This window comes from Pseudomonas tremae (assembly GCF_001401155.1).
Taxonomy (GTDB): Bacteria; Pseudomonadota; Gammaproteobacteria; order Pseudomonadales; family Pseudomonadaceae; genus Aquipseudomonas; species Aquipseudomonas tremae.
Window position 1 is genome coordinate 57672 of record NZ_LJRO01000048.1, and the last position, 56006, is coordinate 113677.

The window sequence follows — 56006 nt, forward strand, 5'->3', positions numbered from 1 at the left end:
GCCGCTTGGGCTGATGTTGCCGAGGGATGCCATCTAGGGCTAGTAATTCGGGGGAAATATAAAGCGCCATGCATGGTGACAGAAGGGCGCCTGATAAATCGAGGTGGCCTTATGGATGTGCATGGCGGCTTGCCTGACCCGGCCCATGATGGAAGTACTCCCTGTACTCCTAGGTCACGTCGATCCTTTCGATCAACGCATCCCGGCCCCCTGGTCATGTGCGTACCCTCTTCAGGTCGCACAACGCAGAAAGGCAGTGGCTTATGCAGTCACTGCCTTTCTGGATGAATCAATACCAGTTCGGGTCTTTGCGCAATTGCTCTTGCAACAGACCTTTCATACCTTCGTCAGGCTTACCCAGGTAGCGATAAGTCGCATGACGTGTCGGCGATTTGTCTGCAGGAAGACCCGCAGGCACTTCGACCAACATGGCGTAGGCATCTTCCTTATCGAGGCTCACAGCCACGATCAGGCGCTTGCTTTTGCACGTATCGGCGGTTTCGCAAAGCGGCCCCACCAGATAATTGTCACCGTCCTCGGTAACTGCCGTCATTTGCTGCTCGGAGGCACCAGACAGGTTTATCACCCACTCCGGCAACCGCTCTTCCTTCTTGACGACTTTCGTCCAGGTTGTGCGGTACTCAGGGGCAGAACTCAAAAGCTCATTGACCCTGGACTGCCCATCGTTGGCAGCCATGGCCATGGCACTGCCGCCCAATAGCAGGGCGGCGGCCAGCGTGCGAAATGACGTGTGCATCTTTAGCCTCGACCACGACGACCGAAGAAGAACGACACCACGAACATCACCAGGAATACGACGAACAGGATCTTGGCGATACCGGTTGCCGTGCCTGCGATACCGCCGAAGCCCAGTACTGCAGCGACGATGGCGATGATCAGAAACGTGATAGCCCAACTCAACATAGTGATACTCCTTTTTGATGCCGTTTTAATTAATAAAGGGTGCTGCGTTTTTTTCAAATCGGGTCAAAAAACCCATTTTTGCTGTGGCGCGACTTCATCCACCGAAACCAGGCCGTCTACAGGACGGACGCTCGAAGACATATCCTTGTTCGCAGAAGCGCTTACTTCGCGATAGGAAATGCTATTGCTATGGATGAACGGCTGAATGGTTTGAGCTGCTTCGCTGGATGGATTCCAGCGCTGGAACTGCTGAATGGCGATCAGAGTGACAAGCAAGGCCAGCAGCAAGAACAAACCTTGCTGAAGGTGCAGAGGGGAGATACGAAACTGTGCAATACGCTGGCTGTTCATCTGCAAACTCCCTTGGCCTGTGCTGGCTTTCAATCTGATGGGTCTAGGTACAACGACCTCGTTGAAAGGGATATTGCAGACTGCATGCCAACTTCATAATCGTATTTAATATCAACTAAATCAGTGGCTTACGAACTAATCGCCAAGCCTTCTGCAAGCAAGCTGCACGATTACACCTTTGTAATCGTGCGTTCTGCACGAAGGAAGCGTTGAAAAGCCCGCTCGGTTCAGCCTGCGCTGCGCGCCATGACTTTCAATGCGTCACCGTTGACGCCTTTGACGCCGCGAATATTTCGCGCGATTTCAACGGCCAGTTCTTTCTCGGCGAAGTTGGCGACCACGCCGTTGAGGCTGACGACACCGGCTTTGGTGTCCACCTTGATATTCATCCCGTCCAGATTCCGGCTGTAGATCAGGCTCGCTTTCACCTTGCTGGTGATCCACGCGTCACTCATTTCTTCAGTCGGTGTCAGCGTTTGCGGCTGAGCTTTCGCGGCAATGGAATCGGCAGCACTCAGGCTGATGAGGTTGTTGACGCTGACCACACCGTCGGTATTGCTCGCCAGACTGCCCGCCAGTTCCTTGGCCTCCGGGCTTTGCGCACGTCCTTTGAGGGTCACGACGCCGTCCTTGCTGTCGACGTCGATGTTCAGCGCCTCGGTGACGCTGCTCCACAGCAGCTTGGACTTGACCGTCGCGACCAGCGTCGCATCTTCGAAACGCTGGGCCATATTGGTTCTGGAGCCAGGCTCGCTGGCGACGGAAGGATCAATCTCCAGCTGATTGTCGACTTTTTCAATACCCTTTGTGTCTAGCGCGATGCGCTCGGCCAGCTCGCGATCAACCTGATCCTCGACCTTGCCTTTGAGAATGGCTGTGCCTTGCTCGACATCCACTTCGATCTTGAACGGGCTCAAATGTTTGTTCAATGCGAAGGCTGTCCAGATAGAGCCTTCCTGACGCGCCTCGCTGAGCTGGGTCTGCAGGTCAGTCTGGGCGAGAGCGGGGCCGCTGCCAAGCAGCGCAGCGCACGCGGTGATCAGGGCAATCTTTTTCAATGAGAACATGTGAGCTTTCCTTTTGAAGTGGGTTGTCGTTTCCGGATAGACGGTTTCAACGGCATAAACGCAGATTAATCGGCTCGTTCGCCATTGGGCGAACAGAGAGCTACCATGCATGCCGCAGAATCAATCAGAATTGACCATGCAACTTGCCCGATGATTCCGAGACTAACTGAGACAATTCATTAAGGAGCGTAGGAAAAATGGAAGCAGCCACTGAGAATCAGGGCCGTATTCTGCTTGTGGACGATGAGTCCGCCATCCTCCGCACCTTCCGGTACTGTCTGGAAGACGAAGGTTACAGTGTCGCCACTGCCAACAGCGCAGCGCAGGCTGACACGCTTATGCAACGCCAGGTGTTTGACCTTTGCTTTCTCGATTTGCGTCTGGGCGAAGACAATGGCCTTGATGTGCTGGCGCAGATGCGTATTCAGGCACCGTGGATGCGCGTGGTCATCGTCACCGCGCACTCGGCGGTCGACACCGCGGTGGATGCCATTCAGGCCGGCGCAGCCGACTATCTGGTAAAGCCCTGCAGCCCTGATCAATTGCGTCTCGCGACCGCCAAGCAGCTGGAAGTACGTCAGCTGTCGGCGCGTCTCGAAGCGCTTGAAGGCGAAGTTCGCAAGCCAAAAGACGGCCTGGATTCGCACAGCCCATCCATGATGGCCATTCTGGAAACGGCCCGCCAGGTGGCGGTTACGGATGCCAATATCCTGATTCTGGGTGAGTCCGGTACCGGTAAAGGCGAGCTGGCACGGGCGATACACGGCTGGAGCAAGCGGGCCAAGAAGTCTTGCGTCACGATCAACTGCCCGTCGCTCACTGCTGAATTGATGGAAAGCGAGCTGTTCGGTCACAGCCGCGGCGCGTTCACCGGTGCCAGCGAGAGCACGCTGGGTCGCGTCAATCAGGCCGATGGCGGCACGCTGTTCCTTGACGAGATCGGTGATTTCCCGCTGACGCTGCAACCCAAGCTGCTGCGTTTCATTCAGGACAAGGAATACGAGCGAGTGGGGGACCCGGTGACCCGTCGTGCAGACGTGCGCATTCTGGCGGCCACCAACCTCAATCTGGAGGACATGGTGCGTAGCGGGCGCTTCCGCGAGGATTTGCTGTACCGGCTGAACGTGATCACCTTGCATCTGCCTGCCCTGCGCGAGCGCAGCGAAGACATACTGACCCTCGCAGACCGTTTTCTGGCGCGTTTCGTCAAGGAATACGCGCGACCGGCCCGAGGCTTCAGTGAAGAGGCGCGAGCCGCGCTGCTCAACTATCGCTGGCCTGGCAACATTCGTGAGCTGCGCAACGTGATCGAGCGAGCCAGCATCATCTGCCCGCAGGAGCGTGTCGAGATCAGTCACCTCGGCATGGCTGAGCAACCGACGAATAATGCACCACGAGTGGGTGCGGCGCTGAGTCTGGACGAGTTGGAAAAAGCTCACATCGGGGCCGTGCTGGCGACCAGCGAAACCCTCGATCAGGCAGCCAAGACACTGGGTATCGACGCTTCGACGCTTTACCGCAAACGTAAACAGTACAACTTGTGAATAATTTCTGATGAAACTGGCCATGAAGCTGCGCACACGCCTTTTTCTGAGCATCTCGGCCTTGATCACGGTCGCGCTGCTCGGATTGTTGCTGGGGCTCGTCAGCGTCATGCAGATGGCCCGCACTCAGGAATCATTGATTCAGCACAACTTCGCCATTCTGGATCTTGGCCTGAAGCTGCGTCAGAACCTGGGCGATCAACTGGTGTTGATGACCGGCTCGCAGCGCAACAAGCCCGAACTGCAGAAGATGCAGGCACAGTTCGAAGAGTTGCTGGAGCAGGGTTCGGTGCAGGATCCGCAGCAGAACGTGCGTACCGGGTTCGAGTCCACCAAACGGGACTACCGGCACTTCATCGAGGTCTGGAACCGTCTGGGTGACGACCCGCGCGGTATTCGTGGTACGCCGCCACTGAGCGAAAGCTTCAATGCGTTGCGCAACGGGCTGCTGAACGTGCATCGCAAGGCGCTGGAAAACATCAGCAATGCCGAGATCAACTCGCGGGACCGCGCTTTGTGGATCGCGGGCCTGCTGGGACTGGTCGGGCTGGCAGTGCTGTGTATCGGTTTCGTGACCGCACACGGTATTGCACGTCGTTTCGGTGCGCCGATCGAAGCCTTGGCCAAGGCGGCTGATCGCATCGGCGAAGGCGACTATGAGGTCACTCTGCCGATATCTTCGGCTGCAGAAATGAACCTGCTGACCCGACGCTTCGGCATCATGGCTGAGGCCCTGCGTCAGCATCAGGCGACCAATGTCGACGAGCTGCTGGCGGGTCAACAGCGCTTGCAGGCGGTGCTCGACAGTATTGACGATGGCCTGTTGATGATTGATCGCCAAGGGCATCTGGAACACTTGAACCCGGTGGCCCAGCTTCAGCTCGGGTGGGATGAGAGTCGCCTCGGCGAGAGTCTCGGCGCTGCACTGAATCGCCCCGAACTGGATGAGCAATTGCATCTGATCCTGCGTGGCGGGACGCTGGAGCGCGCGCCGGAAGATCTGGCCATCGACATTGATGGCGAGTCGCGATTGCTGACCTATAGCATGACGCCGGTGAGCCACACCAAAGGCCATATCCTGGGTGCAGTGATGGTGCTGCACGATGTTACCGAGCAGCGGGCTTTCGAGCGAGTACGCAGCGAGTTTGTGCTGCGCGCTTCGCATGAGCTGCGTACACCGGTCACCGGCATGCACATGGCGTTCGGTCTGTTGCAGGAGCGCCTGCATTTCGCCCCGGAATCGCGCGAAGCGGATTTGCTCAATACGGTGACCGAAGAAATGCAGCGGTTGATGCAACTGATCAACGACCTGCTGAATTTCTCGCGCTATCAGAACGGTCTGCAGAAGCTCAAGCTGGCGCCGTGTTCCATCGAAACGTTGCTGGAAGAGGCCAAGGCGCGCTTCGAAGATCAGGCTCTGGAGCGGGACATCGTGCTGATGCTGGACATCCAGGAGCCTTTGCCACGCCTGCATGCCGACCAGTCTCAACTGGAACGTGTTCTGGACAACTTGCTGGATAACGCCCTGCGCCATACGCCGCCCAAAGGCCTTATCCGTTTGCAGGCCAGACGCCACGGCGAGCGGGCGATCATCAGTGTCGAAGACAACGGCGAGGGCATTGCCTACGGGCAGCAGGGCCGGATCTTCGAACCCTTCGTTCAGGTCGGCCGCAAAAAAGGTGGTGCCGGCCTGGGGCTGGCGCTGTGTAAGGAAATCGTCCAGCTGCACGGCGGCCGAATGGGCGTCTACTCAAGGCCGGGGCAGGGCACGCAGTTCTACATGGCATTGCCGCTTTAAGGGGTTAAGCGGCAACACGCTGTTGATTGCGCCATGCGGTCAGTTCGAGTGGTTAAGCACCTGCAGAATTGCCGCGCTCTGGGCGTCAGGTTCGCCTTCGAAACGGGCAGGGCGGTAGTGCATCTGAAAGGCGGCCAGCACCTCGCGTGTCGCGACGTCGAGCTCTCCGGTCTGCGGTGTGCTGTAGCCCAGGCGCGCGAGCTGTTGCTGAAACCAGCTAATGCTCGGCAGATTGACTGCCAGCAGCGCCTGACGTTGCGCAACCAGTGCTTCATCGGGCCAGACGCCAAGCCCTTCAGCGGCCAAGCGTTTCCACGGGAATAACGGACCTGGGTCTTGCTTGCGCAAGGGTGCAATGTCGCTGTGACCGATCACGTGCCTGGGGTCGATTTTGTTGCGCTTGACGATGTCTTTGAGCAGCACCGTGATCGACTGGACCTGTGCCTCGGTGTACGGATACCACAAGCGACCTGTCGGGGTGTCCTTGAAGCCCGGGTTGACGATCTCGATGCCTATCGAGCTGGAATTGAGCCATGTGCGCCCTTCCCATTCGCTCTCGCCAGCGTGCCATGCCCGGGCATTTTCATCCACCAGCTTGTAGATCGTGGCCTGCTTGTCGTCGCCGATCAGGTAATGAGCGCTGACCTCGCCGTGGGTCAGCAATTGCAGGGATCGCTCCATCGACGTCGAGGTGTAGTGCATCACGACATACTGAACCCGGTTGTCGAAATTCGCCGACGGATGACTGGTGTCCAGCTTGGGGCCGCTGGAGCACGCCGTGAGGATGAGCATGAGGAGTGCAGAGAGATACAGCTTCATGGGATTGGCAGCGTCGGGAGGTAATGAAACATCATAACAAAACGCAGAAGAAATGCTTCACCGTCGAAACATTCGTTCAGTCAAAATGTTTCAGTCAGCCTTGCTCTACCCGGTTGCGACCGTTTTCCTTGGCTTTGTACAGCGCCTGATCAGCGCGTTTGATAGCCGTATCGCTACGTTCGCCCTGTCGCAGCGCGGTGACTCCGAGGGATACGGTGATCGTGACGCGTTCGCCCTTGAAGTGGAACGGGCACTCTTCGACCGCCGTGCGCAGTTCGTCAAGCAGCGTCAGCCCTGTGCCGATAGGTGTGGCGGGCAGCAGCATGACGAACTCTTCACCGCCGAATCGGGCCATGAAGTCGTTCGGCCGCAGACGTTTTTTGAGGACGTTGGCGACAATCTTCAGCACCTTGTCGCCTGCCAGATGGCCGTACCCGTCGTTGATGCGTTTGAAGTGATCCAGATCGAGTATGCACACCAACAGGCTGTTTTTCGCTTGTTGCCACTGGGTCATCTCGAGTTCGAGGCGCTCGCCCCAGGCGGCACGGTTGGCAAGGCCGGTGAGGGGGTCAATCAAGGCTTTCTGGCGCTGTTCTTCCAGGTTGCTTCTGAACCCCAGTGCTTCCTGTTCCATGCTCGCCACACGAGCCGAAAGGCTTTGCAGTCGGGATGCAACCTCTTGCTCGCGGTCGTCGCGTTTACGCTGATAGTGGTCCATGGTGCTGAGCAGGCCTTCCAGGCGGTTATCCAGCACCTGCTTCAGACTGGTCAGGTCGGAGGCGTCCTGAACGCTGGTTTGCAGGCCGCCTACCTGTTCGCGCAACTGTTCGCTCAGGTCACGAGCAGTGGACTGAACCTCGGCGTGGTCCTCACTGGCGGCTTGCAAGTGGCTCTGGAATGATTCGAGCCGCTCGTTGAGCTGCTTGAGGTAAATACCGAATTCCTGCTGGCCACCGTTATTGATCGCCAGCATGAGCACGGCCAGGTCATCCAGAATAGGCAGCAGCTCATACCAGTTGAGCCCATGTTTCAGGCGTAGCTGCATATCCTCGACCTGCGGCCGAAAATGCTCCGACAAGGTCAGGTCGTTGAGCAGGCCCAGCAGTGTTTCTTCAATGTGAGAAGCTACCGAGCTGTAGCTGGGCTCGGGGGAAGAGGGCAGCGCGTAACCGTCATCGTCTTCAGCATCTTCCGGGTCTGGTGCGGGGGCTTCTTCATGCTCGTCGAGTGGCATGACGACCGGCGCCGGGCGTTGCTGGTAAGGCACGCTCGGTATGGGCGCGAGCCTGTCCGTGAAATCGACGGGTTCGACGTACGCATAGGCGCTTTCAGCGATCGGCACGGCAGCGACTTCGGGTGCTGACGGAGCAAAAGGCTCGACAACCGGTGAGGGCGCATCAGGTTCGGCGAGCGCTACGGTGGCCGGTGGGGCGGTTTCAGTCACAGGCTCAGGCACTGCCGAGTGTTCGATGACAGGCTCTGCGATCTCTACCGGCGCTGGCGTGAGGGGCGGTGGGGATGCTGTTGGCGCAGTGGCCGATTCGAGCGCTTCAGGCGTCTCTTCTCGAGGTTGTGGCGCAGGGGCGGGCGTATCGGTTTGAACGGTTTCAGCCTGCGCCGCTTCAGAAGGGTGTTCACTACCGTGCCCTTCCCGAGTGCCGAACAAGCGTTGCAGCAAGCCCTGGCGCGGCCCTTCTTCACTTTTTTCAAGCTGGCTGAGGGCCTGTCCCTGCAGGTTGCTCAACTCGCCGAGCAGCAGGGGCAGCTCGCGTGCCTGCGAGGCTCGCTCTTCGAGGTCTTTGGCGAAGCGCTTGAGTGGCTTGCGCGTCTCTCGTGACAGAGGAAGTGCCTGCAATTGCGCAACCAGTGCAGTCAGTGCCGAGCTTATCTGCCCGACCCGCACTTCACGGCGTTGCTCGGAATCCAGCACTGCTTTTTCAAGGCGCGGGATCAAGGCCGCAAGGCCGGCGTCCATGTCGTCGGTGCGGACGATTTCGCGCATTTCCTTCATGCATTCATCGACCGCCCGGTCAGAGCCTTCTGCCGCGAGGCTGCTGCGCACCAGACCGCGACGCAGCAAGTCGAGCCGCGCATCCCAGCGCTTTTCGAGCCTGTCCTGTTGCTCGATCCCTTTAAGGTATTTCTCTTTCCAACGCTCCGCGTCGTCGCTCATGCAAGGCTTCCACCAGAGGGCACAGGCAGTGAGTCCCCACGCAGTGAAGCTGGCAGGCGAATCTCGACGGCAACCGGCAGGTGATCGGAAATGGGTTGGGCCAGCACCTGCACCCGTTCGAGCGTCAGGGTAGGGCTGAGCAAAATGTGATCAAGACAACGTTGCGGTCGCCAGCTTGGAAAGGTGGCTTCGATCTGCGGCGCCAGCAGGCCCAGATCCCGCAGCGGCGAGTGTTCCAGCAGATCATTGGCGTGGGTGTTCATGTCGCCCATCAGCACTTGATGACGATAGCCGCCGATCAGTTCGCGAATGTAGGCCAGTTGCCGAGTGCGCGTGCGCGTGCCGAGGGCCAGGTGCATCATGACCACCACCAGCGCGTCCTCGCCCTCGCCGAAACGTACGAGAATGGCACCGCGCCCGGCAGGGCCGGGCAGCGGGTGATCCTCGATCTTGGTTGGGCGCAAACGGCTCAGCACGCCATTGCTGTGCTGGGCAAGGCGCCCGAGGTTGCGATTGAGCTGTTGATACCAGTACGGGAAGCCGCCTAGTTGAGCGAGATGCTCGACCTGGTTGACGAAGCCGGAGCGCATGCTCCCGCCGTCGACTTCCTGAAGTGCCACCAGATCGAAATCGTTGATCAGCTCACCGATTTTCTGCAGGTTGCCGGCACGTCCGCCATGCGGCAGCAGATGCTGCCAGCTGCGCGTCAGGTAATGGTGGTAACGCTGTGTACTGATGCCGACCTGAATATTGAAGCTGAGCAAACGCAGCCTGCCGTCTTCCGGCAAGCCGTTTTGCATCAGATGATGTTCGTTGACCTGCGGATCATGCAGGCCAACGATACGCGGGCTACCTTTGCCCCAGCGGCGCATGACGAGCGCTTACTTGGCGGCTGCAGCAGCCGCCCGCTCTTTGGCAATCAACTGGTCGGCTACCTGCAAGGTCGCTTCCGGACCACCGGCAGAGCCCAGGTCAAAGCGGTACTTGCCATTGACGATCATGGTTGGAACGCCCGTCACTTCGTACTTCTTGGCCAGTTCCTTGTACTGCGCGATCTTGCCTTTTACGGCGAACGAATCGAACGTCTTGAGGAAGTCTTCCTTGTTGACGCCCTGAGTGGCGACGAAATCGGCCATGTCGTTCTTGTCGGTCAGACGCTTGCCGCCTTTCTGGATGGCGTCGAACACCGCAGCGTGAACCTTGTGTTCTACGCCCATGGTGTCGAGGGTGATGAACAGTTGACCATGAGCATCCCACGGGCCGCCGAACATGGCCGGGATACGGACGAAGTGTACGTCGGACGGAAGTTTTTCAACCCACGGGTTGATGGTCGGCTCGAACGCGTAGCAATGCGGGCAGCCATACCAGAACAGTTCGATGACTTCGATCTTGCCCGGCTCGGCCACAGGCACAGCGCTTTTCAGCTCGGCGTATTGCTTGCCGGCCTCGATAGGCTCGGCGGCCTGGGCGGACATACCGAACAGACTGGCGGCAACCAGTGCGGCGCTGATGATCAGATTACGCATGCTTTACTCCTGAGCAGATTGGATCGCTTTCAAGCGACGGTGTTTCGACCGGGCGCGAAAGCCTGAGTTCGTTAGTGTAACGCTGAGGTTGTAAAAATGGGCGGCCTTGGATGGCCTTTTTGCATAAGGAGTGAAGCAGGTCATGTCTGAATGTTCCAGGCGCCCGCCAGAGCATTGTAATAAGGGGCGTCGAAGGTTCTGGGCGGGTGCCGCATTGCCCCGGCGGACCCGATGCTCAGCAAAAACCTTTCAGGATGAAAGCAGACTGCGTTCTAATGCGCGCATATGTCTTGCTTCGTCGTTGTTGTCGTGCAGACGGCAGGCGAAAACACACACAGAATTTGCAGCACTATATACTCTGCGCACCCCAATGAAATCGACACCTCTTGCCGCACCCTTTGCAGGCAAGGCCTTCACCGGAAATCACATGCAACTCAAAAACCCTATTCTCGGTCTGTGCCAACAGGCCACGTTCATGCTCAGCGCCGCCAAGGTCGACCAATGCCCCGATGACGAAGGTTTTGAAGTCGCATTTGCCGGTCGCTCCAATGCGGGCAAGTCGAGCGCGCTGAACACCCTGACCCACGCCAGCCTGGCGCGAACGTCCAAGACGCCAGGGCGTACGCAGCTGCTGAACTTCTTTGGGCTGGACGAAGACCGTCGTCTGGTCGACCTGCCGGGTTATGGCTACGCCAAAGTGCCGATCCCGCTCAAGCTGCACTGGCAGCGTCACCTGGAAGCCTATCTGGGCAGTCGCGAAAGCCTGAAGGGCTTGATCCTGATGATGGATATCCGTCATCCAATGACTGACTTCGACCTATTGATGCTGGACTGGGCGATCGCCAGCAACATGCCGATGCACATTCTGCTGACCAAGGCCGACAAGCTGACCTATGGCGCAGCCAAGAACACGCTGCTCAAGGTTCAGGCCGAAATTCGCAAGGGCTGGGGCGATGCTGTGAGCATCCAGCTGTTCTCTGCGCCCAAGCGCATGGGGCTGGAAGAGGCCTACACCGTTCTGGCCGACTGGATGGCGCTGGAAGACAAGGTGCCTGCGGAGTAAATCGCAGGCAAAAAAAGACCCCGGACTTCGCATGGGGAGGGGGAAGTTCCGGGGCTTAAGGTCCAGACCTTAGGGTGGGATCTGGATATATGCCAACACTTAACACAACTAGGAGCACGATGGATTTTTCAATCAATCGGAACCTCTGACTGCTCTGCAAAAGGTTAAGTTCCAGCAGTGAAGAAAAGTTCACATTTCCTTCAGGGTTTGACGAACCTTCTTACAGGTTCGTCTTTTCAGGCTCAATGTGCCTCGTCCCAATTGTTGCCGACACCCACTTCCACCAGCAGTGGAACGGCCAATTCTGCCGCACCGCTCATGTGCGGACGGATCTGCTCGCTGATCTGATCGACCAGGTCTTCGCGAACCTCCAGTACCAGTTCGTCGTGGACCTGCAGAATGACCCGCGCATCCAGGCCGGACTCTTCCAGCCAGCCATTCACCGCCACCATCGCCTTTTTGATGATGTCTGCCGCCGTGCCCTGCATCGGCGCGTTGATTGCCATGCGCTCTGCGCCTTTGCGCAGGGACGGGTTCTTGGCGTTGATGTCCGGCAGGTAAAGGCGACGACCAAAGATGGTTTCGACAAAACCCTGCTCGGCAGCCTGGGCGCGAGTGCGCTCCATGTAATCCAGCACGCCAGGGTAGCGGGCGAAATAGCGGTCTACATAGGCTTGTGACTGCTTGCGGTCCACGCCGATCTGCTTGGCCAGGCCGAACGCGCTCATGCCATAGATCAGGCCGAAGTTGATCGCCTTGGCGCTGCGGCGCATGTCATTGGTGACGCCTTCCAGTTCGACACCGAAGACTTCCGCCGCTGTCGCCCGGTGAACGTCCAGGTCGTTGCGGAACGCATGCAGCAGGCCTTCGTCCCTGGCCAGGTGCGCCATGATCCGCAGTTCGATCTGCGAATAGTCCGCTGCCAGCAGCTTATAACCCTTCGGCGCCACGAATGCCTGTCGGATACGACGCCCTTCGGCGGTACGAATCGGGATGTTCTGCAGGTTCGGGTCGCTGGAGGACAGGCGTCCGGTCACGGCCACTGCCTGATGATACGACGTATGAACACGGCCTGTACGCGGGTTGATCTGCTCGGGCAGGCGATCTGTGTAAGTGCTTTTCAGCTTGCTCATCGAGCGGTACTGCATCAGTACCTTGGGCAGCGGGAAGTCCTGCTCGGCCAGTTCGGACAGCACGGCCTCGGCAGTAGAAGGCTGGCCGGTCGCCGTTTTGCTCAGGATCGGCATGCCGAGTTTCTCATAGAGAATCACGCCAAGCTGCTTGGGCGAGCCCAGGTTGAATTCTTCACCGGCAATCGCGAAGGCTTCGCGCTCCAGTGCGGTCATCTTGTCGCCCAGTTCGACGCTCTGGATGCCCAGCAGGTTTGCATCAACCAGCGCGCCCTGGCGCTCGATACGGGCCAGCACGGGCACCAGCGGCATCTCGATGTCGCTCAGTACCGGCTGCAGGGTCGGGATCGCTGCCAGGCGCGTTTCGAATACTTCATGCAGGCGCAGCGTCAGGTCGGCTTCTTCAGCGGCATAGTTGCCAGCCTGCTCGATGGCAATCTGGTCGAAGGTCAGCTGCTTGGCGCCCTTGCCAGCGATGTCCTGAAAGTTGACCGGTGTGTGCGTGAGGTACTTGGCTACCAGGCTGTCGCGATCATGGCGGGTCGCGGTGGAGTCCAGCACGTAGGATTCCAGAATGGTGTCGAACCGCACACCTTGCAAATCGATGCCATGAGCCTGATCGCCGCCGATCGCGCAGTTGGCGAGCAGGTTGATGGCGAACTTGGCGTGCTGACCGACCTTGGTCTTGTCCGGGTCTTCGAGCAGCGGCTTGAGCGCCTTAAGCACGGTGTCCCGATCCAGCTGCTGCGGAACGCCCATGTACGAGTGGGTCAGCGGGATATAAGCCGCTTCGTGGGTCTGTATAGCAAAAGACAGGCCGACCAGCTGCGCGCGCTGGGCGTCGGTGCCGTTGCTCTGCGTCACGAAGGCGAACAGCGGAGCAGCCTGAAGCTTTTTCAGCCAGGCATCGAAACGGTCCTGCTCGAGGATGACTTCGTATGCGGCTTCTTTAGCCGCCACGGTGGGCTCTTCGACCACAAGTTCCTGCCCGGCACGCTTGGCTTCGCGCTGCAGGTCTTCGATCCAGCTCTTGAATTCCAGCTCGGCGTACAGCTCCATCAGCGTGTCGCGGTCGGGCTCGCCGCAATGCAGCTGGTCCAGCTCGATTTCCAGCGGCACGTCGATCTTGATGGTCGCCAGCTCGTATGACAGGAAGGCCATCTCACGGTGTTCTTCGAGTTTGGCGGCGAGGGTCTTGGCGCCCCTGATCGGCAGGGTCGCGACCTTCTCGAGGTTGTCGTAAAGCTCCTTGATCCCGCCACCGACGCCGACCAACAGGCCGACTGCGGTTTTTTCACCGACCCCGGGCACGCCGGGGATGTTATCGACCTTGTCGCCCATCAGCGCCAGGTAATCGATGATGTGTTCCGGGCCGACGCCGAACTTCTCCTTCACGCCGGCCACGTCCAGCACGCTGCCGGTCATGGTATTGACCAGCGTGATATGCCCGTCGACCAGCTGCGCCATGTCCTTGTCGCCGGTGGAAATGACCACCGGGCGATCCGCCGCCGCGCTGCTGCGCGCCAGGGTGCCGATCACGTCATCCGCTTCGACGCCTTCGACGCACAGAAAGGGATAGCCCATGCCTTTGACGCAGGCATGCAGCAGATCGACCTGCACACGCAGGTCGTCCGGCATGCTGGGACGGTTGGCTTTGTAGTCGGTGTACAGCGCGTCCCGGAAAGTCCCGCCCTTGGCATCGAAGACCACGGCCAGCGGGCTTTCGGGGTACTGGCGGCGCAGGCTCTTGAGCATGTTCAGCACGCCCTTGACGGCGCCGGTCGGCAACCCTTTGGACGTGGTCAGGGGAGGCAGTGCGTGGAAGGCGCGGTAGAGGTAGGACGAACCGTCCACCAGGACGAGCGGCGCTTGGGTCATGAGCAGAATCAACCTTTTCGGCGGGGTCGGCGCTAGAATGCACGGACCATTGACGACAAAGGGACAAGGTTATCATGTGCAAGGTAAATCGACTGTTATTGACCGGCCTGTTGGCGCTTTGCCCTTTGCTTGCCGTGGCAGCGGAAGATCCGCCGTCGGCAGCGCCGGACGTTACCATTCGCACCGACGGCGACAGAACCATCAAGGAATATCGCCAGAACGGCTTCCTGTATGCGGTGAAGATCACCCCGAAGCACGGCAAACCCTATTTTCTGGTGCGCGCCGATGGTACAAGCCCTAACTTCATTCGTTCGGACCAACCGGATATGCTGATCCCTCAGTGGGAAATATTCAGCTGGTAGCACCCTTACATTCACTTTAATTGTTGGCAGTCCTGATATGTCCGTTTTTACCCCACTGGCTCGGCCCGAGCTGGAAACATTTCTCGCCCCTTACGGGCTCGGCCGTTTGCTTGACTATCAGGGCATTGCTGCCGGTAGTGAAAACACCAATTACTTCATCAGCCTGGAGCAGGGCGAATTCGTCCTGACACTGGTCGAGCGCGGCCCTGTCCAGGAAATGCCGTTCTTCATCGAGCTGCTCGACGTGTTGCACGATGCCAGCTTGCCGGTGCCCTACGCTTTGCGTACCACTGACGGTCAGGCCCTGCGCGAGCTGGCGAACAAGCCTGCGCTTTTGCAGCCGCGCTTGCCGGGCAAGCATATCAGCGAGCCCAATACCCAGCATTGCGTACAGATCGGCGAACTGCTGGCCAATCTGCATCTGGCGACCCGCGAGCAGATTCTGGAGCGCAAGACCGATCGAGGTCTGGAGTGGATGCTTAGCGAAGGCCGCAATTTCCTGTCGCACCTGGGGGATGCCCAGCGCACGTTGTTGGAAACCAGCCTTCAGGAAATCGAAGACCTCAAGCCGCAGATCATGGCACTGCCGCGCGCCAACCTGCATGCCGACCTGTTTCGCGACAATGTATTGTTCGAAGGGACGCACCTGACCGGGCTGATCGACTTTTACAACGCCTGTTCGGGGCCGATGCTCTATGACTTGGCGATCGCGCTCAACGACTGGTGCTCACGCGAAAACGGCCAGCTCGACGCGGTCCGCGCGCGCGCCTTGTTAGGCGCCTATGCCGGCTTGCGTTCGTTCACTGCTGCGGAATCAAAGCTTTGGCCAACCATGTTGCGCATAGCTTGCGTGCGTTTCTGGCTGTCACGTTTGATCGCTGCCGAGACATTCGCCGGGCAGGATGTGCTGATCCACGACCCTGCGGAGTTCGAGCGCCGCCTGGCTGAGCGCCAGACGCCACACATCGCTTTGCCGTTTGCGCTCTGACTGACGTCCAGGCAACTGAATGATCGTCCCCACGCCCCGCCTGCTTGCGAAGACGGTGTGTGAGTCGATGTATTTTCGTCGATTACACAGTCCCCTTCGCGAACAAGTTCGCTCCCACAATGCCCTGTGAGCAACTTGTGGGAGCGGACTTGTCCGCGAATAGGGCAGTACATTCACTGCATTTTCTGTGTCTGGCTATCGCCTTCGCGAGCAAGCGAAGCGTTGCCCGGCTCGCTCCCACGACCTCCGGCCAAAGTCAGAGGCGCACGCTGCGCCTCACATTCAAGCCTTCAAAGACTGCTCAGGCAACCCGCCAGATCATTCGCCAGCTTTTCCAGCATCTGCTCGTAACCCTGCGCAGTGGCCGGGGTGTAGCCGCCCAGCCCGTCGAGTTCCGCAAGCTTGACCGGCAGGCCTGCGCTCAGGGTCTCGGCCAAGCGTGGGCGCAGCGGCGGTTCGCTGAATACGCAGGTCTTGCCCACCGCCTTCAGGCGCTCGCGCATGGCGGCGACGTGCTGTGCGCCGGGCTGGATCTCGGCTGCGATGGCGAACACGCCCGCGTGCTTGAGCCCGTACGCTTCTTCGAAATAGTCGAATGCCTCGTGGAAAACGAAGTAAGGCTTGCCTGCAACAGCACTCACGCGACCCTTTATGCGCGCGTCCAGCGCATCGAGACGCTTGCTGAACGCTTCGGCGTTGCTGGTGTAGCGAGCCGCATTGGCCGGGTCTGCAGCGCTCAGGTCAGCAGCCATCTTCGCTGCGATGACCCGCGCGTTTACTGTCGACAGCCATAGGTGCGAATCGAGACTGCCAGGTCGGTGATCGTGGTCATGCTCGTCTGCATCGTGGTCATGGGCATGATCGTGATCATCGTGAGAAGCGTTGTCTTCACCAAAGTGGCGCAAGTGCATGCCTGGTAGCGATTGCACGGCTACCGAAGGCAACTTGCGGCCCTGAAGCACGCGCGGCAGGAAGGTTTCCATGTCTGGGCCGATCCAGTAGAGCAAATCGACTTCCCCGACGCGCCGTACGTCGGACGGGCGCAGAGCGTAGTTATGCGGTGATGCTCCGGGCGGCAACAGCACCTCCGGCTTGCCGACACCGTCCTGCACAGCCGCTGCAATCAGCTGCAATGGCTTGATACTGGTCAGTACTCTGACCTCGGCCTGAGCAGGAGCAACGATCAGCAGGCTGACCCACAAAACAGCAAGTAGATTGAAAAGACGACGCACGCGAATCACTCATATAAGTCAGGAACAGGTAACATAATAACGTCTCTAGCCAATATCGTCGCTGCTCATGCCCAATACCCCCCTGGCCAGTCGCCCCCATGATCATTCCCACTGCGTTCATTCGGCGCTCGCCGAAGCCGACGCTTTGTGCATAAAGCAGGGGCTGCGCCTGACTACATTGCGCCGTCGCGTGCTGGAACTGGTGTGGCAAAGCCACAAGCCACTGGGTGCCTACGACATCCTGGCGGTTCTCAGTGAAGAAGACGGTCGCCGCGCTGCACCGCCTACGGTTTATCGCGCGCTGGATTTCCTGCTCGAGAATGGTCTGGTCCATCGTATTGCCTCGCTCAACGCCTTCACCGGCTGCAATCACCCGACGCACGCGCATCAGGGCCAGTTCCTGATCTGCCGTGTGTGCCATGCCGCTATCGAGTTGCAACACCCCGCGATCAGCAATGCCGTGGTCGACGCGGCTGCCGGCGTGGGCTTCGCGGTTGAAGGCCAGACGGTCGAGATCGTCGGCGTATGCTCCGGCTGCAAGGCCGCCTGATGACAGATGCATTGATACGTCTGGAGCAGGTTGCCGTCACGCTGTCCGGGCAAGTGGTGCTGGACAACATCCAGCTCAGCGTGCGCCCCGGTGAAATCGTCACCTTGATCGGCCCTAATGGCGCAGGCAAGACCACGCTGGTGCGCGCCGTTCTGGGGTTGCTCAAGCCCGATTCGGGCACGGTCTGGCGCAAACCGAAGTTGCGTGTCGGTTACATGCCGCAAAAGCTGCACGTCGATCAGACCCTGCCACTGTCGGTGCTGCGCTTCCTGAGGCTGGTGCCCGGTGTGAGTCGTGCTGCCGCACAGTCGGCGCTCGAAGAAGTCGGTGCCGAGAAAGTCATCGACAGTCCCTTGCAGGGCATTTCCGGTGGTGAGATGCAGCGCGTCTTGCTGGCCCGCGCCCTGTTGCGCGAGCCGGAGCTGCTGGTGCTCGACGAACCCGTGCAGGGTGTCGATGTGGCCGGGCAGGCCGAGTTGTACAGCCTTATCACCCGGCTGCGCGATCGCCACCGGTGCGGTGTTCTGATGGTGTCCCACGACCTGCATCTGGTCATGAGCACGACCGATCAGGTGGTGTGTCTGAACCGCCATGTGTGCTGCTCCGGTCATCCCGAACAGGTCAGTCATGATCCGGCGTTCGTTGAATTGTTCGGCAAGAATGCGCAAAGCCTGGCGATCTATCACCATCATCACGACCACGCTCATGACTTGCATGGTGCGGTGGTGACTGACGCCGCTACGCACCCCCACACTCACGTTCATGGAGACAACTGCAAGCATGGCTGATTTTCTACTGTATGCCTTGCTCGCAGGCGTTGCCCTCGCTGTAGTTGCTGGTCCGCTCGGGTCTTTTGTGGTCTGGCGGCGCATGGCGTACTTCGGCGACACACTGTCCCACGCCGCGCTGCTCGGCGTGGCGCTTGGTTTTTTGCTGGACATCAGCCCGACCATCGCAGTGACATTCGGTTGCCTGTTGCTGGCAGTGGTGCTGGTGACGCTGCAACAACGCCAGCCGCTGGCGTCGGACACATTGCTGGGTATTCTGGCGCCAAGCACCCTGTCGCTCGGGCTGGTGGTGCTCAGCTTCATGCACGAAGTGCGTATCGACCTCATGGCCTACCTGTTCGGTGATTTGCTGGCGATCAGCCCTGATGACCTGGCCTGGATCCTGGGCGGCAGTGCGCTGGTGCTGGTGCTGATCGTTGCGCTGTGGCGACCGCTGTTGGCGATAACCGTGCATGAGGAACTGGCACGTGTCGAAGGCCTGCCTGTCGCCGCACTGCGCATGGCGCTGATGCTGTTGATTGCTGTGGTGATCGCGGTCGCGATGAAAATCGTCGGGGTCTTGCTGATTACCTCGCTGTTGATCATTCCGGCAGCTGCGGCACAACGTCACGCTCGCTCACCGGAACAGATGGCATTGGGCGCAAGCGTGCTGGGCGTGATTGCAGTATGTGTCGGGCTGTCATTATCATGGTTCAAGGACACCCCGGCAGGACCGTCTATAGTGGTATCCGCTGCGGCGTTGTTCTTGCTCAGCTTTGTTCTACCCAGGCGAGCGGTGTAGACTTGCTCGTTTTTTGCGCAAACTAGAGAATCGCAGGAATGAAGCCGCTCGCCCCACGCTATCTGCTGCTGGTCGCATTTTCCATCCTGTTGGGTGCCTGTCAGAGCGCGCCTGATGCCGAGACGCCTGCGTCCGATGTTCAGCCTGATGCCTTTGCGCAACTGGAACAGAACATCGCCAGCAACGAGCTGGCGACCGCAGAAGATCAGCTCGCTACGTTGCAGGCTGCCAATGCTTCGGACATCCGTCTTGAGCCTTTTCAGCGCCGTCTGGCAGAGGCATACCTGAGTCGCAGCCAGATCAGCCTGCAAAAGGGCGACATGAACGCAGCGGCCAGTGCGCTGAGCCGCGCCCGAGCATTGATGCCCAAGGCGCCGGCGCTGACCAGCGGAGTCAACGGCGCTATTGCCCATGCGCGCAAGGCAGAGCTGGAGAAAGCCGAAGCGGATTTGAAAGAGGCTGAAGCCCGAAGAGTGGCCAAGCTTGTCGATCCGTCTGCAGAAAGCACGACGATTGACCTGAAAATCGGCGATATGCGCGCACTGCGCCGACAGCTGGACGACATCGCGGCAGATACCGTGGCGTTCAATTGTGATGTGCTGCTAGTGGTGCCGCGCACCGAAGATTACCCGTGGCTGGCTACATTGCTGACCAAGCGGGTGGTCAAGGCCAATCCGGATTTTGAGCTGCAATTGCGCCGGGAAATCGAGCGCAATGAAAAAGCGCATATTATTCTGACACCTGCCAAGTCCTGACCTGCTGTTTCAAAAGCGGACTTTCAGGCACTTATAGTTCCTCACGCTCCGCGCGGAAATACCGTGCGTGACGCTGTGCATGGCAAATCTGCGTCCATACTCAAGATCGGACGCAGACCATCCAGAAAAGCGTCCCCACGCTGGAGCGTGGGGACGCTAATCTAGCCACTCAGGCGTTTAGATCAAGCCGGAACAGCCTTGGCTTTCACTTCACGATCCCATACGCGGTGTTGTGCCATCGCATCGAAGAAGGTTTCGAACGACTTGCTGTCGGACACAACCAGCAGTCCTGCGTCTTCTTCCAGTCTCAGCAAGCTCAGCAGATCCTTGGCTTCCCCGGCAACGGAGATGGCCTTGAGGTGCTTGTAGGCTTCCAGGATGAAGTGCAGCGCTACGCCATCGGTGCTAAGGGCTTTTACCGAGCCCGCGCCGCCTGGTACGAATACCGCGTCGAATGCTACCGAAGGCAGGCCTTCCGCCGAAGCGTCCACTGGCAGGCTCTTGCCGTCAGCAGTCTTCACCGGTGCGGAAGTCGGACCAAGTACTTTGGCGTGTGCGCCCTTGGCAGTCAGCGCGGCTTTCATGGCTTCGACCGCCTTGCCGTCTACGCCATTGGCCACGAGGATGGCAACTTTGCGCGAAACGATATCGCCAGACAGCAGGTTGACCTGACTTAGCGCCGGCGATTCTTTCACCGAGGTCGAACGTGCAGGCACGGTTCCGGCTGTTGGTGCCGGCAGGCCCAGGTTGGCTGCCACTCGGCTGGCCAGTTCCAGGTCGATGTTGGCCAGAATCTCGTTGACCTGGCGGGCACGGATGTACTCGCGCTCGACCTTGCCCAGCTCGAAGCTGTAGGCCGCGATGATGTGCTCTTTCTCGTGGTGGCTCATGCTCTGGAAGAACAGGGTGGCCTGAGAGAAGTGGTCGCCGAACGACTCGCTGCGCTCACGTACCTTGTGCGCTTCGACGCGCTCAGGGTAAGTCTCGAAACCACCGTCCACTGCGGCCGCTGGCGTTTCTTTCGGCCAGCCGCCATCGATCGAGTTCGGCTCGTAGGAAGCACGGCCCTTGTCGATGGTGGTGCGGTGCTGGGCGTCGCGCTGACCGTTATGGTTCGGTGCAATCGGACGGTTGATCGGGATCTCGTGGAAGTTCGGACCACCGAGGCGACTGATCTGCGTGTCAGTGTAGGAAAACAGTCGACCTTGCAGCAGCGGATCGTTGGAGAAGTCGATGCCTGGCACGATATGGCCTGGGCAGAAGGCGACCTGTTCAGTCTCGGCGAAATAGTTGTCCGGGTTACGGTTGAGCACCATTTTGCCCAGCGGGGTAACCGGCACCAGCTCTTCCGGGATGATCTTGGTCGGATCAAGCAGATCGAAGTCGAACTTGTGTTCGTCTTCCTCGGCGACGATCTGCACGCCCAGTTCCCACTCTGGGTAGTCGCCCATTTCAATGGACTCCCACAGGTCGCGGCGGTGGAAATCGGTGTCCTTGCCGGCCAGCTTCTGTGCTTCGTCCCAGACCAGCGAGCACACGCCGAACTTGGGCTTCCAGTGGAATTTGACGAAAGTGGATTTGCCTTCGGTATTGATCATGCGGAACGTGTGGATACCAAAGCCCTGCATGGTGCGCAGGCTTTTCGGGATGGCACGGTCAGACATGGTCCACAGCACCATGTGTGCGGATTCCGGCACCAGCGACACGAAGTCCCAGAAGGTGTCGTGCGCCGAACCACCGGTAGGGATTTCATTGTGCGGTTCTGGTTTTACCGCATGCACGAAGTCAGGGAACTTGATCGCGTCCTGAATGAAGAAGATCGGCATGTTGTTGCCCACCAGATCGAAGTTGCCTTCGTCGGTGTAGAACTTGACTGCAAAGCCACGCACGTCACGCACAGTGTCGCCCGAGCCACGGGGGCCCTGAACGGTCGAGAAACGTGCGAAAACCGGGGTTTTCTTGCCCGGATCACGCAGGAAGCCTGCTTTACTCAGTGCGCCCTGGTCTTCGTACGTCTGAAAGTAGCCATGGGCTGCGGTGCCGCGGGCGTGGACGATACGCTCCGGGATGCGCTCGTGGTCAAAGTGCGTGATTTTTTCACGCATGATGAAGTCTTCGAGCAGCGAAGGGCCGCGGCTGCCGACTTTCAGGGTGTTCTGGTTGTCGGCGATCTTGACGCCGTGGTTGGTGCGCAGCGCCTGGCTGGTCGCGTCCGAACGAAACTGCTCAAGGCTCTCGAGCTTGGCGTTGGTGTTGCCCCGGTCCAGTGTGTCGGTGCCTGCCATTTCGCTTTTGGGTGTAGGGGTAATGGGCGGATTTTTCTCGCTAGCCATCAGAAACAACTCCTTATCTGGACCCAATCGTTGAGTTGGGTTCGCTGATTACGACTTCCCTGATGCAAGCGGGAAATCACGGTATCGAGAAAGTGACAGGTGCAGGAAACAGCCGTTCAGTTCAATTGAGCGCGTTTAGTACCAACGGTCGCGTTATGCCCAATACACAGACCCGCTTGCAAATAAATGCTAAGCACAGCGGGCAGGACAGGCTAAAATGCGCGCCCGGCTCAATCTGGCCGAGGTAACGAAGCAGGTGGAGCATGATCCACTGCGCTGATTTTTTAACGCGCCCCCACAAGGTTCGCTCCGTGATCGAGTTTCATAACGTCCACAAAACCTATCGGGTGGCAGGCAAGGAAATACCGGCCTTGCACCCCACCAGCCTGCGCGTCGACGACGGCCAGGTATTCGGCATCATTGGCCATTCAGGTGCTGGCAAAAGCACCCTGCTGCGCCTGATCAACCGGCTCGAAACCCCTAGCGGCGGGCAGATCGTGGTTGATGGCGAAGACGTCACGGCACTCGATGCCAATGGCCTGCGCCGCTTTCGGCAGCAAGTCGGGATGATCTTCCAGCACTTCAATCTGCTGGCCTCCAAAACCGTAGCCGACAACGTTGCGATGCCCCTGACCCTGGCGGGCGACATGCCGCGCAAGCAGATCGATCAGCGCGTGGCCGAGTTGCTTGAGCGGGTCGGGCTGTCCGATCACGCTAAAAAGTACCCGGCTCAATTGTCTGGCGGTCAGAAGCAGCGCGTCGGCATTGCCCGCGCCCTGGCGACCAAACCCAAGATCCTGCTCTGCGACGAAGCCACCAGCGCGCTGGACCCGCAGACCACTGCGTCGGTCCTGCAACTGCTGGCCGAGATCAATCGCGAACTGAAACTGACCATCGTGCTCATCACCCATGAAATGGACGTGATTCGTCGCGTCTGTGATCAGGTGGCGGTCATGGACGCAGGCGTCATCGTCGAGCAGGGCAGGGTGGCGGATGTGTTCTTGCACCCGCAGCACTCGACCACCAGGCGTTTTGTGCAGGAAGACGACCAGATCGATGAAAACGAACAGCGTGACGACTTCGCTCATGTAGAGGGCCGAATCGTGCGCCTGACCTTCCAGGGCGAGGCAACCTACGCGCCGCTGCTGGGCACCGTAGCGCGTGAAACCGGTGTCGACTACAGCATCCTGGCCGGTCGTATCGATCGCATCAAGGACACCCCTTACGGCCAACTCACGCTGGCGATCACCGGTGGCGACATGGACGCTGCCTTCGCGCGGTTCACCGCTGCCGATGTCCATATGGAGGTGCTGCGCTGATGGACGCTTTTCTGAACCTGTTTTCCAACGTCGACTGGTACGAGATATGGGTCGCCACCGGCGACACCATGATCATGCTCGTTGTGTCGCTGGGCTTCACCGTCCTCTTAGGCCTGCCGCTGGGCGTATTGATGTTTCTGACGTCGCCTCGTCAGTTGCTGGAACACAAACAGCTGTACGCCACCGTCGGCCTGATCGTGAATATGCTGCGTGCTTTGCCGTTCATCATTCTGCTGATCGTGATGATGCCGCTGACTGAAATCATCACCGGCACATCGCTGGGTATTCTGGGCACGTTGCCGCCGCTGATCGCAGGCGCCACGCCGTTTTTTGCGCGTCTGGTAGAAACCGCGTTGCGTGAAGTGGACCGCGGCATCATCGAAGCCACTCAGGCTATGGGCGCCACCACCCGGCAGATCATTCTCAAGGCGCTGCTGCCAGAAGCGCGGCCCGGCATTCTGGCGGCGATCACCGTGACCGCCATTGCGCTGGTGTCTTTCACCGCGATGGCAGGTGCGGTTGGCGCTGGCGGGCTTGGTGACCTGGCTATTCGTTACGGTTATCAGCGTTTCCAGAACGATGTGATGTTTGTGACGGTCGTATTGTTGCTGGTGCTGGTGCAGATACTGCAAACCATCGGCGACAGGCTGGTTGCGCACTTTACGCACCGCTGATCGAATCAGTTGGCATCGGCCCGTTACGTGCGGGCCTCAAAGGAGTTGTTGCATGAAAAAACTATTGGCCGTACTGGCCGCTGTTACTGCCTTGTCCGCGCAGGCCAACGAAACCCTGACCGTGGCTGCTTCGGCCGTGCCGCATGCCGAAATCCTCGAGTTCGTGAAACCGACGCTCGCCAAAGAGGGCGTAGACCTGCAGATCAAGGTATTCAACGATTACATCCAGCCGAACGTACAGGTTTCGCAAAATCGTATGGACGCCAACTTCTTCCAGCACCAGCCGTATCTGGACGAGTACAACAAGGGCAAGAATGCCGATCTGGTGGCTGTGGCCAAGGTTCACATCGAACCTTTCGGCGCGTATTCGGACAAGATCAAGTCCCTCGCAGACCTGCCAAGCGGTGCCAACGTCGCGTTGCCTAATGATGCCACCAACGAAGGTCGTGCATTGTTGCTGCTCGCCAAGGCGGGTTTGATTACGCTGAAAGACCCTACCAACATCCTGTCCAAGCCTTCTGATGTGGTCAACAACTCGAAAGACCTGAAATTCCGCGAGCTGGAAGCCGCTACGCTGCCGCGTGTGCTGACTCAAGTCGATCTGGCGCTGATCAACACCAACTATGCGCTGACGGCCGGGCTTGACCCAACCAAGGACGCGCTGATCCTCGAAAATGGCGATTCGCCTTACGCGAATATTCTGGTAGCCCGTCCGGACAACAAGGACTCGGACGCCATGAAAAAGCTGGCCGCCGCTCTGCAAAGCCCGGAAGTCAAAACCTTCCTCGCCGAGAAGTACAAAGGCGCTGTGATTCCGGCGTTTTGATCTGAACTGATCGAGGCTGGAGATTCGGACGCTTTAATCCTTCTCCAGCAACCCCGGAAGCTGTTTCACCAGTTTTCGGGTATTCAGCGGGGCGCGAATAAAGCCTCGCTGAGTGCCGTCCGGGCCGATCAGGGCCAGGTTGCCACTGTGGTCGACAAAGTAGTTCGGTTTGCTGGTATCGGCGGGTATGAACGGAATGCTCACGCTGTTGGCCAGTTTCTGGATGTCGGCCACCGGCCCGGTCAAGCCGACGTAGTGCGTGTCGAAATAGCCCAGATATTGTTTGAGCTGCTGCGGGGTATCGCGGGCGGGATCGACACTGACCAGCACCACACGCATTCGCTTGACGGTTGCTTCAGGAAGCTCGCTGCGAATCTGCTTTATCTGCGCCAGGGTCGTCGGGCAGATATCCGGGCAGAAGGTGTAGCCGAAAAACATCAATGTCCACATGTCTTTCAGCCCATCAAGGGGCATGGCAGCGCCGTTCTGGTCGATCATGCTCAGCGCTGGCAGTTGCCGGCTTTTCGGTAGCAGAACAATACCTGCGTCATTGAGCGCTGCCTGGCTGGCTGGTCCGTCATCGGGCAGCAAGCGGCTGACGATCAGCCCCAGAATGAGCGCAACCAGCGCGGCAACGATAAAAACGGTCTTCTGGGTTCTGGTCATGGCTTTGGCTGGATGGCGTGGGTTGGGAATGATGGACTATATCCAAGGCAGAACCTAGGGCGTGGTGACGTCGAGCAATGTATAGGCAAGCGTCAATTGCCTCACATCGGCAGGCAGATCGCGATCAACGATGAAACGCACCGGCATTTCAATGCGTTCGCCTGGCTGCAGAGTTTGTTGGGTGAAACAGAAGCATTCGGTCTTGTGAAACCAGGCCGCTGCCTTGCCGGGTGAAATACCCGGTATTGCCTGGGCCTTCATCGGCTTGTCCGTGGGGTTTTGCGCTATGAAGATCATTTCATTGATCGCGCCCGGATGCACAATCATCTGCCCGGCACGCGGATAGAACTGCCAGACCATGCCCGCTGCAGTCGTAGCGGCAAAACGAACCTCGACCTGACGGGCTGCATCAATCGGCTGGCTGTAGGCATCGGCGGTCTTGTCATGTCCGCTTACGGCTCGTATCAGCCAGTCATAAAGCGGCGGCAGTGCATATCCGCACGTGAACATGATGATCAGCAGCAGTATCAGCCGGCCAGCGAAGCGGCTTCGCGAAACAGATCGAGTCATGCGGGCTCACTTTTACATCAGTCTGTGTGTCGGGAAAGGGTTGATCGACATCAGAATAGCCGGTCTGCGCAAAAGGTAAGGCCGGCCATTGCCTCCGGGCCTTGCAGCAATTCTGAGCATGCCGTTTATAACCAATCGGGCGGCCAGAGCCCTGTTCGATATAGCCGATATATATAAACGTGCACCAGTTATGACAAAAACGTCTTAAGCATTTAGTTAATCAAGCTAACGTATGACTTTCCTTAACCAAACCACGGGGTTCAATACCCTCGGGAGTGCCTGACGCCATGAACACCGCCGCATTGCGCGAGCAGATACAACAAGCCCATCAACATGAGGCCCGAACCGGCCACCTATTGCAGCAACTGGAACAAAAGCTACCCCATCTTCATCCAGCCATCCACTTGCCGGATGTCGATGCAAAAGATGTTCTGACGCGGTTTGTCACCGCTTATATCGATCTGGTGCCGGACCTGCTGGACGCCGCTCATGATGTCGCGGTGGAAGCCGGGATTGAAGGGCAGATCAAGCCGGTGTTGAAGATTGCCGAGCAATTCTTTGCCGCCCCGCCAGCCTGTATGACCGGGCATGAGGGGTTGGAAGGCCTGCTGGATGAGGCTTATCTGGCGCACAGGCTGGTCGAGGAAGTGAACGATCTGTACATCAAGCATTTCGGTCAGCCGCTGATACCGTCCAACACCACGGTGGCCAGCGTGATCGCGCATCAATTGATTGGCGAGCAATTTGCCAACCAGCTTGACGAGGCGGTCCATCATGCGGTGGATCAACTGCTCGATGAGGACAGTTTCGCACTGGACTCTGTGGAGGCGTATCGCGAGAAATTGATAAGTCCTGATACGGGAGCCGCGTGGAAGCGTTGGCCAAGCCTGTCCCGACAACTTGGCATCGGTCTGGAGCTGGAACGCTCCGTCGTCTGACTCAGGCGCCCGACTGAATGTCTTCGCCAGCAATGGAAGGGGCCCAACAGTGCTCCGCTGCTACGCGAAGACCCATCCGACCCCCATCATTCCCAGGTAGCGGCGATCAGCTTGCGGCTGAACCGATACCCGTTGTCGTGTGGATGCGCCCTTCCAGACGACGCTTCAAACCGCGCGGCTCGATGACCAGTCGGGTTCCATGAGCGGCGTTGGAACGCCCCCACTCTTCCAGCAGTTCAAGGCAAGAGTGATCGATATAGGACAGGTTGCCCAGCGGCACATGCAAGGTGCTGCCTTGCGCAATCGTGCCCAACGCCTTGGTCAGTGCCGGCACCTTGAGAAAGGTTGCTGCACCTACCAGACGCAGTTCGTAGTCTTTCTCGCCTTCCAGTTTCACTACATTGATTTTCAAGCGTGACGCCTTGAACGCCAGCTTCACCAGTGTCATGCCGAAACCGACCAAAACGCCAGTCAGCAAATCGGTGAAGATGATCGCCACAGCGGTTGCTGCATAAGTGAACATCGGCATCCGGCCATAACGACCCAAGCCACGAAATGCCTTGAGATCGACCAGTTTCAGACCGGTATAGACGAGTACGCCAGCCAGACTTGCGACCGGAATGCTTTGCAGTACGCTTGACAGCAGCAGCACGAATGCCAGCAGCCATGTGCCGTGAAGGATGGTCGAGTAACGGGTTTTTGCGCCGGCCTGAACATTCGCCGAGCTGCGCACGATAACGCCGGTCATCGGCAGCGCGCCGAGCAGGCCGCAGAGCATGTTGCCCACGCCCTGAGCGCTCAGTTCCTTGTCGAAGTCGGAGCGCTCGCCGCTGTGCATGCGATCGACCGCCGACGCAGACAACAGCGTTTCAGCACTGGCAATGAATGCCACCACGACTGCAGCAATCAGGATTGCCGGGTCAGCCAGGTTCATCAGGTCCGCCGGACGCAGCCAGTCAATAGCGTCGGCCAGGTTGTCCGGCACTTCAACGCGCTTGATCTGCAGGGCCAGGAACAGGCTTATACCGGTTGCGATACCGACACCCAGCAAGGCGCCGGGGACGAAGCGCAAGGATTGAGGACGAAATTTTTCCCAGCTCCACATGATCAGCATGGTGCCCAGACCGAGCATGCCGGCTTGCATGCCGGTGCCTGGCCCGATGGCCTGCATCACTGTGGCGGGGAAGCCGATCAGGTTATGCAGCCCGGAAGGTTGCGGGCCGCTGTCGAACATCACATGAGCCTGTGACAGAACAATCAGAACACCGATACCCGCCAGCATCCCGTAAACCACCGCGGGTGCCGTGACCCGGAACCAGCAGCCCAGCTTGAAGCGTCCGGCGAGCAACTGGAGCAGCCCGGCCAGCAGCAGGATTGGCCCCAGCATGGCCATGCCATGCTCACGCACGACTTCGAAGACCAGCACCGCCAGACCTGCGGCAGGACCACTGACCTGCAACGGCGAACCGGCTATCCAGCCGACGATCAGACCACCAATGATGCCGGTGATCAGACCTTTCGCTGGCGGCATGCCAGAAGCGATCGCGATCCCCATGCACAGCGGCAAAGCGACCAGGAACACGACCACGGAAGCTAAAAGCTCCCGTGGCAAGGCGGATTTCAGTTCTGCAATTCCCATGACGCTTCTCCGTGATTCCTCAGGCGAGGCAAGGCTGACGGCGCGCATCATGCGCAGCCGTCACCGTAAAAAGAGGTGCTTGCCTTCAGTCGTGAAGGATATCAGTCGACTGAAAAGCGTGCTTTCGGGGAGGCCATAGGTGCCGGGCCTTGGCCATCGAGGGGTACGAAGCTGTCACGCTCGGCATCGTAGGCCAGGATTTCGCTGGTTTCGATACTGTAGACCCAACCATGAATGAACAGCTGACCGCTGGCCATCTTCGCCGCAACCGAAGGGTGGGTACGCAAGTGTTGCAGCTGGGAAATCACGTTTTCCTGAGTCAGGACCTGCATGGTTTCCAGCTCGCCGCTGCAATTGCAGTTTTGCTCGACCACTGTACGGGCGACTTCGGCATGACGCAGCCAGGCTTTTACCGTCGGCATCTTGTCCAGGCTGTCCGGGTTGAGCACGGCACGCATGGCGCCGCAATCGGAGTGGCCGCAGACGATAATGTGCTGCACGCCCAGCGCAACCACGGCATATTCCAGCGCGGTTGAAACACCGCCGTTCATCTGACCGTATGGCGGCACGACGTTGCCGACGTTACGCGTCACGAACAGGTCGCCAGGCGAGCTTTGGGTAATCAGCTCGGGCACGATGCGCGAGTCGGCGCAGGTGATGAACATAGCCCGTGGCGACTGCGCGGTGGCCAGCTTCTTGAACAGTTCTTCCTGCTGGGGGAAGACCTCGTTACGAAAATGTACAAAGCCATCGACGATTTGTTTCAACGCTACGTCGGCGCTACTCATTTGGCTGTCTGTGCTGGACGACGTAGCCGAATGCTGGTTATCCGTGTCTCTCATCTGTTCATCCTCTCTGACGGATTGATGTGGATTTCTCATGCCTGTTTGACCAGAGCCGGATGTGATCCTGTAACAAGGAATCACGAACAAAATCCTGTGAGCGTTATTGCTGGTGACACTCAGGGTTACAGACTAATCGTCCAAGCTTAAGCGAAACTGAATGCGATGGCTCTGGCTCGCGGGTTTGCACGATAGTACCAAGTTGTTACAGCAGTGACATTTGCCCGCCGGGAGGGCAGAACGCTTCGCAATCCAGTGCGAAGCTTTCCCGACGGTTCAGCCCAAGACGTTTGACCGCCATCGCGTAACGCTGTGCCAGCAGATCGGCAAACGGTCCCTCACCGCGCATCCGGGACCCGAACTCGCTGTCATAAAGCGCCCCGCCGCGGCTTTGACGTATCAGGCTCATGACATGATCCGCGCGTTGCGGGTAATGCGTCTTCAGCCACTCGTCGAACAACGGAGCTACCTCGAGTGGCAGGCGCAGCATCACGTAACTTGCGCTCAATGCACCTGCGGCTTTCGCCTCGCTCAACAGTGCTTCCAGTTCGCTGTCATTGATCATCGGGATCATTGGTGCGCACAGGACGCCAACCGGTACTCCCGCCTGACGCAATACGCGGATGGCGCGCAGACGGGCCTTGGGTGCAGCGGCCCTGGGCTCCAGAATGCATTTGAGTTCGTCGTCCAGCGTCGTCAGGCTGATGAATACCGATACCAGCCGCAATTTTGCCATTTCCGCCAGCAGATCCAGGTCCCGCAGGATCAGTGAACCTTTGGTAATGATGCTGACGGGATGACGATAACGCAGCAACACCTCAAGTGTGGCGCGTGTGATCCGGTACTCGCGCTCTATCGGCTGATAGGGGTCGGTATTAGCCCCAAGCGTGATGGGCGCGCAGCGATAGCCTGGCTTGGAAAGTTGCTGCTCCAGCAGCGCCGCTGCATTGGTCTTGGCGATCAGTCGGGTTTCGAAATCCAGGCCCGGAGACATATCCCAATACGCATGGCTGGGCCTGGCGAAACAATAGATGCAGCCATGCTCGCAGCCTCTATACGGGTTGATCGAACGATCAAAGGGAATGTCTGGAGAACTGTTGCGGGTGATGATGCTTTTGGCGGTCTCGTGGGTGACCTGTGTGCCCTGCGTCAGCGGGACTTCCTGATACCAGCCATCGTCCTCGGCCACAGACTGGCTGGGCGCAAAGCGGTTATGCGGATTGCTCGCCGTGCCACGACCACGGAATGGAGAGGGGCTGGACATCTGGTTATACTCAAGTACTGTTTATGCATACAGTACAGCATAAGCCGAATTGGATCGCCACGACACATGTCGTGATTCACCGCTCGCCTGACGAGTGGTGAATCATGAGCGGGCTGATCAGGCATCGCTCTGTTGCGTCAGCTCTAATACCCGGTCAACCAGCTTGTTGATGCCGGCCGCGGCCTCGCCGATGCTTTTGGCAACCATGTAGGCGGGGGTGCTGACCAGCTTGCGTGCCTCGTCCTCGACGATGTCATCAACCGCGCATTCAATGTGGCTGCCGCCCATCCTGGTGATGGCTGCAGCGGTTTCGGCGTCGTTGCCGATGGTGCAGGTAACGCCCGGGCCATAGATCTTGGCCGCCAGGGCTGGCGTGATGCAGATCAGTCCGACCGGTTTGCCGGCTTCGGCGAACGCCTCGGCCAGCTCCAGCAGCCCGGCTTCCACTTGGCAGGCGTGACCTTGCAGGGCGAGGTCAGAGAGGTTTTTTGCTGCGCCGAAACCACCGGGGATGATCAGCGCGTCAAAATCTTCGGCGTTCGCCTCGCGTATGTCTTTCACTTCGCCGCGGGCAATGCGCGCGGATTCAATCAGCACGTTGCGCGATTCAGGCATCTCTTCGCCGGTCAGGTGATTGATGACATGGTGCTGAGCGATGTCCGGTGCGAAGCACTGAACCTGCGCACCACGTTGATCCAGGCGAAGCAGGGTCAGAACGCTTTCGTGAATTTCGGCGCCATCGTAGACACCGCAGCCGGACAGGATTACAGCCACTTTTTTCTGCATCGATTCGGCTCCTTGAGCGTCGGCAATCTGGGGCTTCTTTTAATTTGCCCTACCATTGATCGTTTTTGGGGCCGAGTGTTCAGTCAGTCGGTGAAGGCTGTGGGGGTCGGGCGAGGGCTGGAGGCGTTGGAGCGGGGGGCTGCATAACGTGTTCGCCGAGCGAGCCCGCCGGGGCTGCACTCGGCACACAACGTTACGTTATTCTATTCGTCGGATTTTTTCTTCAGGTCGACCGGCACGGCAGTGGGCATGTCCAGGTCCGAAGCGGCTGCCGATGCGCAGAAGCGGCTCTTTTCTTCACGTTCTTCACGGGCGATGCGTGCGTTCTTGATGCGCCTGCGTATCCACAGGGCCAAGCCGAGCAATATCAGAGCGCCCAGCACCCAGAGTTCGTATTTCTTGACGTTGCCCAGCAGGCCTTCGAGAACCGCACCGAAGTGGTAGGCCGCCGAGCCCAGCGCCGCTGCCCAGACCGCAGCGCCGATGCCGTTGAGCAGCAGGTAGCGCCCGGGCGGATAGCCGGACAGGCCGATGGCTACCGGCATGACGGTCCGCAGGCCATAGACAAATCGGAAGCCCAGCACCCATATGTCCGGATGCTTGCGCACCAGCCTGAGCGCCTTGTCGCCCATGAGTTGCCAGCGCGGCTTGCGCGCCAGCAGTTTGCGTCCGTGCTTGCGCCCCATGAAGTACCACAGCTGGTCACCCGCATAGCTGCCAAAAAAGGCGACTACGATGACAATGTTGAGGTCCATGTAACCGCGAAACGCCAGAAAGCCGGCAAGAACAAGAATGGTCTCGCCTTCAAAAAAGGTGCCGAGGAACAGGGCGAAGTAGCCGAATTCGTTCAAGAAATTCTGGAGCATTGTCTGGATGCTGGCGAAATGAACGCGCAGCCTAACGCGCCGGACGGAATCATGAAAGTGTCGATATGTGTCTCGACGTTAAAGATTCTTGCAACCACAATGGTTGCATCCCCTGTAAGTCTGTGACCGCGACGTGCAGTCGCAGGTCGAACCATGACTGTCACACATTGGTCATAATGGCGGCTTATAACTGTCGCGCTTGCCCGCGTAAGCGGGCTCAGGAGTCTCGCCGTGAGCTTTACCCCCGCAAACCGCCTGTTTCCTCTCACTCGTCTGCGCCGTAATCGCCGCGACGACTTTTCCCGTCGGCTGGTGCGTGAAAACGTTGTCACCGTTGACGATCTGATTCTCCCCGTATTTGTGCTCGATGGTGAAAACCGTCGTGAGTCCATCGCATCGATGCCAGGCGTCGAGCGTCTGAGCGTTGATCTGCTTCTCAAGGAAGCCGAGCATTGGGTGGCGCTGGGTATTCCCGCGCTGGCGCTGTTCCCGGTAACACCGCCGGAAAAGAAATCCCTCGACGGCGCCGAAGCCTGGAACCCCGACGGTATCGCCCAGCGTGCAACCCGCGCCCTGCGTGACCGTTTCCCAGAGCTGGGCGTCATCACTGATGTGGCGCTGGACCCGTTTACCACCCACGGTCAGGACGGCATTCTTGACGAAGAAGGCTATGTGCAGAACGACATTACTGTCGATGCGCTGGTCAAACAGGCGTTGTCCCACGCCGATGCCGGTGCGCAGGTTATTGCGCCTTCGGACATGATGGACGGCCGTATTCAGGCCATTCGCGAGTCTCTGGAGCTGGCAGGGCACGTTAACGTACGAATCATGGCTTACTCGGCCAAATACGCCAGCGCCTACTACGGTCCGTTCCGCGATGCGGTGGGTTCTTCACTGAACCTGGGCAAGGCCAACAAGGCGTCTTATCAGATGGACCCTGCCAACAGCAACGAGGCGCTGCACGAAGTGGCGGCTGACCTTGCTGAAGGCGCCGACATGGTGATGGTCAAGCCAGGCATGCCTTATCTGGACATCCTTCACAGGGTCAAGGATGAGTTCAAGGTGCCGACCTTTGTCTATCAGGTCAGTGGTGAATACGCGATGCACATGGCAGCAATCCAGAACGGTTGGCTGAGTGAAGGGGTGATTCTGGAATCCCTCACTGCCTTCAAACGCGCAGGTGCCGACGGCATTCTTACTTATTTTGCCGTTCGTGCCGCTCAACTGTTGAAGGGGCAATAGCCTCACAGGAACATTCATGAATACCGAAGCACTCATCGAAGCCGCTGTTGAAGTCGATGCTCAGGAGGCAACACCCTTGGTTGAACCTGATATCGAAGTAATCCCGGCCATCGAGGCGCCTGCCGCTCCGGTGCCCGCCATTGTCGCTCCGAACCTGGACGACAGCAGTCTGTATATCCACCGCGAACTGTCCCAGTTGCAGTTCAATATCCGGGTATTGGAACAGGCGCTCGATGAGTCCTACCCGTTACTGGAGCGGTTGAAGTTTCTGCTGATCTTCTCCAGCAACCTTGATGAGTTCTTCGAGATTCGTGTTGCCGGCCTGAAGAAGCAGATCACGTTTGCCCGCGAGCAGGCAGGGGCCGACGGTTTGCAGCCGCATCAGGCACTGGCCAGAATCAGCGAGCTGGTTCACGGTCATGTGGATCGCCAATACGCGATTCTCAATGACATCCTGCTGCCCGAGCTTGAAAAGCATCAGGTACGTTTTATTCGTCGTCGTCACTGGACCGCCAAGCTCAAGGCCTGGGTGCGTCGCTATTTCCGTGACGAGATTGCACCGATCATCACGCCGATCGGCCTGGACCCTACCCATCCGTTTCCATTGCTGGTCAACAAAAGCCTGAACTTCATTGTCGAGCTTGAAGGTATCGATGCCTTCGGTCGTGATTCGGGCCTTGCGATCATTCCCGCACCGCGCCTGTTGCCGCGCGTAATCAAAGTGCCGGAAGAGGTGTGCGGGCCTGGGGACAACTTCGTGTTCCTCTCGTCGATGATCCACGCGCATGCCGATGACCTGTTTCAGGGCATGAAGGTCAAGGGCTGCTATCAGTTCCGCCTGACCCGAAACGCCGATCTGGCACTGGACTCGGAAGACGTGGAAGACCTGGCGCGTGCCCTGCGCGGCGAGCTGTTCTCGCGTCGTTACGGCGATGCGGTGCGTCTGGAAGTGGCGGATACCTGCCCCAAACACTTGTCGGATTACCTGCTCAAGCAGTTCAACCTCAACGAGTCCGAACTGTATCAGGTCAACGGGCCGGTCAACCTGACGCGCCTGTTCAGCATCACCGGTCTGGACAGTCATCCAGAACTGCAATACCCGCCGTTCACCCCGGCTATTCCCAAGCTGCTGCAGAACAGCGAAAACGTTTTCAGCGTGATCAGCAAGCAGGACATTCTGTTGCTGCACCCTTTCGAGTCCTTTACTCCCGTGGTGGACCTGCTGCGTCAGGCCGCCAAGGACCCGCACGTTCTGGCGGTACGTCAGACGCTGTACCGCAGCGGCGCGAACTCGGAAATTGTCGATGCGCTGGTTGACGCCGCGCGTAACGGCAAAGAGGTCACCGCAGTGATTGAACTGCGTGCGCGGTTCGACGAAGAGTCCAACCTGCAACTGGCCAGTCGTCTTCAGGCTGCCGGTGCGGTGGTGATCTATGGCGTGGTCGGCTTCAAGACCCACGCCAAGATGATGCTGATCCTGCGCCGTGAGGCGGGCGAAATCGTGCGTTACGCGCACCTTGGCACCGGTAACTATCATGCCGGCAACGCGCGTCTTTATACCGACTACAGCCTGCTGACCTCCGACGATGCGCTGTGCGAAGACGTCGGCAAGCTGTTCAGTCAGTTGATCGGCATGGGCAAGACCCTGCGTATGAAGAAGCTGCTGCATGCGCCATTCACGCTGAAGAAGGGCATGCTCGACATGATCGCCCGCGAGACGCAGTTTGCGCTCGACGGCAAGCCTGCGCACATCATTGCCAAGTTCAACTCGCTGACTGATCCGAAGATCATCCGTGCGTTGTACAAGGCGAGTCAGTCCGGTGTGCGCATCGATCTGGTGGTACGCGGCATGTGCTGTCTGCGTCCGGGTATTGCCGGGGTCTCGCACAACATCCATGTGCGCTCGATCATCGGTCGCTTCCTGGAGCACACGCGGGTCTTCTACTTCCTCAATGGCGGCGACGAGCAGATGTTCCTGTCGAGCGCCGACTGGATGGAGCGTAACCTCGACAAGCGTGTCGAGACCTGCTTCCCGGTAGAGGGCAAGAAGCTGATTCTGCGCGTCAAGAAGGAGCTGGAAAGTTACCTGACCGACAACACCCACAGCTGGCTGCTGCAGTCAGACGGACGTTATGTGCGCAGTACGCCGACTGGCAATCAGAACCCGCGAAGTGCCCAGGCGACCCTGCTGGAGCGCCTGAGCAACCCTGTCCTCAGCGTACGCTGAAGACGATGCCGACTCGGGTCAGCCACTCCGCTTCCAGCGCGAAGTCGGCCTGAGTCAGCTGGTTGTTTTCCAGCCAGCCTTTCGGGAACTCGGCGTCCAGATTCGGGCCGTCGGCACGTAACACCACACGCGGCATCTCCTGGGTGCCGCGAATGTGGTGAAACAGAATCGCAAAGCGCAACAACACGCACAGACGAATCAGCTTGATGCCTTCCGCGCCGAACTCGGCGAACTTGTCCTTGGGAATGTTGCGGCGATGACCGCGTACCAACAGGGCGAGCATTTGCTGGTCTTCGCGTGAAAACCCGGCAAGATCCGAGTGCTCGATCAGGTAGGCGCCATGCTTGTGGTAGTGATAGTGGGCGATGTCCAGCCCGATCTCATGCACCTTGGCGGCCCAGCTCAGCAGTTCGGCGTAGCTTTCGTGCTGCAGCTCCCAACTGTCGGCAACCTGCTCCAGCGCATGCAGCGCCTTGGCTTCGACGCGTGCCGCCTGTTCCAGATCAACGTGATACCGCTCCATCAGCGAGCTGAGCGTGCGCTCACGCACGTCTTCGTGATGGTGACGGCCCATCAGGTCGTACAGCACGCCTTCGCGCAATGCGCCTTCGCAGTGATCCATGCGCTTGAGTTCAAGCGCGTCGAAGATGGCTTCGAGAATCGCCAGGCCCGCCGGGAAAATGGTGCGGCGGTCGGGCTTGATGCCGTCGAAGTCGATTTTTTCGACGTCACCCAGTTTGAACAGTTTGCGCTTGAGCCATGCCAGGCCTTCGGCGTTGACCTCGCCTGCACCGTAACCATTGGCTTTGAGCGCCACACCGATAGCGCGAATGGTGCCCGATGAGCCGATGGCCTCATCCCACTTCATGCGATGCAGCGCGTGTTCGATGCTCATGATTTCAAGCCGCGCAGCGGTGTAGGCCTGGGCGTAGCGCGCGGGTGTCACCTTGCCGTCGCGGAAATAGCGCTGAGTGAAACTCACGCAGCCCATCTGCAGGCTTTCACGCAGCAGCGGCTCGAAGCGTTGGCCGATGATGAATTCGGTACTGCCGCCGCCGATGTCGGCAACCAGGCGCTTGCCAGGTGTGTCAGCCAGCGTATGCGAGACGCCCAGATAAATGAGGCGCGCTTCTTCGCGTCCGGAAATAACTTCCACCGGATGGCCGAGAATTTCTTCGGCGCGGTGAATGAAATCGTTGCGGTTGCGGGCTTCGCGCAGGGCATTGGTGCCCACGATGCGCACAGCGCCGAGCGGCAGACCGTTGATCAACTGGGCAAAGCGTTTCAGGCAGTCGAGACCGCGCTGCATGGACTCTTCAGTCAGCTGGCGCTCTTCATCGATGCCGGCTGCCAACTGCACCTTTTCGCCCAGGCGCTCAAGAATGCGAATTTCGCCCTGATTGGCTTTCGCCACAACCATATGAAAGCTGTTTGAGCCCAGGTCGATGGCGGCGATCAGTGAAAGATTCTTGGGTGTTGAATGCGGCATGGTCAGAAAATCCAGTTCGATAACCGCACCATCGTGCCACGATCCATGTCTGTCGCCAACGCGAAGCTGTTCAGGCAGCGGAAATACCCGGTATTACTCTCGGACGTGGCTTATGGCTATAGGGTCGACGTGAGGGGCCTGTAACTATCGCGCCCCGCTCTGCGCAGGCAGTGGCGTGGCGCAGATTTGTGACGCAGAGCGTCACCCAAGGCATTCCCACGCTGGAGCGTGCGGAACGATAGTCTTCATGCAGATCACTATCGTGCCCATGCTCCGCGTGGGCATGCCGTTCTGGGCGCTCTGCGTCCGGTTTTGACTACGCGTGCTCCGCAGTGCCGATGAAATTCGCCAGTTCGGGGGTTTTCGGGTTGGCGAAGAGCACCTTCGGGTCGCCCACTTCGTGCACCTTGCCCTGATGCATGAACACCAGTTTGTCGCCCACTTCACGGGCGAAGCGCATTTCGTGGGTGACCATGATCAGGGTCATGCCGTCAGCAGCCAGTTGGCGAACCACGCTGAGTACTTCGCTGACCAGTTCCGGGTCCAGCGCCGAGGTGATTTCGTCACACAGCAGCACCTTGGGCGACATCGCCAATGCCCGGGCAATCGCCACGCGTTGCTGCTGGCCGCCAGACAGGCGATCCGGGAAGGCATCGAACTTCTCGCCCAGCCCGACGCGCTCCAGCATCTTTTTCGCCAGCCTTGCGGCTTCAGCCTTCGGCACCTTCTGCACGACCTGCGGCGCGAGCATCACGTTTTCGCCCACGCTCAGGTGCGGGAACAGATTGAACTGCTGAAACACCATGCCGACCTTCTGGCGCAGAGTGCGCAGGTCGGCGCGTGCTGCGTCCAGGTACTCGCCATCGACCTCGATCACCCCATCATTGATCGACTCCAGACCATTGAGCGTGCGTAGCAGGGTGCTCTTGCCCGAACCACTGCGACCAATGATTGCCACGACCTGGCCTTCCTCGACCGACAGATCGATGCCCTTCAACACGTGGTGATCGCCATAGTATTTATGCAGGGCGGAAATTCTAAGCAGAGGCATGCAGTCTCCTTTCCAGGTAGCGCGCGCACAGCGACAAGGGGTAGCAAAGGATGAAATAGCCCAAGGCGACGAAGCCGTAGACCATGAAAGGTTCGAACGTGGCGTTGGCCAGCATGCTGCCAGTCTTGGTCAGTTCGGTGAAACCGATGATCGAGGTCACTGCGGTGCCTTTGACCACCTGAACGGAAAAGCCCACGGTCGGTGCTACCGCGATACGCAGTGCCTGAGGCAGGATCACGTAGCGCATCTGTTCGAGTGGACTCATCGCCAGGCTGGCGGATGCTTCCCACTGACCCTTGGAAATCGACTCAACGCAGCCACGCCAGATTTCGGCGAGGTAAGCACTGGTGAACAGCGTCAACGCCAGTGCAGCCGCTGCCCAAGGAGAAATGTTCAGGCCCATCAGGGCGACGCCGAAGAACACCAGAAACAGCTGCATCAGCAGTGGTGTGCCCTGAAACAGCTCTATATAAAGCTTGGCCATCACACGCGGCCCGGACTTTTCCGAAGTGCGCATGACCATTATCAGCAAGCCGATAAGCCCGCCGCCGATAAAGGCCACCAGCGACAGGGCCAGCGTCCATTGCAGACCGATCAGCAAGTTGCGCACGATGTCCCATAGGGTGAAATCCATCAGTGGCTCCTCGAGATGTAACGTCGTCCGATCCAGGCCAGCAATTGGCGGATCAGCAGCGCCATTGCCAGATAGATCAGCGTGGTCACGATGTAGGTTTCAAACGACCGGAAATTACGCGACTGGATGAAATTGGCGAAGAAGCTCAGTTCTTCTGTGGCAATTTGCGAGCAGACCGCCGAACCCAGCATCACGATGATGATCTGGCTGCTCAGCGCTGGCCAGACCTTGCCCAGCGCTGGCACCAGCACCACGTAACGAAAGGCTTCATAGCGATTCATCGCCAGCGCCGCCGATGCTTCAAGCTGACCTTTGGGGATCGCCTGAATACCGGCCCGCACGATTTCGGTCGAATAGGCCCCCAGATTGACAACCATCGCCAGCACAGCCGCCTGCCACTCGGTAATCTGCACGCCCAGCGACGGCAGACCGAAGAAGATGAAGAACAGCTGGACCAGAAACGGCGTGTTGCGGATCAGCTCGACATAGATGGCGAAAATCGTCGCAAAAGGCTGGATCTTCCAGGCCCTGACGACGGCACCGACGATGCCGAGGCTGACACCGAGCAGCGTGCCGATGGCCGTCAGCTCCAGCGTGAACAAAGCCCCGCGCAACAGCACGTCGAGGTTTTGCAGGACCGGTGTAAAGTCGAAGTGATAAGCCATTGGTGGATCCTGTGACCGAAAAGCAATAATCAGAGATCGGCAGGCAGCGGTTGCTTCAGCCAGGTCTCGGACGCTTTCTCCAGAGCGCCGTCAGCCTTGGCAGCGTTGAGCATTTCGTTGACCTTGCCCAACAGCTCTGGCTGGCCCTTGTTGACGCCAACGTAGACTGGCGAATCCTTCAGTTTGACTTTCAGCGCTGGAATGCGCTTGGGGTTGCGCTCGCTGATGGCGACCATCACCACGTTGCCGCTGGCGATCAGGTCGGTCTGACCTGCCAGGTAAGCCGCGATAGTCGAATTGTTGTCTTCGAAACGCTTGATGGTAGTGCCTTCAGGCGCCACGGCCGACAGCTCGATGTCCTCGATCGCGCCACGGGTCACACTGATGGTCTTGCCTTTCAGGTCAGCCACATCCTTGACCGGAGAGTCGGGCGGACCGAACACCGCCAGATAGAACGGCGCGTAGGCACGGGAGAAATCGATGACTTTCTCGCGGTCAGGATTCTTGCCCAGGCTGGAAATTACCAGATCAACCTTGCCTGTGGTGAGGAAGGGGATGCGGTTGGTGCTGTTGACCGGCGTCAGCTCGAGCTTGACCTTCAGCCTGTCAGCCAGCAGTTGCGCGGTGTCGATGTCCAGGCCACGTGGCTTCATATCCGGACCGACCGAGCCGAACGGCGGGAAGTCCTGCGGTACGGCGACCTTCAAGGTGCCGCGCGCTACGACGTCGTCCAGCCCGTTGGCGTGGGCGGGTGTCTGGCTCAGCATCAGACTGGCAAACAATGCAGTAAGCAGGGCGCTGTAACGCTTGGTCATGTGAAGTCTCCGGGCGAAACGAAAAGTGTTGGCCATTCTCCAGTGCACAGCGCATGCCATCCGCTCATTGCTGCCGCAACTCAAGGTGTTCCGCACGATTATGGTCTTACTGGTCTGACCAGTTGATGCTCCGTGCGCCCTGCTTTGGCGCGCCGGAATGCCCGGCCGCCCCAGTGCTGGGCGTCGCTTGCCGAATCTGCGGGATGGCGATAAAAGGGCTTTTTACTGGACTGACTGGCCTGAACAGTGATGCCGCATACTTCACTCGCAGTACCCGAATCGGCCCTCAGGGCCATTCGCAAACTGATTGCCGAGCAAGGCTACAAACCCGGCGAAAGCCTGCCGTCGCAACGCGACCTGGCGGCGTTGCTGGGTGTCAGTCGTGCATCGCTGCGTGAAGCCTTGTCCTCACTCACAGCCTTGGGCGTGGTCAGTGTCCAGCCGGGAAAAGGCGTGTTCGTGCAGTCGATTTCTGAACCAGAACAGCGCACGGGTGGATTTTCCTGGCCATTTGAAGCCCGGGTTTCGCCAGCAGACACTTTTCAATTGCGCTATGCCCTTGAAGGTTTTGCCGCAGGTCTGGCCGCAGTCACCCTGACCGCTGACGAGCGCGATGTGCTTGAAGACAACGTCGAAGCCATGCGTCTCGAGTTACGTGGCGGCGACTTCGAGGCTGCAGCCAGGCTGGATTTCGAGTTTCATCGGCATATTCTGGTTGCCAGCGGTAACCAGGCGATGCTTGGGATAGTGACGGCAGGTGCCGATATTTTTCTTGAAAGCCAGAAGATGCCATTCATCCGTGCGGCGAGGGTCATGGAAACCTGGCAAGAGCATCGCAAGATCCTGCGTGCGCTGGCCCGCCACGCATCAGGCCCCGCACAAAAAGCCATGCAGGAGCATATTCGCGGCGCAGCGCTGCGCACCGGCATCGTTTTTGTCTCGCCATCAAGCTAGGCATCCCTCATAACTCCAGTCATGCGCCACCATAGCCAGAGTCAATGAAGCATCGCTTCCTGAATAGCATAAGGGGAGCTATGATGATCGTCTTTTGTAGCCTATGACCTCGGAGACTTCCATGAGCAACGACCTGATCAAAAACGTCACCGACGCCACTTTCGAAGCCGAAGTACTCAAGGCTGATGGTGCGGTGCTTGTTGATTACTGGGCTGAGTGGTGTGGCCCGTGCAAGATGATTGCCCCGGTACTGGACGAAATCGCCACTACCTACCAAGGCAAGCTGACTGTCGCCAAACTGAACATCGATGAAAATCAGGACACCCCGGCCAAGCATGGCGTGCGTGGTATTCCTACGCTGATGCTGTTCAAGAACGGCAATGTTGAAGCGACCAAAGTGGGCGCGTTGTCGAAGTCGCAGCTGGCTGCATTTCTCGACGCCAACATCTGAAGCACTTCAAGGCCCCGCAAATAGCGGGGTTTTTTTCAGGCGTCATACTAGACGCCCGGAAAATCAGGTGGTACATTCGGCCCCGCAACGGCTTCTCCGTTGCCCCCTGCAAGCCGTCGCCGACGCTCTCCTTATCGATTTAGTACGCGATCCTGTCGCCTTCTCTGCGGCGCGGCCTCATTAAGCCAAAAGCTTAATTCCCCCTCCATACACGATTACGTCATTCCCCATATGAACCTGACTGAACTCAAGCAAAAGCCGATTACCGAATTGCTCGAAATGGCCGAACAGGCTGGCATAGAAAATATGGCCCGTTCGCGCAAGCAGGACGTCATTTTTTCCCTGCTTAAACGGCACGCCAAAAGTGGCGAGGAAATATCCGGTGATGGCGTGCTGGAGATTCTCCAGGACGGCTTCGGTTTCCTGCGCTCCGCAGACGCTTCCTACCTGGCCGGCCCGGATGACATCTACGTCTCCCCTAGCCAGATCCGGCGCTTCAACCTGCGTACCGGCGACACCATCGTTGGCAAGATCCGTCCACCAAAAGAAGGTGAGCGTTATTTCGCTCTGCTCAAGGTCGACACGATCAACTACGATCGTCCGGAAAACGCCAAGAACAAGATTCTGTTCGAAAACCTGACGCCGTTGTTCCCGACGATCCGCATGAAGATGGAAGCCGGCAACGGTTCCACCGAAGACCTGACCGGTCGTGTGATCGATCTGTGTGCACCGATCGGCAAAGGTCAGCGTGGTCTGATCGTTGCTCCGCCGAAAGCGGGCAAGACCATCATGCTGCAGAACATCGCGTCGAACATCACGCGTAACAACCCGGAAGTGCATCTGATCGTACTGTTGATCGATGAGCGCCCGGAAGAAGTAACCGAAATGCAGCGCACCGTGCGCGGCGAAGTGGTCGCTTCGACATTCGACGAACCGCCAACCCGTCACGTACAGGTTGCCGAAATGGTGATCGAGAAGGCCAAGCGCCTGGTCGAGCACAAGAAAGACGTCGTCATCCTGCTCGACTCCATCACCCGTCTGGCTCGCGCCTACAATACCGTCATCCCGAGCTCCGGCAAGGTACTGACCGGTGGTGTCGATGCTCACGCACTCGAGAAACCAAAGCGTTTCTTCGGTGCTGCGCGAAACATCGAAGAGGGCGGCTCGTTGACCATCATCGCCACCGCGCTGGTTGAAACCGGTTCGAAGATGGACGAAGTCATCTACGAAGAGTTCAAGGGTACCGGCAACATGGAGCTGCCTCTGGATCGCAAGATCGCAGAGAAGCGCGTGTTCCCGGCCATCAACATCAACCGCTCCGGCACCCGCCGCGAAGAGCTGTTGACCGCTGATGACGAGTTGCAGCGCATGTGGATCCTGCGCAAGCTGCTGCACCCGATGGACGAAGTCGCGGCGATCGAGTTCCTGATCGACAAGCTCAAGCAGACCAAGACCAACGACGAGTTCTTCCTGTCCATGAAACGCAAGTAACAGACAGGCTGGCTCAAAAAATGGTGTCCTTCGGGGCACCATTTTTTTTGCCTGTGCGCCGCGGATTAGCTGCCTTGAAGGGCTGGAGCAGGTAGGATGTGTGTCTATTTGGATAAATGGCCGGGTTAATGAAATTCAAAGATCTAAGGGATTTCGTGCAGCAGCTTGAGCAGCGCGGAGAGTTGAAGCGCATCCACATGCCTATCTCCCCAGTGCTGGAAATGACTGAAATCTGTGACCGTACCTTGCGCGCCAAGGGGCCGGCCCTGCTGTTCGAAAAACCGGTCGGCTTTGATATCCCGGTGCTGGGCAACCTGTTCGGTACGCCCGAGCGCGTCGCGATGGGCATGGGCGCCGAGGCGGTCAGCGAGCTGCGCGAGATCGGCAAGTTGCTGGCGTTCCTCAAGGAACCCGAGCCGCCCAAGGGCTTGAAGGATGCCTGGTCCAAACTGCCGATTTTCCGCAAGGTCATTGCCATGGCGCCCAAGGTCGTCAAGGACGCACCCTGCCAGGAGGTTGTCATTGAAGGTGACGACGTCGATCTCGGCATGCTGCCTGTGCAGACCTGCTGGCCGGGCGACGTTGCACCGCTGATCACCTGGGGCCTGACGGTCACCAAAGGTCCGAACAAAGAGCGCCAGAATCTCGGAATCTATCGCCAGCAAGTCATTGGCCGTAACAAGATCATCATGCGCTGGCTGAGCCATCGAGGCGGCGCGCTGGACTTCCGGGACTGGTGCGCAAAGCACCCCGGCGAACCTTATCCGGTTGCCGTCGCGCTGGGCGCCGACCCGGCGACCATTCTCGGTGCCGTAACACCCGTGCCGGACAGCCTCTCCGAGTATGCCTTCGCCGGCCTGCTGCGAGGTTCGCGCACCGAGCTGATCAAATGCCGTGGCAGCAACCTGCAGGTGCCTGCCAGCGCTGAAATCGTGCTTGAGGGCGTGATTCATCCGGGCGAAATGGCTGACGAAGGGCCTTACGGCGACCACACCGGTTACTACAACGAAGTCGACAGCTTCCCGGTGCTGACCGTCGAGCGCATAACGCACCGCATCAAGCCGATCTATCACAGCACTTACACCGGACGGCCACCGGATGAGCCTGCGATTCTTGGCGTCGCCCTGAACGAAGTGTTCGTGCCGATCCTGCAAAAACAGTTTCCCGAAATCGTCGATTTCTACCTGCCGCCGGAAGGTTGCTCGTATCGCATGGCGGTGGTGACCATCAAGAAACAGTATCCCGGCCACGCCAAACGCGTGATGCTGGGCGTATGGTCGTTCTTGCGCCAGTTCATGTACACCAAGTTCGTGATCGTCACCGACGACGACATCAATGCGCGCGACTGGAATGACGTTATCTGGGCCATTACCACCCGAATGGACCCCAAGCGCGACACGGTCATGATCGACAACACACCCATCGACTACCTCGACTTCGCGTCTCCGGTCTCGGGGTTGGGATCGAAAATGGGGTTGGATGCCACTAACAAATGGCCAGGCGAGACTACGCGCGAGTGGGGCAGGGCGATCGTCAAGGACGAAGCCACCACACGCCGTGTGGACGAGATCTGGACTCAGCTGGGAATAGATTGATGCGTGTAACCTTGCAGCCTTCAGGGGCAGTGCTGGAAACCCTGCCGGGCGAGCGGATCCTTGATGCTGCACAGCGCCTGGGCCACGAATGCCCACAGAGCTGTCGCAACGGCAATTGCCATGTGTGCTCGGCCTTGCTGGTCGAAGGCCGCGTGACACAGTCGGGTCAGGTTCTGGATCACGGCGAAATTCATACCTGTGTGGCCGAGCCGCTTGAAGATTGCGTGGTGCTCTGGGATGGCGTGCTGGCCAAGGGCGAATTACCGGTACGCAGCTTTGCGTGCCAGGTGAGCGAGTGTGTCGAGGTGGGAGGCGATGTCTGGCGTGTCGGCCTGCGCGCTCCTGCAGGCAAGTCGCCGCGTTATCACGCGGGGCAGTACCTGATGATCGAGCGGGATAATGGCGACAAGTCGGCATTCTCCATCGCCTCTGCTCCGCACAACGGGCGTGATCTTGAATTGCATGTACTGGCTCGCGAAGACAGTGCGCGCAGCTTGATCGAGCAGTTGCAACGCAACAAAATGGCGCGCGTCGAACTGCCGTTCGGTGACACCCACCTTGCCGAGCTGCCTGAAGGGCCGCTGGTCCTGATCGCTGCCGGTACGGGCATGGCGCAGATGAACAGCCTTATCGAACATTGTCGTTCCCGGGGCTTCAAGTACCCGGTACACCTGTATTGGGGCGTGCGGCGGCCTGACGATTTTTATCAGGTCAGTCACTGGGATGAGTGGGCGAAGCTGCCCAATCTCTTTCTGCACATGGTCGTCAGCGATGTGTGCGGGTGGGAGGGGCGTTGCGGCCTGCTGCACGAGGCCGTCTGCGAGGACATCAAGGACCTGTCCGGCGTGCATGTCTACGCCAGCGGCTCGCCTGCGATGATTTATGGAACGCTCGATGCGTTGGTCAATGCCGGTATGGACGCCCATCAGATGCGCGCAGATGTATTTGCCTACGCACCTCGTCCATGACGCCGGACTGACGGCAACACAACTGGAGTGTAAATTGCTTCAACTTTTTGTAGTTTCTGGCGATGTCATTGAGTAACCAGACGATTTTTGGCAAGACAGGCCTTCGGCCTTGAGCGTTAACCGAACCACGATACCTTGATGCCGCTCACCCACGAGCGATTCAGCGGGGCTCGGTAAAGACTGACAGTCAGCCTGTCAGGGAGGCAAATGGAGAATCCACTCAACGAATTGGCCGCTGCGGTACACGACGGCCTTGGCCTGACGTACCCGCCCGTTATAGATATGGGCCCTCAGCTTACTCGCGAGCAACTGCTCGCATCCATGAGCGCCACCATGCGCAGCCACAAGGGTGGCCCGGTCTGGCTGTTCGCTTACGGCTCGCTCATCTGGCGCCCTGAATGCACGGCCGTAGAAAGCCAGCGCGCTCGCGTGCACGGTTATCATCGCGGCCTTTACCTGTGGTCCCATGAACACCGCGGTACGCCGGAAGCGCCTGGCCTGGTATTCGGGCTGGATCGTGGCGGCTCATGCACCGGTTTCGCTTATCGCTTGCCGGATGAGTGCCTGGAAAAATCGCTGCTGGCCTTGTGGGAGCGCGAGATGCCTTATCCCTCGTATCGACCGCACTGGCTCAACTGCCGTCTTGAAGATGGTCGAAAAGTGCAGGCGTTGGGGTTCGTGCTGGAGCGGCATTTGCCCAGCTACGCGGGCAACTTGCCAGACAGCGTGTTGAGCCAGGTGCTGGCCACCGCCAGCGGGCGCTATGGAACCACCCGCGAATACGTTGAGCAGACTGCCAAGGCACTGCGTAGCCACGCCATGCCAGACCTGAATCTGGAGGCGCGGCTCAAGCGCTGCTGGTCAGAGACTGCCTGACTGGCCCTTGGTTTCGGGTGCGTCTCTGGACGTACTGGCGACCTGCTTGTGCCTCAGGGTCGGCGCGAGGAACACCATCGCCATGATGCATGCGCCGATCAACAGCACGAAGCCGCCATCCCAGCCAAAATGGTCCACGGTGTAGCCCATCGCCGCGCTGGCCGCGACCGAGCCGCCCAAGTAGCCGAACAGTCCAGTAAAGCCAGCCGCTGTACCTGCTGCCTTCTTCGGCGCCAGTTCCAGCGCCTGCAAGCCGATCAGCATTACCGGGCCGTAGATCAGAAAGCCAATGGACACCAGCGCGATCATGTCGACGGTCGGGTTGCCTTCAGGGTTCAGCCAGTACACCAGCGTGGCGATGGTCACCAGAAACATGAATACCATGCCGGTCAGGCCGCGATTGCCCTTGAAAATCTTGTCGGACATCCAGCCGCACAACAGCGTGCCCGGAATGCCCGCCCACTCGTAGAGGAAGTAAGCCCATGAGGTCTTGTCGACCGTGAAGTGCTTGGCCTCTTTCAGGTAAGTCGGTGCCCAGTCCAGTACGCCGTAGCGCAACAGATAGACGAACACGTTGGCCATCGCGATGTACCACAGGAATTTATTGCGCAGCACGTATTTGACGAAGATTTCCCTGGCGCTGAACTCTTCCTCATGGCTTTCATCGTAGCCTTCCGGGTAGTCGTTCTTGTAATGCTCGATAGGTGGCAGGCCCACTGATTGCGGCGTGTCGCGCATCGTGGCGAAGGCGAAGACTGCGACCAGTAACGCAACAGCCGCCGGCACATAGAACGCCGCATGCCAGTCATTGGTCCAGCCCATGCCGAGCAGGAACAGCGGGCCGATCAGACCGCCACCGACGTTGTGCGCCACGTTCCAAACCGACACCACGCCGCCGCGCTCTTTCTGCGACCACCAGTGGACCATCGTCCGCCCGCTCGGTGGCCAGCCCATGCCCTGTGCCCAGCCATTGATGAACAGCAGCACGAACATGATCGTGACGCTGGACGTTGCCCAGGGTGCAAACCCGAAGATGAACATGATCCCGGCAGAGACCAGCAGGCCGAACGGCAGGAAGTAACGAGGGTTGGAGCGGTCCGAAATGATCCCCATAAGGAATTTCGACAGGCCGTAAGCAATTGCGATGGCAGACATCGCCACGCCTAGCTGACCACGCGTATAGCCTTCGTCGATCAGGTACGGCATCGCCAGCGAGAAGTTCTTGCGCAGCAAATAGTAGCCGGCGTAACCGATAAAGATGCCTGCGAAGATCTGCCAGCGCAGGCGGCGATACGTGCTGTCGACTTTTTCTTCGGGAAGGGGTGTCTGGTGCCTGGCGGGACGGAAAAAACCAAACATGGAGATGCTCCTGATTATTGTTTTTCTTGCGAAAGCGAATATTACATTTTCATTACAGAAAAAAGCAGTGCCTCCCGGCTGATTCTTTGCAGGGATTACGGACGTTTTCCTGTTCTTTTATGAACATTCGGCAAATGTTTGTTTGTGTATCAAGAGTTTGGGATTACTCCTACAGGTCTATCGGAAGTCGCGCGCTGACTGGCCGGCCGACAGCCTTTTACCATCGTCGTCATTGCGCCAACGGGGCGCATCAAGACAATGAGCCCATACAACAATGAGAATTTCCGCGTTCATGATTGCAGCAGCATTGGCCCTGCCTGTCAGCGCAGCCGAGTCATTTCTGGTGCCGATGCACACGCCGACACCGGTTTTTCCCGCCGAGCTGATCAAGACCCGCTACGCCGGCAAGGTTCGGGCGCAACTGTGGATAAAGTCCGACGGCCAGATCCGCGAAGTCAGGGCCATCGAGAGCTGCCACCCGCAGCTCACCGAAGCGGTAGAGCAAACGCTCCGCCAATGGCGCTACAAGCCCTGGATCGGCACCGTCCCGGTGATTTTCGGCTCCCACGGCTATCGGCGTTTCAACACCGAAGTCACCGTCGGCCTCGGCAACATTCGTTGCGGCTACCTCAACCACGAAGTGAAATCCGCCCGCCAGGGCTACCCCAAAGAGCCGCTGAGTAAAGTCGACGTGTTTTCCTATACCGGGCAAGCCTTGTTCGGCAGCCATGTTGCGCACCAGCGCACTGAACCCGAGCGCAAAGCGTTGCTGGAACAACTGGGTGCAGCGATACCGACAGTGGTGAGCAACTACAGGAGCAATCCTGACCACCGGTATGGGGATTATCTGCCAGCACCGGTGAGGGTGTTGATGGCGGGGCTGGCTGAGGGTAGCGAATGAGCCGCGGGCTGAGTGTGATTGTGCTTGCGGGGTTGCTTTGGGCGGGGGCAGCACAGGCGTTGCCGTCGTATCCGGTGCCGTTGTACATGCCGGAGCCGGACTATCCGGTGTCAGTGCGTTATGCCTTGGTAAAAAACAGTGTCACCGTCAGGATTTTCATTCAGGCCGACGGAGGTTTGCGCTTTCTTGAAGTGCGGGGGGCAACTGATCCGAGGTTCATCAGCCTGACCCGAAGTGCTGTTGAACAGTGGACCTTCGAACCCTGGGAGCCACCGGACTCTCATCCCGAGGGCGAAGCAGTCACGGTCACGTTTACCTTCACAGGGCGACCGCACAGCAACCCGCCGCTGACATCCAATGCCGAGCTGAAGCAGGAGTTGTGCTGGCAGTTGAATATGGAAATGTTCGAGGGTCGCAAATGGCGCAAGGACATCAAGCCGGACGTGATAATGCGAACAGAGCTGTACCTGTCGAGCGGTCCGGTCATAGAGCAATTCCTCACCCTGGACGAGCGTCAGGCACTGGTTCTTGAACTGCTGGAGGCGGTGCAGAGTATTGTCGCTCAATGTCAAAAGAATCCGATGCGCAGGTATGTTGATTATTTGCCGGAGAATGTGAGGAATGCTTTGTAACAGTCTGGTTTGTTTTGAAGACTTGCATCAGTTCCACTTGATGCACAGTGTCGGGGCCAAGGCATCATCGCCTTGGCCCCGGCCTTGTCACAAGAGATTAGTGAGTAGTGCTCATATTCTGAATCGTTTCAAGCTGGCTCATGTCGAGCGCGCCGTGAGGGTTGATCGCGTTCGAGAAGTCTGTGATCGCGATTTCGATAGTGCCTCTCAGTACTTTGATCGCGTCATCGATTTCTCGCGATGCCTCAGGTCCAAAAGTCACCTCGACCGCATGGCGGGATTCGGCCTCTCTGGTGCGAGCTTCCTCGGCGTTGCGTAGGGCCAATGCGTGCTCCGCTTCTTCGACCTGACGCTGTGCAAGTTGTAACGCAGCCTCTATGGCTCGCTGCTGCGCTGCTTGTTCTTCCGCGAGTCGTCGAGCTGCCGCTTCAGCCTCGGCTCTTGCGCGCGCTGCTTCTTCGGCTTGGCGTTGTGCGGCTTCTTGGGCCATGCGCTCTGCGTGTTGGCGTTCTTGTTCTTTTAATCGAGCGAGCAGTGATTCGAGGCTGATCTTGAACTCACCCAAGAATCGAATGCTCTGCATATAAAAATCAGCGTCAATCGTCATTGAAAAAAGTCAGTTTGCCCTCCACCTGGCATGTTGCGGATCAATGCCCTGTTTTCCATATCTTGTTTTGAGGATCCGGTGTCGCCCCACATGAATGTTATGTTGTCAATATGGTCTTGGCGCAAAGGGACGCGCTTACTAGTCATAAGATGATGCGTAGCATTAATATAACGCTCTACTACGTGTGACGGCGGTTGTCCGTCAGTATTTCCAGCATGATGAGAAACCTCCAAATGCAGGAAGTCGGGAAGTTGATTGAGGTGATGAGTTAATTCGTCCATGGATAGTGTTCCTTTTATATTGAAATTGATAGTCGACTATGAGGTGGCAGATGTCTTGAAGCCTGGCTTGCCATTTTGAACTCGCCATTCTTTGATTACCTTCAGAACCCCTTAAGGGCTGTCCTCTTGGCCTTCCTCAGGATAAAATATGACGTCTGACTGTGCGGGGTGTTCGGTCACTTTAATGAAATGCTGCAACAACACGTCGACATATGCCCCATATTCTTTCCCTTCAAGCTTGTTGCGCTCGGGAGAGAACTCCCTCAAAAAATCAAGAAACTCTTCTTCAGTGTAATCTTCAATTTTTTCTTTCATAATCATTGTGAACGGTTCCTATGATGCTCTATATGTTGTTTTGGTGTCATGATGACTAGGTTGTCCATGTTATACACCGATCCGCTGTTTGCAATTTCTTCCTTGTGATGAATCTCGAATTTCGTACGCCGTCCTACCTGATCTTCTAATTTTGGATGCGGCGCGTTACCGGCCTTCATTAATTGCAGGTTCCGCTGACTAAACTGTTGACTGATTTCTGAGTCATTTGCCACATCTTTCCAGATGGCTTCTCTCTGACGGCCGAAATTGCTGAAGCGTACCCCACGCAATTGATCTGCAACTTGAGAAGGAATTGGAGCCCCCTCAGCCCGAGTCCTAGCGTCTAACCAAGTGTTTGTTATGCGCTCACCAAACCCACTCGCAACCCCTGGAATCGACCTCGGGTCCTTGAACAGTAGATAGCTATCGGGCAGCCCGGAATCAATCGGCGATATGAGAATGTAGTCATCAGGATCATCTCGATCAATCGCCGGGTAAGCTTCAAGCTAGGGTACAAAAGGTGTCACCACGTTGCCTGGATCTACCGGCAAGGCTGGCGGCCCGACGGGTGAGCTTGTCGAGCTGTCCGCCGGTCGTGCTATTGGCGTCCATATCAGTGCTGGTGTGGACTCTCCGTCTCGGATAAATTCGTAGGAATTGTTCTGTGCGTTGTAGGTGAAACTTCTTACACGCACCTTGGTGCCGACTGTCACACCGTCCGCAGCCACCCAGCGCACAGCGCCGCTTGTTCCGGCTTCGCGGGACGTCAGCCGATGAGGCACATCTAGCGTGCCTTTGACGTTGGCAAGGTATTGCAGATCGATATGCGGTGGCAGGTTGAGCTGCGACAGAGGTGTGGCGATCACAGCAGGCGGCAGCTCTGAGTCGCCCAACGGTTGTGGATACATCGCCAACAACGTGACCAGATTGCTGCCCAGCGTTCTGGTCGCAACCCTGACGAGTTGGTCTTTCACGATGTTGGTCGCAATGGTTCTGATGCCCGATGCTGCGGTGGTGGTTGCAGCGGGGGCAACAGCTGACCACAGCTTGTCGATGCCAGCGGCCTGTCGTACTGATGCCCGCTCTGCATGCTGACTCGCCGCCTTGTTGGCCAGCGACAATTCAGCATGGCGCATGGAAAGCGCTGCTGATTGCTCATTGAGAAGCGTGACCGAATCGGCAAGAAGCTTTGCTTCGTAGGTTTGAGATAAAGCGTTTACCCACGCTTCATGGGCCTGCTGCACACGTTGAGGATCCCCCTGACTGTAGTGCACCAGATAGTTCAGGTGGTCTTTTTGTGTGGAATGATCAAGTTCTTGGCCGGTGAGACCAAGAGCCTGAGCGCAACGCTCTTCCAGTAGCGAATTTTTGGATTCAATTAAATAATTTATCCTGGCCTTTTCCTGAAGTATCAGGTCGCGAATTTGTTGTTCGTTTGAGTAGTCGACATTATGATCGAGCTTCGACGCTATTTCTTCCTGAATAGAATTCGGCAGCCTTCCAGATGTCTGCGAATAGTTTTGTGCCAATCCAGATTGTAAAGATGGATAGGCATTTGTCAGCGTTTCAAGAGCCTGTCTATGGGCCTGATCTGTTTCGGTCTGCGAACGTACTTGCGCTTCAATGCGTGCTCGTTCTGCAGCTTCTGTCTGCGCTCTTGCTTGAGCCGCTGCATGTTCTGTAGCCTGCCGCTCTGCCTGCGCTTGAGCTTCAGCATATGCTTGAGCTTGTGCTGCTTGCTGTTGTGCTCGCGCCTTTAATCGCCTGCGTCTTCGCTTACTGCTTGATGCTCCTGTATTGGTAAAGCCCCTCCGAAGAAACCAGTATTTTGAGGCTTGGTTGAGCTACCGTGACTTATGTTTACAGTTCCATTTGTCTGGTCATGCAATATATTTGTTCGTCGCTTTTTTCGTGTGGCCATACAGTTCTCCTTGTCTGTATGGCTATGTTGTTTCAGTCCTCAAGTGTTAATGACATACATATTATGTTGCCTGGTTTTCTAGTTGGGTTTATGTTTTTTTTGGTGCGGTGCCTATTGCAACCACCACCTTCCCCACAGTCTTCCGCCCCCCCCAACAAATCAATCGCCTCTCCAGCCCTTTCCAGTGGATAAACCGTCGATACCAGCGGCTTCAACTTCCCTTCTTCAAACCATGCAAACAACTGCGTGAAGTTCGCCGCATTATCTTGCGGTTGTCGCTGGGCAAACAAGCCCCAGAACACGCCAACCACCGAAGCGCCCTTGAGCAGGGCGAGGTTGACGGGCAGTTCCGGGATGCGGCCGCTGGCGAAGCCGACGACCAGCAGGCGGCCGTTCCAGGCGATGGTGCGGATGGCCTGGTCGAAGAGGTCGCCGCCGACCGGGTCGTAGATCACGTCGGCGCCGTTGCCGTTGGTGAGGCGTTTTACTTCGTCCTTGAGGCTGGTTTCGCTGTAGTTGATCAGTTCGTCTGCGCCTGCGTTCTTGGCCACTTCAAGTTTTTCGGCGCTGCTGGCGGCGGCAATGACGCGTGCGCCGAGGGCTTTGCCGATTTCGACGGCTGCCAGGCCAACCCCACCAGCGGCGCCAATCACCAGCAGGGTTTCGCCGGGTTGCAGGTTGGCGCGTTGTTTGAGGGCGTGCATGGAGGTGCCGTAAGTCATGCTGAATGCAGCGGCGGTGGTGAAGTCCATGCTTTCCGGGATCGGCAATACGTTGTAGTGAGGCACGGCGACCTGCTCGGCAAAGCTGCCCCAGCCGGTGAGGGCCATCACGCGATCGCCGGGTTTGAGGTGAGTGACTTTTTCACCCACTGCCGCTATCACGCCGGCTGCTTCACCGCCCGGTGAGAAGGGGAAGGGTGGCTTGAATTGATATTTGCCCTCGATGATCAACGTATCGGGGAAGTTGACCCCGGCAGCGTGCACATCAAGGAGGATTTCATTCTTTTTGATCTCGGGGCTGGGCGCGTCTTCGAGCACCAGCGTGCTGGCAGGACCGAAGGCTTTGCATAACAGGGCTTTCATCGGGCTATTCCTTTTCCGGTAATGGCCGATAAAGTCAGTTAAGTGGGTTCTCGGGTCAACAAGCATGGCCCTGCCTGATAAGCACACATAAGCTGTAAGCTACGTGGCAAACCGTATTAAGGAGTGGACTGTGAAAGCGTGGATTCTGTTATTGCTGGCCTTGTCATTGCCCGTCATGGCGCAGGAAGAAGCTAAGGAAGAAGGGGGCCCGCCCAAAGCGGCATATGTGTCGCTGACGCCTCCATTCGTGGGCAACTACGCGCTGGATGGCGGCCCCAAACTGCGCGTCTACAAAGCTGATATCTCCTTGCGTGTGACCGGCGCCGATGCCGAAGCTGCCGTGAAGCGCAACGATGCCTTGATCCGCAATCAGTTGGTATCGTTGTTCACGCAGCAGACGGTTGACTCCATGAGCAGCGCCGAAGCGAAGGAAAACATTCGTCAGGAAGCGCTCAAACAGGTGCAGCGTGTCATGAATGATGAAGAGGGCAAGCCGGTTGTCGAAGACTTGCTGTTCAATAACTTCATCGTTCAGTAAGCCCCTGTCAGCGTAATGCCAGGATCGCCGCCCATTGTTCGGCGGTGACTGGCATGACTGAGAGCCGACTGCCTTTTTGCACCAGCGGCAATTGCTCAAGCTGGCTTTGTTGCTTCAGATAACCCAACCCCAGCACCTTTTTGAAGATATCCACAAACTCGACGTCGATGGCACTCCACGGGTTCTTCTCCTCAGTGGCCTTCGCGTCTTGATAGTGGCTGTCGGGGTCAAGGGCTGTCGGGTCTGGATACGCAACTCGAGCTATTTTGCCGATGCCGGCAATGCCCGGCTCCGGGCAACTGGAGTGATAGAAAAAGAATTCGTCCCCTGCGGCCATCGCCCTCAGGAAGTTACGCGCCTGGTAATTGCGGACACCGTCCCAGCGCGCTTTGCCCAGTCGTTGCAGGTCGCTGATCGAGAATTCGTCAGGCTCGGACTTCATCAGCCAATAGGCCATCGTGCATGCTCCAGAGGCAGAAAGTTCACGTAAGCAAAAAAAGTTGTATGACAAACCGACAGTCGGCTGGCGCCACTATTTGCGTACTGGTTCACGTTACCGCAAAATGCCGACCTTTCAAGTTCCACGCTGCTGCACGGTTGCTCAGGTAACCGGTGCGGACAGTGTATTGATTTGCCTAAGGAGGGCAGTCATTGAAGCGCAAGCCTGATTTACTCTGGATTCTGGTTATTTTGTTTGGCTTGGGTATCGTAACAACGGGTTATGCGCAGAGCTTGTGGACCACCAAGGACAACGCGCCTGTAGAGATCACTCAGCAACAGCAGAAAGTCCCCGGCAGGCATTAAGCCCTGTTGATACTCTGATCGTTGAATGCCTCGCGATCAGAGTGCGCTTTTCAGATACCTTTATTCAAATACCAGTTCCTGTCCGACACCGTGCCTTGTAGCGGTACGTCCCAGCTGGCCTGTGCCAGCCGATCCACTTTCTGACATTCGTGAGCAAGTCCCAGCAGAATCGGCTTGCGCCAAGTCTTTCTGCGCGCCAGGTAAGCCAGGCTGCGGTCATAGAAGCCGCCGCCCATACCGAGGCGACCGCCTTCGTCATCGAAACCCACCAGTGGCATCAAAACCAGATCGAGTGCCCAGACCCTGCGTTGCTTCGCACGGTTGATGCGTGGCTCGGGGATGCGAAAGCGATTGGGGACGAACCGTTCGCCGGGTCGCACGCGCTGAAACACCATGCGCGTGCGCGGCCATGCGTTGAGTACCGGGAGATAAGTTGCCTTGCCACGACGTTGCGCTTCGCGCAGCAGAAGGCGCGGGTCGATCTCGCCATCCATCGGCACGTACAGCGAAACGTGCCGGGCGCGACGAAACAACGGGTGCTGCGCCAGCTGATGGAAGATGCCACGGGCGGCCTGGCGCTGCTGGACTTTACTCAGCGCCCTGCGTGCCGTGCGTAGCTGGCGACGCAGTTGCGGACGTGTGAGCGTTTGAGC

General features: G+C 58.2%; 51 protein-coding genes and 6 pseudogenes (2 of these 57 cut by a window edge). 26 read left to right on the forward strand and 31 right to left on the reverse strand.

The features are described 5' to 3' along the window. A protein-coding gene (locus tag ALO43_RS02955; RefSeq protein WP_003380228.1) for an ATP-binding protein crosses the window boundary here: on the forward strand, positions 1-37 show its end. 1274 nt of this gene lie to the left of the window's left edge; 37 of the gene's 1311 nt are visible here — the last part of the coding sequence; its start codon lies beyond the left edge, outside the window; the stop codon is at positions 35-37. A 252-nt stretch (positions 38-289) separates the two neighbouring features. Here the strand turns inward: ALO43_RS02955 and ALO43_RS02960 are convergent, their stop codons facing one another. From ALO43_RS02960 to ALO43_RS02970, 4 genes are all read right to left on the reverse strand, one after another. Beyond that, positions 290-757, reverse strand: a complete 468-nt coding sequence (locus tag ALO43_RS02960) for an inhibitor of vertebrate lysozyme family protein (protein ID WP_005887964.1) — start codon at positions 755-757, stop codon at positions 290-292. A gap of 2 nt (positions 758-759) precedes the next feature. Then, positions 760-924 carry a DUF1328 domain-containing protein gene (locus tag ALO43_RS28160; RefSeq protein ID WP_002555679.1) on the reverse strand — a complete coding sequence of 55 codons (165 nt, stop codon included), beginning with the start codon at positions 922-924 and terminating at the stop codon, positions 760-762. Positions 925-987: 63 nt separating this feature from the next. Next, positions 988-1275, reverse strand: coding sequence for a hypothetical protein (locus tag ALO43_RS02965; protein ID WP_005887966.1), 288 nt, complete (start codon positions 1273-1275; stop codon positions 988-990). A 227-nt stretch (positions 1276-1502) separates the two neighbouring features. Beyond that, a complete protein-coding gene (locus ALO43_RS02970; protein WP_024690855.1) occupies positions 1503-2342 on the reverse strand; it encodes a BON domain-containing protein in 840 nt (279 codons plus the stop codon). A gap of 197 nt (positions 2343-2539) precedes the next feature. Here ALO43_RS02970 and algB point away from each other — a divergent pair, with 197 nt between their 5' ends. Then, positions 2540-3886, forward strand: coding sequence for a sigma-54-dependent response regulator transcription factor AlgB (algB, locus tag ALO43_RS02975; RefSeq protein ID WP_002555682.1), 1347 nt, complete (start codon positions 2540-2542; stop codon positions 3884-3886). A gap of 10 nt (positions 3887-3896) precedes the next feature. Beyond that, positions 3897-5684, forward strand: coding sequence for a KinB sensor domain-containing domain (locus ALO43_RS02980; protein WP_005887970.1), 1788 nt, complete (start codon positions 3897-3899; stop codon positions 5682-5684). Between the two features lie 39 nt (positions 5685-5723). On the opposite strand, the gene ALO43_RS02985 is transcribed toward ALO43_RS02980, so the two are convergent. The 5 genes and pseudogenes from ALO43_RS02985 to ALO43_RS03000 all read right to left on the reverse strand — a co-directional run bounded on the left by ALO43_RS02985 (position 5724) and on the right by ALO43_RS03000 (position 10202). Next, positions 5724-6503, reverse strand: a complete 780-nt coding sequence (locus ALO43_RS02985) for an N-acetylmuramoyl-L-alanine amidase (protein WP_024669163.1) — start codon at positions 6501-6503, stop codon at positions 5724-5726. A gap of 94 nt (positions 6504-6597) precedes the next feature. Continuing rightward, positions 6598-7815, reverse strand: a pseudogene (locus ALO43_RS31985) (GGDEF domain-containing protein); the annotation flags it as partial. 300 nt (positions 7816-8115) lie between these two features. Next, positions 8116-8676 (reverse strand): annotated as a pseudogene (locus ALO43_RS31990) (hypothetical protein); the annotation flags it as partial. Next, the gene (locus tag ALO43_RS02995; protein ID WP_024690859.1) at positions 8673-9548 is read right to left on the reverse strand and encodes an endonuclease/exonuclease/phosphatase family protein; all 876 of its coding nucleotides are present in this window, start codon (positions 9546-9548) and stop codon (positions 8673-8675) included. The gene ALO43_RS02995 and the pseudogene ALO43_RS31990, both read right to left, overlap by 4 nt. A 9-nt stretch (positions 9549-9557) precedes the next feature. Further along, entirely contained in the window at positions 9558-10202 is a 645-nt protein-coding gene (locus tag ALO43_RS03000; protein WP_054997087.1) for a thiol:disulfide interchange protein DsbA/DsbL, read from the reverse strand. Positions 10203-10629: 427 nt separating this feature from the next. Between ALO43_RS03000 and yihA the strand changes: the two genes are divergently transcribed. Next, positions 10630-11265 carry a ribosome biogenesis GTP-binding protein YihA/YsxC gene (yihA, locus tag ALO43_RS03005; protein ID WP_053481047.1) on the forward strand — a complete coding sequence of 212 codons (636 nt, stop codon included), beginning with the start codon at positions 10630-10632 and terminating at the stop codon, positions 11263-11265. A gap of 242 nt (positions 11266-11507) precedes the next feature. On the opposite strand, the gene polA is transcribed toward yihA, so the two are convergent. Beyond that, complete coding sequence (polA, locus tag ALO43_RS03010; protein ID WP_054997088.1) at positions 11508-14273, reverse strand: DNA polymerase I; 2766 nt, start codon at positions 14271-14273, stop codon at positions 11508-11510. Positions 14274-14347: 74 nt separating this feature from the next. On the opposite strand from polA, the gene ALO43_RS03015 reads away from it, so the two are divergent. Then, positions 14348-14635: a DUF2782 domain-containing protein gene (locus ALO43_RS03015; RefSeq protein WP_024669166.1), complete on the forward strand. Its 288-nt coding sequence runs from the start codon at positions 14348-14350 to the stop codon at positions 14633-14635. Between the two features lie 37 nt (positions 14636-14672). Beyond that, positions 14673-15623, forward strand: a complete 951-nt coding sequence (locus ALO43_RS03020; RefSeq protein WP_024690861.1) for a homoserine kinase — start codon at positions 14673-14675, stop codon at positions 15621-15623. Positions 15624-15913: 290 nt separating this feature from the next. Here the strand turns inward: ALO43_RS03020 and znuA are convergent, their stop codons facing one another. Next, a complete protein-coding gene (gene znuA, locus ALO43_RS03025; RefSeq protein ID WP_005887986.1) occupies positions 15914-16855 on the reverse strand; it encodes a zinc ABC transporter substrate-binding protein ZnuA in 942 nt (313 codons plus the stop codon). Between the two features lie 67 nt (positions 16856-16922). Between znuA and ALO43_RS03030 the strand changes: the two genes are divergently transcribed. The 4 genes from ALO43_RS03030 to ALO43_RS03045 are packed head-to-tail and all read left to right on the forward strand — an operon-like array spanning position 16923 to position 19729. Then, the gene (locus tag ALO43_RS03030) at positions 16923-17405 is read left to right on the forward strand and encodes a Fur family transcriptional regulator (protein ID WP_005887988.1); all 483 of its coding nucleotides are present in this window, start codon (positions 16923-16925) and stop codon (positions 17403-17405) included. Next, positions 17405-18193: a zinc ABC transporter ATP-binding protein ZnuC gene (znuC, locus tag ALO43_RS03035; RefSeq protein WP_005887990.1), complete on the forward strand. Its 789-nt coding sequence runs from the start codon at positions 17405-17407 to the stop codon at positions 18191-18193. The genes ALO43_RS03030 and znuC overlap by 1 nt, the downstream gene beginning before the upstream one ends. Beyond that, positions 18186-18974, forward strand: coding sequence for a zinc ABC transporter permease subunit ZnuB (znuB, locus tag ALO43_RS03040; protein ID WP_005887992.1), 789 nt, complete (start codon positions 18186-18188; stop codon positions 18972-18974). Before znuC ends, znuB begins: the two co-directional genes overlap by 8 nt. A gap of 38 nt (positions 18975-19012) precedes the next feature. Beyond that, complete coding sequence (locus ALO43_RS03045) at positions 19013-19729, forward strand: PA5502 family lipoprotein (protein ID WP_005887994.1); 717 nt, start codon at positions 19013-19015, stop codon at positions 19727-19729. Between the two features lie 182 nt (positions 19730-19911). Here the strand turns inward: ALO43_RS03045 and katE are convergent, their stop codons facing one another. Then, on the reverse strand, positions 19912-22062 hold the full coding sequence (katE, locus tag ALO43_RS03050) for a catalase HPII (protein WP_053931662.1): 2151 nt from the start codon (positions 22060-22062) through the stop codon (positions 19912-19914). Between the two features lie 311 nt (positions 22063-22373). Between katE and ALO43_RS03055 the strand changes: the two genes are divergently transcribed. From ALO43_RS03055 to ALO43_RS03065, 3 genes are read left to right on the forward strand one after another with little or no spacing between them, the layout of a single operon-like run. Further along, positions 22374-23381 carry a methionine ABC transporter ATP-binding protein gene (locus ALO43_RS03055; protein ID WP_024669171.1) on the forward strand — a complete coding sequence of 336 codons (1008 nt, stop codon included), beginning with the start codon at positions 22374-22376 and terminating at the stop codon, positions 23379-23381. Continuing rightward, positions 23381-24055, forward strand: a complete 675-nt coding sequence (locus tag ALO43_RS03060; RefSeq protein ID WP_005888000.1) for a methionine ABC transporter permease — start codon at positions 23381-23383, stop codon at positions 24053-24055. The genes ALO43_RS03055 and ALO43_RS03060 overlap by 1 nt, the downstream gene beginning before the upstream one ends. A 52-nt stretch (positions 24056-24107) precedes the next feature. Then, a complete protein-coding gene (locus ALO43_RS03065) occupies positions 24108-24881 on the forward strand; it encodes a MetQ/NlpA family ABC transporter substrate-binding protein (protein WP_005888002.1) in 774 nt (257 codons plus the stop codon). Positions 24882-24914: 33 nt separating this feature from the next. Here ALO43_RS03065 and ALO43_RS03070 read toward each other — a convergent pair whose 3' ends face one another. Together ALO43_RS03070 and ALO43_RS03075 are read right to left on the reverse strand one after the other, a co-directional pair. Beyond that, the gene (locus ALO43_RS03070) at positions 24915-25547 is read right to left on the reverse strand and encodes an SCO family protein (protein WP_005888004.1); all 633 of its coding nucleotides are present in this window, start codon (positions 25545-25547) and stop codon (positions 24915-24917) included. Between the two features lie 54 nt (positions 25548-25601). Further along, positions 25602-26117, reverse strand: a complete 516-nt coding sequence (locus ALO43_RS03075; protein ID WP_005888006.1) for a cytochrome c oxidase assembly protein — start codon at positions 26115-26117, stop codon at positions 25602-25604. Positions 26118-26404: 287 nt separating this feature from the next. On the opposite strand from ALO43_RS03075, the gene ALO43_RS03080 reads away from it, so the two are divergent. After that, positions 26405-27055 (forward strand): hypothetical protein, encoded by a 651-nt coding sequence (locus tag ALO43_RS03080; protein ID WP_005888008.1) that lies wholly within the window; start codon positions 26405-26407, stop codon positions 27053-27055. Positions 27056-27161: 106 nt separating this feature from the next. Here the strand turns inward: ALO43_RS03080 and ALO43_RS03085 are convergent, their stop codons facing one another. The 5 genes from ALO43_RS03085 to ALO43_RS03105 form a co-directional block, all read right to left on the reverse strand. Further along, a complete protein-coding gene (locus ALO43_RS03085; RefSeq protein WP_054997089.1) occupies positions 27162-28694 on the reverse strand; it encodes a SulP family inorganic anion transporter in 1533 nt (510 codons plus the stop codon). 101 nt (positions 28695-28795) lie between these two features. Further along, a complete protein-coding gene (locus ALO43_RS03090; RefSeq protein WP_024669173.1) occupies positions 28796-29536 on the reverse strand; it encodes a carbonic anhydrase in 741 nt (246 codons plus the stop codon). A gap of 205 nt (positions 29537-29741) precedes the next feature. After that, on the reverse strand, positions 29742-30800 hold the full coding sequence (locus tag ALO43_RS03095; RefSeq protein ID WP_054997090.1) for a PA0069 family radical SAM protein: 1059 nt from the start codon (positions 30798-30800) through the stop codon (positions 29742-29744). Between the two features lie 117 nt (positions 30801-30917). Beyond that, positions 30918-31586: an isoprenoid biosynthesis glyoxalase ElbB gene (elbB, locus tag ALO43_RS03100; protein WP_053931653.1), complete on the reverse strand. Its 669-nt coding sequence runs from the start codon at positions 31584-31586 to the stop codon at positions 30918-30920. Between the two features lie 203 nt (positions 31587-31789). Beyond that, positions 31790-32452 carry a DedA family protein gene (locus ALO43_RS03105; protein WP_005888013.1) on the reverse strand — a complete coding sequence of 221 codons (663 nt, stop codon included), beginning with the start codon at positions 32450-32452 and terminating at the stop codon, positions 31790-31792. Positions 32453-32683: 231 nt separating this feature from the next. Between ALO43_RS03105 and hemB the strand changes: the two genes are divergently transcribed. Continuing rightward, the gene (gene hemB, locus ALO43_RS03110; RefSeq protein ID WP_024669175.1) at positions 32684-33694 is read left to right on the forward strand and encodes a porphobilinogen synthase; all 1011 of its coding nucleotides are present in this window, start codon (positions 32684-32686) and stop codon (positions 33692-33694) included. A gap of 16 nt (positions 33695-33710) precedes the next feature. Further along, entirely contained in the window at positions 33711-35921 is a 2211-nt protein-coding gene (gene ppk1 / locus ALO43_RS03115; RefSeq protein WP_005888019.1) for a polyphosphate kinase 1, read from the forward strand. On the opposite strand, the gene ppx is transcribed toward ppk1, so the two are convergent. The 5 genes from ppx to ALO43_RS03140 form a co-directional block, all read right to left on the reverse strand. Next, positions 35908-37410, reverse strand: a complete 1503-nt coding sequence (gene ppx / locus ALO43_RS03120) for an exopolyphosphatase (RefSeq protein WP_054997091.1) — start codon at positions 37408-37410, stop codon at positions 35908-35910. The genes ppk1 and ppx overlap by 14 nt on opposite strands. 316 nt (positions 37411-37726) lie before the next feature. Further along, positions 37727-38461 (reverse strand): amino acid ABC transporter ATP-binding protein, encoded by a 735-nt coding sequence (locus ALO43_RS03125; protein WP_005888022.1) that lies wholly within the window; start codon positions 38459-38461, stop codon positions 37727-37729. Next, positions 38448-39098, reverse strand: coding sequence for an amino acid ABC transporter permease (locus ALO43_RS03130; RefSeq protein WP_032618371.1), 651 nt, complete (start codon positions 39096-39098; stop codon positions 38448-38450). Before ALO43_RS03130 ends, ALO43_RS03125 begins: the two co-directional genes overlap by 14 nt. Beyond that, a complete protein-coding gene (locus ALO43_RS03135) occupies positions 39095-39760 on the reverse strand; it encodes an amino acid ABC transporter permease (RefSeq protein ID WP_005888024.1) in 666 nt (221 codons plus the stop codon). The genes ALO43_RS03130 and ALO43_RS03135 overlap by 4 nt, the downstream gene beginning before the upstream one ends. Positions 39761-39789: 29 nt before the next feature. Further along, positions 39790-40575 carry a transporter substrate-binding domain-containing protein gene (locus ALO43_RS03140; RefSeq protein WP_054997092.1) on the reverse strand — a complete coding sequence of 262 codons (786 nt, stop codon included), beginning with the start codon at positions 40573-40575 and terminating at the stop codon, positions 39790-39792. 249 nt (positions 40576-40824) lie between these two features. Here ALO43_RS03140 and ALO43_RS03145 point away from each other — a divergent pair, with 249 nt between their 5' ends. The 6 genes from ALO43_RS03145 (at position 40825) to ALO43_RS03170 (ending at position 46910) form a co-directional block, all read left to right on the forward strand. Further along, positions 40825-41529, forward strand: coding sequence for a FadR/GntR family transcriptional regulator (locus ALO43_RS03145; protein ID WP_005888028.1), 705 nt, complete (start codon positions 40825-40827; stop codon positions 41527-41529). A gap of 121 nt (positions 41530-41650) precedes the next feature. Next, positions 41651-41980 (forward strand): thioredoxin TrxA, encoded by a 330-nt coding sequence (gene trxA, locus ALO43_RS03150; protein ID WP_005888029.1) that lies wholly within the window; start codon positions 41651-41653, stop codon positions 41978-41980. Positions 41981-42211: 231 nt separating this feature from the next. Beyond that, entirely contained in the window at positions 42212-43471 is a 1260-nt protein-coding gene (gene rho / locus ALO43_RS03155) for a transcription termination factor Rho (protein ID WP_002551560.1), read from the forward strand. 128 nt (positions 43472-43599) lie between these two features. Beyond that, complete coding sequence (gene ubiD, locus ALO43_RS03160; protein ID WP_024669147.1) at positions 43600-45066, forward strand: 4-hydroxy-3-polyprenylbenzoate decarboxylase; 1467 nt, start codon at positions 43600-43602, stop codon at positions 45064-45066. After that, the gene (locus ALO43_RS03165; RefSeq protein ID WP_005888035.1) at positions 45066-46034 is read left to right on the forward strand and encodes a CDP-6-deoxy-delta-3,4-glucoseen reductase; all 969 of its coding nucleotides are present in this window, start codon (positions 45066-45068) and stop codon (positions 46032-46034) included. The genes ubiD and ALO43_RS03165 overlap by 1 nt, the downstream gene beginning before the upstream one ends. A gap of 207 nt (positions 46035-46241) precedes the next feature. Beyond that, positions 46242-46910, forward strand: a complete 669-nt coding sequence (locus ALO43_RS03170) for a gamma-glutamylcyclotransferase (protein WP_024669145.1) — start codon at positions 46242-46244, stop codon at positions 46908-46910. Here ALO43_RS03170 and glpT read toward each other — a convergent pair. Then, positions 46896-48269: a glycerol-3-phosphate transporter gene (glpT, locus tag ALO43_RS03175; protein WP_005888039.1), complete on the reverse strand. Its 1374-nt coding sequence runs from the start codon at positions 48267-48269 to the stop codon at positions 46896-46898. The two genes, ALO43_RS03170 and glpT, sit on opposite strands and share 15 nt — an antisense overlap. Before the next feature lie 274 nt (positions 48270-48543). Between glpT and ALO43_RS03180 the strand changes: the two genes are divergently transcribed. Continuing rightward, entirely contained in the window at positions 48544-49170 is a 627-nt protein-coding gene (locus ALO43_RS03180; RefSeq protein ID WP_005888041.1) for an energy transducer TonB, read from the forward strand. After that, positions 49167-49802: a hypothetical protein gene (locus ALO43_RS03185; RefSeq protein WP_005888043.1), complete on the forward strand. Its 636-nt coding sequence runs from the start codon at positions 49167-49169 to the stop codon at positions 49800-49802. Before ALO43_RS03180 ends, ALO43_RS03185 begins: the two co-directional genes overlap by 4 nt. 97 nt (positions 49803-49899) lie before the next feature. Here the strand turns inward: ALO43_RS03185 and ALO43_RS31995 are convergent. The 4 pseudogenes from ALO43_RS31995 to ALO43_RS03205 form a co-directional block, all read right to left on the reverse strand. After that, positions 49900-50690: pseudogene (locus ALO43_RS31995) on the reverse strand (hypothetical protein). A 36-nt stretch (positions 50691-50726) separates the two neighbouring features. Continuing rightward, positions 50727-51011 (reverse strand): annotated as a pseudogene (locus tag ALO43_RS03195) (bacteriocin immunity protein). Then, a pseudogene (locus tag ALO43_RS03200) lies at positions 51008-52630 on the reverse strand (S-type pyocin domain-containing protein). The pseudogenes ALO43_RS03195 and ALO43_RS03200 overlap by 4 nt, the downstream one beginning before the upstream one ends. Before the next feature lie 384 nt (positions 52631-53014). Continuing rightward, a pseudogene (locus ALO43_RS03205) lies at positions 53015-54011 on the reverse strand (NADPH:quinone oxidoreductase family protein). Between the two features lie 130 nt (positions 54012-54141). Here ALO43_RS03205 and ALO43_RS03210 point away from each other — a divergent pair. Continuing rightward, complete coding sequence (locus tag ALO43_RS03210) at positions 54142-54549, forward strand: flagellar basal body-associated protein FliL (protein WP_005888059.1); 408 nt, start codon at positions 54142-54144, stop codon at positions 54547-54549. A gap of 7 nt (positions 54550-54556) precedes the next feature. Here the strand turns inward: ALO43_RS03210 and ALO43_RS03215 are convergent, their stop codons facing one another. Continuing rightward, positions 54557-55006: an EVE domain-containing protein gene (locus ALO43_RS03215; RefSeq protein WP_054997093.1), complete on the reverse strand. Its 450-nt coding sequence runs from the start codon at positions 55004-55006 to the stop codon at positions 54557-54559. A 194-nt stretch (positions 55007-55200) separates the two neighbouring features. On the opposite strand from ALO43_RS03215, the gene ALO43_RS30870 reads away from it, so the two are divergent. After that, positions 55201-55353, forward strand: coding sequence for a hypothetical protein (locus ALO43_RS30870; protein ID WP_005888062.1), 153 nt, complete (start codon positions 55201-55203; stop codon positions 55351-55353). Between the two features lie 50 nt (positions 55354-55403). Here the strand turns inward: ALO43_RS30870 and ALO43_RS03220 are convergent, their stop codons facing one another. Beyond that, positions 55404-56006, reverse strand: the 3' portion of a protein-coding gene (locus ALO43_RS03220) for a 5-formyltetrahydrofolate cyclo-ligase (protein ID WP_005888064.1). 9 nt of this gene lie beyond the right edge of the window; only the last 603 of its 612 coding nucleotides appear in the window; its start codon lies beyond the right edge, outside the window; the stop codon is at positions 55404-55406.

Bases quoted from the DNA above. Each gene is read 5' to 3' on its own strand.
- ALO43_RS03060 (WP_005888000.1), top strand. From the start codon at position 23,381: ATGGACGCTTTTCTGAACCTGTTTTCCAACGTCGACTGGTACGAGATA.
- ubiD (WP_024669147.1), top strand. From the start codon at position 43,600: ATGAAATTCAAAGATCTAAGGGATTTCGTGCAGCAGCTTGAGCAGCGC.
- ALO43_RS03045 (WP_005887994.1), top strand. From the start codon at position 19,013: ATGAAGCCGCTCGCCCCACGCTATCTGCTGCTGGTCGCATTTTCCATC.
- ALO43_RS03075 (WP_005888006.1), bottom strand. From the start codon at position 26,117: ATGACTCGATCTGTTTCGCGAAGCCGCTTCGCTGGCCGGCTGATACTG.
- ALO43_RS03125 (WP_005888022.1), bottom strand. From the start codon at position 38,461: ATGCCTCTGCTTAGAATTTCCGCCCTGCATAAATACTATGGCGATCAC.
- katE (WP_053931662.1), bottom strand. From the start codon at position 22,062: ATGGCTAGCGAGAAAAATCCGCCCATTACCCCTACACCCAAAAGCGAA.
- ALO43_RS03165 (WP_005888035.1), top strand. From the start codon at position 45,066: ATGCGTGTAACCTTGCAGCCTTCAGGGGCAGTGCTGGAAACCCTGCCG.
- glpT (WP_005888039.1), bottom strand. From the start codon at position 48,269: ATGTTTGGTTTTTTCCGTCCCGCCAGGCACCAGACACCCCTTCCCGAA.
- ALO43_RS03135 (WP_005888024.1), bottom strand. From the start codon at position 39,760: ATGGCTTATCACTTCGACTTTACACCGGTCCTGCAAAACCTCGACGTG.
- ALO43_RS02995 (WP_024690859.1), bottom strand. From the start codon at position 9,548: ATGCGCCGCTGGGGCAAAGGTAGCCCGCGTATCGTTGGCCTGCATGAT.
- ALO43_RS03070 (WP_005888004.1), bottom strand. From the start codon at position 25,547: ATGACCAGAACCCAGAAGACCGTTTTTATCGTTGCCGCGCTGGTTGCG.
- ALO43_RS02965 (WP_005887966.1), bottom strand. From the start codon at position 1,275: ATGAACAGCCAGCGTATTGCACAGTTTCGTATCTCCCCTCTGCACCTT.
- ALO43_RS02970 (WP_024690855.1), bottom strand. From the start codon at position 2,342: ATGTTCTCATTGAAAAAGATTGCCCTGATCACCGCGTGCGCTGCGCTG.
- ALO43_RS03145 (WP_005888028.1), top strand. From the start codon at position 40,825: ATGCCGCATACTTCACTCGCAGTACCCGAATCGGCCCTCAGGGCCATT.
- ALO43_RS03020 (WP_024690861.1), top strand. From the start codon at position 14,673: ATGTCCGTTTTTACCCCACTGGCTCGGCCCGAGCTGGAAACATTTCTC.
- ALO43_RS03095 (WP_054997090.1), bottom strand. From the start codon at position 30,800: ATGTCCAGCCCCTCTCCATTCCGTGGTCGTGGCACGGCGAGCAATCCG.
- ppx (WP_054997091.1), bottom strand. From the start codon at position 37,410: ATGCCGCATTCAACACCCAAGAATCTTTCACTGATCGCCGCCATCGAC.
- ALO43_RS03140 (WP_054997092.1), bottom strand. From the start codon at position 40,575: ATGACCAAGCGTTACAGCGCCCTGCTTACTGCATTGTTTGCCAGTCTG.
- ppk1 (WP_005888019.1), top strand. From the start codon at position 33,711: ATGAATACCGAAGCACTCATCGAAGCCGCTGTTGAAGTCGATGCTCAG.
- ALO43_RS03085 (WP_054997089.1), bottom strand. From the start codon at position 28,694: ATGGGAATTGCAGAACTGAAATCCGCCTTGCCACGGGAGCTTTTAGCT.
- ALO43_RS03030 (WP_005887988.1), top strand. From the start codon at position 16,923: ATGCCCAATACCCCCCTGGCCAGTCGCCCCCATGATCATTCCCACTGC.
- ALO43_RS03170 (WP_024669145.1), top strand. From the start codon at position 46,242: ATGGAGAATCCACTCAACGAATTGGCCGCTGCGGTACACGACGGCCTT.
- znuC (WP_005887990.1), top strand. From the start codon at position 17,405: ATGACAGATGCATTGATACGTCTGGAGCAGGTTGCCGTCACGCTGTCC.
- yihA (WP_053481047.1), top strand. From the start codon at position 10,630: ATGCAACTCAAAAACCCTATTCTCGGTCTGTGCCAACAGGCCACGTTC.
- ALO43_RS02985 (WP_024669163.1), bottom strand. From the start codon at position 6,503: ATGAAGCTGTATCTCTCTGCACTCCTCATGCTCATCCTCACGGCGTGC.
- ALO43_RS03090 (WP_024669173.1), bottom strand. From the start codon at position 29,536: ATGAGAGACACGGATAACCAGCATTCGGCTACGTCGTCCAGCACAGAC.
- ALO43_RS03185 (WP_005888043.1), top strand. From the start codon at position 49,167: ATGAGCCGCGGGCTGAGTGTGATTGTGCTTGCGGGGTTGCTTTGGGCG.
- rho (WP_002551560.1), top strand. From the start codon at position 42,212: ATGAACCTGACTGAACTCAAGCAAAAGCCGATTACCGAATTGCTCGAA.
- ALO43_RS02980 (WP_005887970.1), top strand. From the start codon at position 3,897: ATGAAACTGGCCATGAAGCTGCGCACACGCCTTTTTCTGAGCATCTCG.
- znuB (WP_005887992.1), top strand. From the start codon at position 18,186: ATGGCTGATTTTCTACTGTATGCCTTGCTCGCAGGCGTTGCCCTCGCT.
- ALO43_RS03215 (WP_054997093.1), bottom strand. From the start codon at position 55,006: ATGGCCTATTGGCTGATGAAGTCCGAGCCTGACGAATTCTCGATCAGC.
- ALO43_RS03000 (WP_054997087.1), bottom strand. From the start codon at position 10,202: ATGCGTAATCTGATCATCAGCGCCGCACTGGTTGCCGCCAGTCTGTTC.
- ALO43_RS28160 (WP_002555679.1), bottom strand. From the start codon at position 924: ATGTTGAGTTGGGCTATCACGTTTCTGATCATCGCCATCGTCGCTGCA.
- ALO43_RS02960 (WP_005887964.1), bottom strand. From the start codon at position 757: ATGCACACGTCATTTCGCACGCTGGCCGCCGCCCTGCTATTGGGCGGC.
- ALO43_RS03065 (WP_005888002.1), top strand. From the start codon at position 24,108: ATGAAAAAACTATTGGCCGTACTGGCCGCTGTTACTGCCTTGTCCGCG.
- elbB (WP_053931653.1), bottom strand. From the start codon at position 31,586: ATGCAGAAAAAAGTGGCTGTAATCCTGTCCGGCTGCGGTGTCTACGAT.
- algB (WP_002555682.1), top strand. From the start codon at position 2,540: ATGGAAGCAGCCACTGAGAATCAGGGCCGTATTCTGCTTGTGGACGAT.
- ALO43_RS03015 (WP_024669166.1), top strand. From the start codon at position 14,348: ATGTGCAAGGTAAATCGACTGTTATTGACCGGCCTGTTGGCGCTTTGC.
- trxA (WP_005888029.1), top strand. From the start codon at position 41,651: ATGAGCAACGACCTGATCAAAAACGTCACCGACGCCACTTTCGAAGCC.
- ALO43_RS03080 (WP_005888008.1), top strand. From the start codon at position 26,405: ATGAACACCGCCGCATTGCGCGAGCAGATACAACAAGCCCATCAACAT.
- ALO43_RS03180 (WP_005888041.1), top strand. From the start codon at position 48,544: ATGAGAATTTCCGCGTTCATGATTGCAGCAGCATTGGCCCTGCCTGTC.
- polA (WP_054997088.1), bottom strand. From the start codon at position 14,273: ATGACCCAAGCGCCGCTCGTCCTGGTGGACGGTTCGTCCTACCTCTAC.
- ALO43_RS03105 (WP_005888013.1), bottom strand. From the start codon at position 32,452: ATGCTCCAGAATTTCTTGAACGAATTCGGCTACTTCGCCCTGTTCCTC.